We start from the raw sequence: 57,671 nt of genomic DNA, 5'->3' as shown, positions 1-57,671 counted from the left end.
CGCGGATAGCCTGCCCCGACGAATGTCGGGAACGCCCTAATTTCTGATAGTATAACTATATCTAACCCTTTAAATATTTCCTTCGGTTCATTATAATAAACGAAATAAAAAGTTTATCAGTTTTTTAAATCCTATGCTCTAGTTGGAGATTTTCTTTTATGGAAGAAAAATCATTCAAACCTTTCATTTCCGCTGATCGAGTTTTGCCTGAGCTTACTCCGGTTTCAATCGCTCTCGGAATTATCCTTGCCGTTCTTTTTGGTGCGGCAAACGCTTACTTGGGTCTCCGGGTCGGCATGACCGTCTCGGCTTCAATTCCTGCTGCTGTTCTTTCAATGGGAATCATTCGAATCATCCTCAAACGAGATTCGATTTTGGAAAACAACATGGTTCAGACTATCGGTTCTGCCGGTGAGTCTTTGGCCGCAGGCGCAATCTTCACTTTGCCGGCACTCTTTATGTGGGCAAAAGAAAGCGATGCTGTTTCAAAGCCAACTTTCTGGGTAATCGCAGTAATTGCCCTTTGTGCAGCTTTGCTAGGTCTCATTTTCATGGTTCCGCTCCGCTCAGCTCTTATCGTTGAAGAGCACGGTGTTTTGCCATTCCCGGAAGGAACTGCTTGTGCAGAAGTTCTTTTGGCAGGCGAAGAAGGCGGCGAAAAGTCAAAAATCGTATTCTCAGGATTGGGAATCTCAGCTTTGTACAAATTCATCGCTGACGGTTTGTGCTTGTTCCCTTCAGAAATCGACTGGAGCATCAAAAAGCTTGGAACTGGCTTCGGTGCTGATGTTCTCCCGGCTCTTGCAAGCGTTGGTTATATTTGTGGCAAAAAGATTTCTTCATACATGTTCGCTGGTAGCGTTCTCGCTTGGTTCCTTGTAATTCCTTTGATTAACTTCTTCGGCGGTTCTTCAATCTTCGCTCCTGCAAAAGCTTCAGTTGCTGAGCTTGGCGCATGGGGAATTTGGAGCAACTATATCCGCTATGTCGGTGCAGGTGCTGTAGCAACAGGCGGTATCATCAGCTTGGTTAAGTCTCTGCCGACAATCATCCGCACTTTCAAAAAAGCTGTAAGCGGTTTGGGTCACAAAATCGACTCAGAAGAGCGCACAAACAAAGACCTTCCAATGAAAGGACTTTTGATTCTCGCTCTCGCAATTGTCGTTGTAATCTGGCTCTTCCCGGCAATTCCAGTCGGACTTTTGGGAGCTTTCATCATCGTAATCTTCGGATTCTTCTTTGCGACAGTTTCTAGCCGCATGGTAGGTCTTGTTGGTTCTTCAAACAACCCGGTTTCAGGAATGACAATCGCAACTCTTCTCATTGCAACAGCCCTTCTCAAATCAACAGGTCACACTGGAATCGCTGGCATGACAAGCGCAATCGCAATCGGAACAATCATCTGTATCATTGCTGCAATGGCCGGAGATATGTCTCAGGACTTGAAGACTGGTTACATCGTCGGTGCAACTCCACGCAACCAGCAGATTGGTGAATTGATTGGTTGTATCGTCTCAGCTTTGGCAATCGGTGGAATCATGTATCTTCTCGACACAGCATGGGGATTCGGTTCAAAAGAATTGCCGGCTCCACAGGCAACTTTGATGAAGCTTGTCGTTGAGGGTGTTATGGGCGGAAACTTGCCTTGGGTTTTGGTTCTCGCAGGTGTTGCAATTGGTATCGCTGTTGAAATCATCGGAATCCCGGTTTTGCCAGTCGCAATCGGTGTTTATCTTCCAATCCATCTTAACACACCAATCTTTATCGGTGGTCTCATCCGTCACTTCTTCGACAAAAAAGGCGAGGAAGGAAAGAAAATCACTGAGAAAGGTATTCTTTACGGCTCAGGTCTCATCGCTGGTGAAGGTCTTATCGGAATCTTGCTCGCAGTATTCGCTGTCATTCCAGTTGCAGACGGAAAATCATTGCTCCAGTCAATAAATTTGGGCGGAATGCTCGGAAATATTGGCGGCGTAGTATTCTTCGCACTGTTGCTCGCAAGCATCGTGTTCTTCACACGCAACAAGAAAAAGAATGGCTAAGACCAAAAAACTTCCTGCAAACTACATGGATATTGTTTTCGTTCGGAGAGAGAACTGTCCGTGGAGATTGCAGGAAAACGGCATTGTTGAAGTCGATATGGAAAATAGAGGATTTTTCAATGCCGTCGCTCAGAAATTTTTCAAACGGCCTCGTGTGAGCCATATTTCACTTGATAAGTATGGCTCAACACTCTGGCTCGCCCTGGACGGAACGGCCACAGTAAACGATGTGCTTTCAAAAATGAACGCAGCGTTTCCAGAAGAAAGCGAAAAAATGCTGAACCGCGTGGTACAGTTTTTAGCAACGCTGGAAATGCACAAGTTTATTGTGAGAAAATAAAACAATATTTTCAATTTTTAGATAAAAACAAAAAAAACGGCTTCCGGTCGTGAACACGGCTTATCGAAACCGCAGGCTAGCCTGCTACACGCTGTTTGTGCCTGTAACTATTTACGTTTGCCGCTTACGCGGCAGCACAAACAGAGTGTTTTCGTAAGCCGTTTCACTCCCTCTCGCCGTTTTTTTTGCATTTATTGTGCAAGTTAAAAAATTGTTTTCTGGCGCAATAAATTATTTTCCTTATTTCTTAGTGTACGCTTTCCAGGTTGTTTCTACCAAAGTTTCTACATCGCTGTATTTTGGCTCCCAGCCTAGAAGTTCTTTGGCCATGTCGTATTTGGCGTAGAGGCTTGCTGGATCACCTGGGCGGCGTGGAGCTTCGGCAGCTGGAATTGGTTTTCCTGTGATTTTTCTTGCCGCGTCGATGATTTCTTTGACGGTTGTGCCCTTTTCTGTTCCCAAATTGAGTTTGAGAGATTTGTTGTTCTTTACGATGTAGTCCAATGCCATGACATGAGCGCGTGCCAGGTCTGTGACATGGATGTAGTCGCGGATACAAGTGCCGTCGCGTGTGTCGTAGTCAGTTCCGAAGATTTTAAGCTCGCGCTGACCGAGAGCCGCTTCCATTACTCGTGGAAGAAGATTTTCTGGCTTCTGTTCCAGGCCTGTGATTACGCCTTCCGGATCGTAGCCTGCTGCATTGAAATAGCGGAGAGCGGCAAATTTGAGTCCGCGGATTTTGTCGTACCACTCCATGAAACGCTCGATTTCGAGTTTTGTGAATCCGTAGTAGTTGATTGGATTCTGAGGATGATTTTCGTCCATTGGAAGATACTGTGGCTCGCCGAATGTAGCTGCACTTGAAGAGAAAATCATGATTTTGCAGTTGTGTTTTACAGCCGCGTTCATGATGTTCAATGTGCCTGTGATATTGTTGATTGAGTATTTTTCTGGCTCAACCATTGACTCACCAGCAGCCTTGAAAGCCGCAAGATGAACGAAAGCATCGAAGCCGCGGGCAAAAGCCTGCTCCAAGTCGCGCTCAATCAAAATGTTTCCGTAGATAAATTCGTTCTCTTTGAAAAGATTCTCACGCAAACCGCTGGAAAGATTGTCAAAAACGGTAACTTTGTGACCGTTTGCCATCAATTCCTTAACAACATGCGAGCCGATGTAGCCAGCTCCACCGATAACCAAAACTTTCATTTTTTCCTCCATTCTGGTGTTTTGAGATTCCCTTCTTTTTCAAGTTAATATTATCGTTTTCCGTAAGTTTTTGCAAATTCCTCGGCAGGAAGCGGCTCTGAGAAATAGAACCCCTGAAGATAATCACAGCCGATATTCGCCATGTCCTTTACCGTTTCCCAATTTTCGACTCCCTCAGCGGTGATTGTGAATTCCATCTGCTTGAAGGTTTGAACAAGTGCGGGCAATAGTCTGTCATGATTCTTCTCGTAGTCACGCACAAGCTCCATATCAAGCTTGATGTTCACGAAAGGACAATGCTTGAGCCGGCTGACATTTGAATATCCGCTTCCATAATCGTCAAGAACGAACTGGAATCCTGTGTTTCGCATCGTCTGAATCTGCTTTTGAAGGAGAGCGTAGTCAATCATCGATTCCTCGGTAATTTCAAGATGGATCAAATCCGCGGACACATTGTATTTTTCAAGGATTTTTGTAAAACGGCTGTTTAAATCCGGGCGCAAGAACTGAATCGGCGACAAATTGACATTTATCCAGGAAAGCCCCATCTCCTCTATGTTGTGGTCGTGGATAAATTTGCAGGCTTTTTCAAACATCTGCTCGCCCAAACTGCTGATTCGGCCGTTTCGTTCTGCAATCGGAATGAATTTAACCGGCGAAATAATATTCCCGCTCTCGTCACGAATTCGGGCAAGGGCTTCCGCGCCGACAAGCTCGTAATTTCGTGAGTCCATAAGAGGCTGCAGGAACATCTCGACGCTGTTATTCTCAACTGCCTTTTCGACGCACCTCTTAATCAGAATGTTGTCTTCGATTGTGATTAAAGTCTCGCGATTTATGGTGATGCTCACATTGTCCAGTTTTTCGGCTTCCCTCAGTCCGATAAAAACAGAATTCGCAATCTTTTCGGATTTTTTGAAGCTGACATTCGGATCAATCTGAACGAATTTTGGTTCCAAGAAAATCTCGACATCTTTTCCCGCACTCCACGATTTTTTGAATCGCTCTGAAATTTCATTCTTGATTTTTTCAGCCTGAGAATTATCTTTGCCAACAAGAACAAAACGGCCGTCATGAAGATAGAATCTCAGAATTTTTGGATATTTTTTTGCCAGATATTGGCAGATAATCGTAATTCCACGATCCATTTGAGTGCCGCCGTAAACTTCACGAAGCTCGTTATAAATATTGATTACAAATCCAAGAACAAGGGGGGAATCTTTTTCATCAAATTCGGAAAACAGCGCATAAAATCCCCTTTTATTGAAAGCATTCGACTTGTCCGCGAGATACATGATTGGATTCTCAAAGGAAATAAAAATAATAACAATCGCAAGAAGCGTGAAAAGATTCATAATCAGGTACTTCGGGAACGCAAAGCGGGCAATATATCCGATTATCAGGGCAAGATTGAAAGCAATGACCGAAATCAACACTGAGCGAGAAAGCATTTTTCGGTAAAGAACGATACACAAAAATGAATATAGAAGGAAAAAGGCTGCACACACATAAATCACATTGTAGAAAGGCGCGCGAGCATACTTCCCGGTATCAGAAATTGATAAAATCAAGTCAAAACGCAAGTTGAACAGAGCAAAAATCGCAAAAATTCCAATTACGATGTCAGAAACGATGCAGATAAAGCTTTTCAAGTGCCGTTTTATTTCCAAAACATCTTCGGTAAACATGAAGAATGTAAAAGAGCGGAGCATGAACAGAACAAAATAAAGCACATTCAAAGCCCGAATGATGAACGGTGAAAAAGATGAGGCGTGCTCAATCGCCAGCGAAGCAAAAATATCAGAAATTATTACGGATAAATCAACGACCAAAATTCGAAGAAACGAGCGGTTAATTTTTATTGGCAGGCGTGGATAAATAAAATAGTAGACAATGAAAGTAAAAAGAATTATTAAGTCCGGAAGAATAAAACTATAGTTCCACATAAAATTCTCTCCATAATTAAACTTGTTTTAATTATGGAACAGAATTTCAAGAATAGCAAGGAAACTCTTAACAAAAATTGAAAAATTTCCTTGCCGTTCTTATGGATTTTATGCTTTACGACTTGAACAAATCGATTTCTTTGCCGATTGCAAGAACGGAATTCTCCATTTGGCTTGCAATTTCTGCGAGCCGGCTTCCAGTCTTTCGGATTTCTTCGGCACCGCTGGACATTTCAGTTACGCTGGTCTTGATTACGCCAGTTGAATCCTGCAAGTTGTGGATTTCGTCAAGAATCAGCCTGTTGCCCTCGGCCATTTCGTGCCCTGCGACCCGAACTTCACTTGTTCCGTCATTCATTACTTTGAGCGAATCGACAATCTGCTGACTTCCGACTTGTTGCTCTTCCATAGCCGCGCGAATCTGTCGGACAAGCTGATCCGTGTTCATAATCTGCTCGTTGACTTCCTTGAAACTGTGGCTACTTAATTTTGAAGACTCGACAACAGCCGAAATCGTTGCGCTGATTTTTGTAAGCTCAGCCGAAATTTTCTTTGACTGAACGGCAGAGGTCTCTGAAAGCTTACGGATTTCATCTGCGACAACAGCAAAGCCCTTTCCTGCTTCGCCAGCATGAGCCGCCTCAATCGCCGCATTCATCGCAAGAAGATTTGTCTGACTTGCGACATCTTCGATTGCTTTGTTAGCGTCCTGCAAAGCCTTTGACTGCTCGGAAACAGAAAGAATCTGCTCCTCAACCTTTTTCTGCTGCTCAACGCCAGTTTCGGCATTCTGAGAAAGCTGGTCAAATGTAGTCGCCATCCTTGCGACAGAGCCGTTAACCGAAGAAATATTCCCAATCATCTCCTCGACTGCACTTGAAGCCTGACTTACGCCGCGAGACTGGTTCTCAATCATTTTTTCGAGCGAATTGATGTTCTCTGCAATCTCTGCTACCGCCGCAGAAGTCTGTGAAACTGCATTTGCCTGAGAGCTCATCTGGTCGCCAACGCTGTTGATGTTCGTGATAATCTGATCAATTGAAGTAGAAACTTCCTGAACGCTGTCCTGCAAGTCACTTTCGGCATAGCCAAGCTCGTCGCGGGAAGATTTAATCTGCGAAACGATGTTCTGTAATTTTTCGACGAATTTATTGAATCCACCGACCATGCTTCCGATTTCATCTTTTGTAGAGATTTTGATTCGCCTTGTCAAATCAGCATTTCCAGAAGCGATTTCGTTGACAGCAGAATCGACAGTGCGGATAGGCCTAATAATAGGAAGAGAAACGCCGATTGCAGCAAAAACAGAGACCGCAAGAACAATCGCAAGCAAAATCAGAATGAGCGTGATGCTGCCACGAAGCTGCTCAGTAAGCTCATTTGAAGGGCCGACAGAAACGAAAGTCCAGCCGGTCGCATCTGAAATTTTTTGTGCAAGGAAATATTTTCCGCCAGCCGCATAAAGATTTACGAATGCACTTCCTGTTGAAATCTGATTTTTGAATTCAGACATTCCAGAATAGTCCTTGTAGAAATTTGAGGCAAGGATTTTGCTCGAATCAGAATTAGTGAGATAATTTCCGTTCGCATCGAGAATGAAAGATTCGCCTGATTTTGAAAGTTTTGTACCGGAAATAAGCTCGGTCAAATCACCAAGAAGAATATCGAGCGCAACAACGCCATAAACGCTGCCATTTTTTTGGACGGCGCGGGCAACAGTTGTTACAGGCTGCTGGGTGTCCGCATCGATATATGGCTCCGTAACAGCAGGAGAAGAGCTTTTTATTCCTTTTTGGTACCATTCGCGAGTCGATTTATCATAATCATCGCCAGGCTCCCATTTGTCGTTTGAGTACATGATTCCACCACGATTCATTGGAACAGTATCGGCAAAATAGAGCGAATAAAATGAACTGTCACCTTTGATTGCAGCATCAAAAGCGTCCTGCGTTTCTTCCTTTTCGATTTCGTGGGAAGCAACAAAAACCGCCATGTCATTTACGATTGTCATTGGTTTTAGCAGAAAGGAATTGATTTTTGCCGTAGCCTGTGAAACCTGTGCATTTGCATTGCTTGTGACACTTTCTTCTATAGAAGAGGTCTGCATTTTGATGACAGGGACGGCAATCAAAGCACTGGCAGCAATGACGACGCCGAGATTAGAAAAAATGATTTTCTTTTTGATGGTAAACATTAGAAAGCCTCCGAAAGCAATAAAAAGTTGCACTTGGCTAATTTGCTAATATTACATTATAGAAACATTTAAGAGTTTTGTAAATTTTTTTTAAGAAAAAAAATACGCTGCTTCTAAAGAAAATTTATTGATTAAAATTCTTCCAATTTCATTGCAGCTTCTTCCCAGGCTGTGTTAAGCTCGTCGAGCTTTGCAGAAAGCTCCGAAATACGGGCTTGCACAGCCTTTGCTTTTTCGCCGTTTGAGTAAACTTCTGGATTTGCCATTTTGTTTTCTTCGGCAGATTTTTCTTCCTCAGTTTTGGTAATCTCGTCTTCAATCTGTTTTACAAGTTTCTCAGCCTTGCGCTTCTCAGCCTCAAACTTCTTTTTCTCTTCGTAAGAAAGCCGAGCATCGCTTTTAGAGTCAGACAGGGGGCTTGGGGCGCCAGCCCCAGGAGAATGGGGTGTGGGTGAAAGCGAAGCTTGAACCCCAGGGGAAAGGCTTTTCCCCTTCCCATTGCTCATTGCTAATTGCTCACTGCTAATTTCTTGGCCGTTCGCTTCACGCTCAATTCTTTCCATATAATAGCGGTAGTCGCCTGGGAATGTGCGGAATTTGCCCGGCTTAAGCTCCAGGACGCGGGTTGAAAGGTCTTCGATAAAGCCTCGGTCGTGGCTGACGAAAATTACTGTGCCGCCGAAATCTTTGAGGGCTTCGAGAAGGACATCTTTTGAGTGCATGTCGAGGTGGTTGGTCGGTTCGTCGAGAATCAGGAGATTTACCGGCTTAAGAAGGAGTTTGAGCAAAGCCACGCGCGACTTTTCACCGCCCGAAAGCACATCCAGGCTCTTGAAAACATCGTCGCCACGGAAAAGGAATGCTCCGAGCATGTCACGGATTTTTGGAATCAGTTCCAGAGGGGCATCGGCCTCAATCGTCTCAAGAATGGTGCTGCTGCCTTTGAGGGTTTCGGCGTTATCCTGCGAGAAGTAGCCGATTGAAACGCCCGCACCAAGTTTTACGCTGCCTTCAAAATCGCTATCAACGCCCGCAAGGATTCTGAGGAGAGTTGATTTTCCGGCTCCGTTGTGACCTGCGACAACCAGACGATCGCCGTTTTCCAAAAGCAAGTCGAGATTATCAAGAACTTTGTGAACGCCGTCGTAAGATTTTGTGATTTTTTCGAGAGTCGCAACCAAGCGGCCAGAATGTGGTGCCTGCGGAAACTTGAAGTGAATCTTTTTGAGGCTTTCCGGGATTACGATTTCGTGCTCCAGGATTTTGTCGAGCATTTTTTGTCGTTCCTGAGCCTGCGCCGCCTTAGTCGCCTTTGCTCCGAAGCGGTCGATGAATTCCTGCAAGTGACGGATTTCTTCCTGCTGTTTTTCGTATTCTTTGATGAGAGTTTCAAGCTCTGTTTCGCGGACTTTTTCGTAGTGAGTGAAATTGCCCGGATATCGATGAAGGTCGCCGTTAAAAAGCTCGTAGACTTCGTTGATTGTGTGGTCGAGGAAGTAGCGGTCGTGGCTTACAAGCAAAAATCCGCCAGCATAATTGTTAAGGAACTTTTCGAGCCATTCACGCGCCTCAATATCGAGGTAGTTGGTCGGCTCGTCGAGAAGAAGGATGTCGGGATTGACCATGAGTGCTTTTGCAAGTGCGATTCGCATCTGCCATCCGCCGGAAAATTCTTCACATTTTTTGTCCAAATCTTCGTGTGAGAAGCCCAGACCAATCAGAATCTGCTCAGATGTTGCCTGCCGCCTGTTAAAGCCGGAATTTTCGATTTCAGTGAGGATTGCATCGTGGCGTTCGAGAAGGACTTTTTGATTTCCGTTTCCTGCCTTGAGGTCGTCGCCGATTTTGTCCAGCTCTTTCTGCAATTTGTAGCCGAACTCAAAGGCTTTGTCACACTCGGCACGCAAGGTGCAGCCGTGGTGAGTGAGGCCGCTCTGAGGAAGATAAGCGATTCGCGCATCTTTTGAGACTGAGCGGCTGCCGTCATCGGGCTGAACAAGACCAGCCATTACCTTGATAAGAGTAGATTTTCCTGTTCCGTTTGCGCCAGTGAGAGCAGCTTTGCTCCCAGCCTGTAAATTGACGGAAACTTCTTTTAAAATATCACGGTCGCCAAAAGCAAGCGACACTTTGCTGAATTGTACGAATGCCATAAAAAATCCTTAGTAAGTAACCATAGATTAACACAGATGCCACAGATTATATAAGTTGAAATTGATAACTGTAAGTAAAACAGGTAAAATTTTCACATAGGAAATATACAATCTGTGTAATTCGTGTAATCTGTGGTTTATTTTATTTTTTCAAAAATCTCTCTGTGAACTCTGTGCACCGCATGGATGCGGTGATAAAACAAAGAGAGAAAATTCAAACGGCAAAGTCAACGATTTTTGCCGTGTTTGCCGCAAGGTGAACAGAATTTTCTCGTAAGAACACAAATTACAAGGATGTAATTTGTGTTCCACTATTTTTTTTCAAAGAATAAAATCATCGGACTTGCACTGCGCGAAGTCACAACTCCGTCCTTTACAGGAGCTTTTGAGGCGTCTTCAAGACGAAGGCCTGTGTCAGTAAGCTTGTAAAGGAAATTAACACCATCTTCCATGCCGGTGAAGTGCATAGTAATCACGCCGTCGTAAGAAGATTTGAGCGAATTTGCAATGAAATAATCGAGTGTGACAGTGACAGAACCAAGTGCCTTTGAGGAAATAATGCTTGGCTGCAAAAGCTTGTAATTGCTCCATGTCACAGAATTCTCGTTGTTGAATTTGATTGTTCCGTAATTTGAACTTTTGAAAACCGGGCCTGCACTTGCGATTCGCTTGAGCTCGGTTTGCCGCCTTGCAAGTTCTTTTTCTATCAGTGATTCGATGTCCTCAGTTAAGGCAACCAGCGTTTCCTGCTTTGGACGGCCTTTTTCGCTGTACTGCAAAATCATAGTGTCTGAACCAGCACCGCGAATCGACATCTTGAGATTTGCGCCTTTGAATTCGTATTCCTTCTCGGCTTTTTTAGTGATGTCGGTGTAAGTCCAATTACCGCCGGCATTTTCCGTGTTAAGAACTGCCGTTCCCGCAAATACAGAATCTGAATTTTCTTCGATATTGATTCCAAAAGTGAATCCAAAGCTTGGGTTCATTCTGTTCACATCAATTCGGCCGACCTTAATCATGCTCGCAAAACTTTCAGGGTACCATCTTTTTTCAATCAGCGAGCGGATAATCGCCGTGTCGCCGTTCACAGTTCCCTTCAAATCATCCATTTTAATAGAAGATTTTTCATTTGCACTTGCAACATCAAAACCCTCTGCCTTAAAAATCGCCAGGTTGTGCGAGAAACACCAGCCGAAAGTGCCAGTCTCGGTAAGAACACGGAGCCATTCGCCTTCCATGTTGCCCTTTCCGTTTGTTACAGCCGCCCCCGAACCGCGGTACAGACATCGGATAATCTCGCCCTCACGCAAGCGGTAAACCTGCTTTGAAGTATTTATTGCATCGGCACGGACAGGAAGACCATCGAGTTTTACAGTGGCATAAGTATGCTCAAATTCTGAAAATCTCTTTTGCTGCTTGAGAGCCTTGCTTTTGCTTTCTGGTTCAGTCGCCTGCCAAAGCGGAATCTCAAAATTCTCTTTGCTTCCAGGAATTGAAACGACATAAACCTGTGAAATATTCGACTTAATGTGAACCTTCAAAAGCGTGCCGTCCGCAATTTCATGCTCCGAATTGCTCCACAAAAGCACGCTGTACCCAAGATTCTTGCCACAAGATGAAAAAACTCCCATCAAAAGGGAAGCTGTAATCAGAAGAAAAATTTTTCGTAAAGACATAGTATTGTAATTATATAGAAAAAAAACAGATGTGAGAAGTTGGAAAAATAGGAGTTGGGGGCTACGGCTATCGCCGTCAGGCTTTCCGCCATTCCGCTATCGCTACAGCCGCTCACTCACTCGCTTTCACTCGTTCAGCTTGCGGCCGCCTACGGCGTGGCTACAATCCTTAGCCCTTTGGCTCGCCTTCTCTTTTATACCGCATCCTGCGATGCAGTTTTTGTAGCTGATTTATCTTCAATTTCCTAACTTCTCAATTTGTTTGCATTTCACTATAATATCTGCACTATGGCTGGATTTTATGATTTTTATGATGTAGCTGTCGTTGGCGGTGGTCACGCAGGAATTGAAGCGGCATTGGCTAGTGCCCGCATGGGTCTCAAAACAGTTTTGATTACGCAGACCGTGGATTCAATCGCACGAATGAGCTGCAACCCTTCAATCGGTGGCATCGCAAAAGGCAATATCGTGCGTGAAATTGACGCGCTCGGCGGCGAAATGGGAAAGTTCATCGACAAATCAATGATTCAGTTCCGTATGCTTAACAAAAGCCGTGGTCCTGCGGTTCAGGCTCCACGAAGCCAGGCCGACAAAATTTTGTATTCCAGCCTTGCACGCCAGACAGTCGAAACCACTCCGAATCTTTACACTTTAATGGACACGGTCGTTGACTTGCTCACCACAGAAAGCGACACTCCGCTTCCACCAGCCGAAAGTTCACAGTCTGGTGAAATTCCTGGCGAATTCACAGAAAAAGACGTTTTGACCGAGGCCGCAAAATCCGGCAAACGCCAGAAACTCACAGCCGTCGTCACTGAACGCGGCAGATTGATTCCAGTGCGCTCGGTCGTTCTTACAACGGGCACTTTTTTGGGCGGACGCATTTTTATCGGCGAATACGATGCTCCTTGTGGCCGCGTGGGAGAGCAGGCAGCATTTGGTCTCACTCAGTCGCTCAACCGCCTCGGATTCACTACCGGCCGCTTGAAGACAGGAACTCCGCCACGAATCTTACGCCACACAATCGATTTTTCAAACCTTGAAATTCAGGCAGGAGATGACACAATCGTTCCCTTCTCTTTTGAGGACGAAAAAGTTGACCGCCCGCAAGTTCCATGCCATTTGGTCTACACGAACGCAAAAACTCACGAGATTATCCGTGAAAATATCGGCCGTTCACCGCTTTATTCTGGTAAAATCCACGGAATCGGCCCGCGCTACTGCCCTTCAATCGAAGACAAAGTAATGCGATTTGCCGAACGCGAGCGACACCAGCTTTTTGTAGAGCCGGAAAGCCTTGCAACCGACGAAATTTATCTCAACGGCCTTTCATCAAGTTTGCCGGAAGAAGTTCAGGACGCTTTCTTGCGCACTCTTCCCGGCTTTGAGAACTGCCATGTTGCCCGCCCGGGTTACGCAGTCGAATACGATTATGTTGAGCCAACCCAGCTTTTCCCTTCTTTGGAGACAAAACGAGTCGCAGGTCTTTTCAACGCAGGTCAGATTAACGGAACTTCGGGCTACGAGGAAGCGGCAGGCCAGGGACTCGTGGCAGGAATCAACGCCGCTCTTTATGCACGCGCGCACAAAGAGCTTTGCGGAGATTTGTGTGCTTCTCACGCCGGCATGGGACAGGTTCCGGCCAGCGCAGAGCCGAACGCATTCGCTTTTAAATCACACTTTACGCTCGAAGAAATCAAGCACTTTGCAGAAATTTCCGAAAAAGAAACTCACGCAGTAAACGAGCTTCTTGAAAATTTCCAGAAAGAGCAGGGAAGATCAAACTTCCACACAATTCCTGCATGGGAACCGCTTATTTTGGGCAGGGACGAAGCCTATATTGGCGTTTTGATTGATGATCTGGTCACGCTCGGAACAAAAGAGCCTTACAGGATGTTCACGGCACGGGCAGAATACCGCCTCAAATTGCGCCACGACACAGCCGACCGCAGGCTTTCCGAAAAAGCTTTCAAAGTTGGAATCAAAACGGAAGCTCAGTTTGAGGCAACAAAACTCAAATATCAGCAGGTTGAAGAAGCGACAGAAATTTTGCTCAAAAAAGCAGATGCTGAAAACCCCGGATTCTCACCCGTTGTCTGGGAAATCGCGCAGGAAGACGCGAAATACAAGTATTACATCGAAAAGCAGGACGCGCGCGTTGCAAAAATGCACAAAATGGAGCATTTCCATATCCCGCAAGATTTTGATTACGGAAAAATCCCGGCACTCTCAGGCGAAAGCCGCCAAAAACTAGAAGCCGTCCGCCCTTTAACGCTCGGTCAGGCAAGCCGAATCAGTGGAATCAGAAACAGCGACATAATGTTGCTGATGGTGTATTTGAAATAGCCCCGCACGGATGCGGGGTCTCACTAAAGAGAGAATTTGCCTGCAAATTCTCGTGCGAATCAAAAATTACAGGATGTAATTTTTGTTCGAGTTATGCTTTTGATGGTGTACTTGAAATAGTCCAAATGTCGAATTTTGCAAATTCCTGGATAAGCACAAAATCAAGCTCCCAGCGGGAACATGGCACTGGAATCCACGGTTGTGCGAAATTGAAAATTAGACTCGCTACGCTCGCTCGCACAAAGTGGATTCGTGCCATAACCCCGCTTACGCTTGATTTTGCACAGTCTGCAAATGCAAAACTCGACATTCTTCCTTTCTATGTAAAGATGGTTCTTGAATGGCGAGTTTTGTACTTGTCGGATATGCCAAAAAACGGTCGGAATCGGGGGTTCTGACAAAAGGTCGCTTGAACTTGTTCACCGCGACCTTTTTGGCAGGTTCACGATGGGAGACCGTTTTTTGACTTAGACCATAAATTTCAAAACCCAACATTCGGGCTAATTATTTATTTCCAGCTTTGCTCAACTTGAGCCTTGAAGCTTTCTTTTTCGGAATCCGGCAGGAATGAATCTTCGAAACTGTTGAGGATGATTTTTTTGAGGTCAGCTTTTGAGAACTGGAGCTTTGAATAGAGGTTCCAATACTCATCGAGAAGCTCAACGCCGAAGAAAATCGGGTCGTCCGTGGCAATCGTAACCGGGATTCCAGAATTAAACATTTCCCGGACTGGATGCTCGCTCATTTTTTTGACATATTTTTTTGTGAAAACATTGCTTGTCGGCGCAACTTCAACAGGGATTTTCTTTTCGGCAAGATATTCGACGAGTTTTGAATCTTGAACGGATGTAATTCCGTGACCAATTCGCTCGGCATGGCAGATTTGGAGCGCATCCCAAATTGACTCAGGACCGACATCCTCGCCTGCGTGCGCAACAGCATGGAATTTGTCAGCAAGAGCCTTTTCAAAGACCGGGCCAAAATCTTTACACGGGCCTTTCTGCTCGGCTCCGCCCAATCCGATTCCGATGAAGCCTTCAAACGGATTATCTTTGAACATTTTGTAGTTGTTCTCGGCATTTTCAAGGCCGAAAGTGCGTGAAACATCGCCCAAAAGCCAGACCGTGATTCCTGTTTCTTCCTTGATTTTTTTAAGGTTTTTCTCGAAATTTTTGGTCATTTCGGCATAATCGAAGCCTTTTTTGACAAAAGCCGACGGAGCAAAGAAAGCTTCGCAATGAACAACACCGTTACGAACAAGATAATTCTTGAGGTCATCGAAAATGAGGTCGAAATCAGAGACAGAAGTGAACAAATCTTGAACTTGCAAAAAGGCAGCAATGAAACCGTTCAAATCAGAATAAGAAAACAGCTTTTTTATCTCAGAATCAGAAAATTCAACACCATTCTTTTTGAGATAAAGTTTTTTTATTGTCTCACGGCTCATAACAGCTTCAATATGAATGTGAAGCTCTGCTTTTGGAACCTTTTTAAAAAATTCGTAGAAATCAGATTTTTTCATTTTCTGCCTCATTAGACTTATCTATAATTCTAACCTAATTATCGGCAATTTTCACGAAAAAATTTAAAGATTCTTTTCAAGTTCTGCGACGAGATTTGCGAACACATCCAAAGCGGCCTGAACCGGCTCGGTTGTGCTCATGTCTACGCCAGCAACTTTGAGGCTTTCGATTGGATAACGACTTCCACCGCTCTTGAGGAACTTAAAGTAATCCTCTCGCTCTGCCTCTCCGCCTTGTGTGACTCGTTTTGCAAGCGCAAGGGAAGCGGAAATTCCTGTGGCGTATTTGTAAACATAATATGCGCCGTAAAAATGCGGGATTCGTAAGCCTTCCATGTCGCTTTCCGGCTCAAAGACCATTTCCGGGCCAAAATACTGCTCCAAAAGCTCACGGTAGATTTTTCGCAAAACCTGTGCCGAAAGAGGCGTGCCAGATTCTACAAGTTCGTGCGCCTTAAGCTCGAATTCGGCGAACATTGTCTGGCGGTGCAAAGTGGCGAGAATGTCATCTGCGCGCATTGAAAGGAGATAAGCCTTCATCTCAGGAGTTTTTGCCTCGCGCATGAGATATTCAAAAACAAGCTCCTCATTGAAAGTTGATGCAACCTCAGCCTCAAAAATCGTGTAATTGTAGCTCATGAACGGATTGTTTGTCTTTGCGTAGTAAGAATGCATTGAGTGTCCGCCCTCGTGAGCCATCGTGAAAAGATCGCGGATCGAGTCAGCCTTATAATTGAGAAGAATGTACGGATAGCCAGTGTATGCTCCGGAAGAGAATGCGCCGCTTCGTTTGCCTTTGTTTTCGTATCGGTCAACCCAGCCGTTTTTGAGACCGTCGCAGAGAATGTCCGTGTATGATTTTCCAAGAGGCGCAAGGGCAGCACGGCAGATTTCAACGGCTTCGTCGTAGCTCGTCTCGCACTTAATGTCTTTTACGAGCGGAACATAGACATCATAGTGGCGAAGTTCTGAAACGCCCAATAGTTTTTTACGGAGCGAGTAATATTTGTGCAGAGTCGGAAGATTTTTGTGAACCGTGTCAATCAAATTGCGGTAAACTGACTCAGGGACTTTGTTTGAGTAAAGGGCGGCTTCGAGCGAAGATTTGTACCCTCGTGCGCGCGCGACAAAAATGTCCTGATTTACGCTTCCTGCATAAAGAGAAGCAATTGTATTCTCATGCTTTACGAATTCTTTGTAGAAATTTTTGTAAGCCTGCTCGCGGACGGCACGGTCAGGATTGTGAAGGAAAGTTGTGTAAGTGCTCTGGGTCAGAGGTTTTTCCTCGCCGTCAGCATGAACGCCCTCAAACTGCAAGTCAACATTGGTGAGCAAAGAAAATGCCTTGTAAGAAGTTTCCGAGCTTTCGGCCTGAAGCGAAAGAATGCGCTCTTCCTTTTCGCTCAAAATGTACGGCTTGTGATGAAGCTCCTTCTGCAAGAAGATTTTATAATCAGCAAATTCCGGCAAATTGAGCCAAGAATTGATTTTTTCGTCTGGAATTGACATGAGTTCCGGCGAGAAGAAAGAAGTGTCGCTCTCGGCGGCGGCATAAGCCATCATGGCCCGGCCTTCACGATCCTGAGCGGCTGCATCGCTTTCATCGGCAGTGTGCTGAAGCCCCGCATATTCGTGAACGGTCTCAATAACCTTTTCAAGAGCCTCGTTCGCTTTGAGACAGGCCAGCAGAGAGTCGCTTGACTCGCCCAGTTTGCCCTTAAAAGCCACAACTTTTTCTGTGAGCGGCTTAATAGAAGAAAGAGCCTTTTCCCAGTCTTCGTCAGATTTATATAAAGTAGTCAAGTCCCATTTGTCAGTTGCAGGAACCTGGTCGCGTGTAGGAATTGTATTTTTAGCCATGTAAGCATTATACAACTTTTGAAGGGGGAAGTCATCGCTTTGTCTAGGGCAAATGCAATATAATCGATTTTTATATTGAAAATGGCGCGAATGAGCGAAACGGCTTACGGAAACACTCGTTTTGTGCTGCCGCGTGAGCGGCAAACGTATATAGTTTCAAGCACAAAACGCGTGTAGCATGCTAGCATGCGCTTCCGATAAGCCGTTTTCGCGACTGGGAGCCGATTTTGCAAATACCTCAAAAGCTATTCCTCATTGCTAATTGCTAATTGCTAATTCCTAATTACTATTTTTTTTGTTATACTACCCTCATGTCAAAATCAAAATCGCTCCTTTCGGCGGGGCTTTCGCTTTCATTTTTTACGCTTTGTTCACGCATTTTGGGTCTTGTTCGCGAGATGACAAAGGCTGCTTTTCTTGGAACTTCAAAATATGCAGACGCTTTCGGCATTGCTTTCATGATTCCAAATCTTTTGCGCCGCCTTTTTGCAGAAAATTCTATTTCCGTGGCTTTTATCCCGACTTTCAAAGGTTATCTCGAAGATTCAGACTCGGACGAAGGCAAAAAAACTATCCGCGAATTTCTTAGCGCGACAATCACTCTGATTGCTTTTTTGACGACTTGTGTTGTCTTGATTGGAATTCTGGCGACTCCGCTGATTGTTAAAATCTTTTTGGACAACAGTGACACAGCCCTTCTCCACGAAACTACGATTCTCACCAGAATCATGTTTCCTTATCTTGTGGTGATTTCAATTGCGGCGTTTTTTCAGGGAGTTTTGAACGGTGTAAAGATTTTTTCTCCATCAGGCTTCACGCCGGTTCTTTTCAACTCAATTGTAATCGCTGCGACTTATATCCTCACTCCGATTCTAACCAATAATATAGAAGATTCTGAACTTAAGGCTCAGATGGCAGCCCGCGCAATGTCTATCGGCGTTATTTCGGGCGGCTGTGTTCAGGCACTTTTTCAGCTTCCGTTTGTGCTAAAAACAGGCTGGAGGTTCCATTTTACAACTCTCAAAAACGCATTCAATAATCCGGGCACACGCAAAGTCATGAAATTGATTGTACCGACGATTATCGGAATGGCGTGTTATCAGCTCAACGATGTCGTTTCTACAGCCCTTGCAGGCAAGGCCGGAACAGGAATCGTATCTTCGCTCCAGTATTCGCTTCGCTTACAGGAATTGATTTTGGGAATTTTTGCGGTCTCAATCGGAACAGTAATTCTTCCGGATTTGAGCGGACTTGCAAAAAAACAGCTCTGGGAAGATTTCAACAAGATGCTAGTTCAGGCGGCAAAAATCATGGCATTGATTTCTATTCCAATCACATTTTTGAGTCTTTTGTGCGGAGAAGAAATCATTTCGCTGGTTTATAAATCAAAAAAATTCTCCGATGAATCAGTTCGGCTTACTCTCGATGCATTCAGAATGCACATCGCAGGCCTTTTCTTCATCGCTCTCAACCGAATCATTTCGCCGGCTTTTTACGCACAGGGAAACACAAAATCGCCAACAGTCGCAGGAATCATCGGCTTTGCGGTGAATATTTCCCTCGCTTTTGCCGTGATAATCCTGCACAACGATGGAACTGGAGCCGGAATCGCGCTCGCACTTTCATTGGCAAGTTTCACGAACACAGTCGCACTTTTTGTCTTCTTAAAGAAAAATCAGAGCCTCGATGTAAAATCAGTAACTTTGGGAACGATTTTTTACGCGGCAAAGCTTGTCGTCCTTTCTCTTATCGCCTGTGTTCCGGCATTTTTCGTACGAAAAGCCGTTCTGCCGATTTTTGAAGGACATGGCCGCCTGATTGGATTCGGTGTGCCGCTAGCAGTCACGGCGATTTGCTACGGAGCAATCGGCATCGTGCTTCTTGTGATTACAAAGGACGAAATTGTGAAGGTGATTGTTCGGAAGGTCAGAAGATAATTTTCTGGGGCGTTGGTCGTTCGCTATCTCTAACTATCGAGTTTTGCAATGCAAAACTCGCAGAATCATTTTTTCCGAGTCTCGGTGAAGGGGTAGCGGAAAAGACCGCAGCGAAGCGAGGACTTTGGAGCGAGGGGAAGGCTTTCCCCCCTTTTGACTATGTGCTAGAATCTATCTCATGAAAGAATACACACAAGATGAACTAAAAAAAATCTACACTGCAAGACGAGAAAAACTTCTTGCTTACATGAATGAAAACAAAATCACGGCGGCTGTGTTCGAGGATTGCGAGGAAAGGCGTAATCCTGCTGTCCGATACTTCACAGGGCATCCGAGCGATGCACTTTTTATCATTGCGGACAACGGGAAATGCGTTCTTATTCCTTGGGATGACAATCTTGCGAAAGAGCGTTCTGTGGCCGTTGATGTCGTGCCGTACAACAAATATGAAAGACGAAATATTCGGGCTGTAAAAGAAACTCTCAAATCTTTCAGGCTCAAGTCAAACAGGCTCAAGGTTGAAATTCCGCCGACAACGCCCTACCCGCTCTTTTTGCAATATGTCGATGCGCTTGAAGGCTGGGATGTTCTTTGCCGTGAAAACAGCGTTCATGATTTTGTCGTGAATATGCGTGCCACAAAAGATGAATACGAAATTGAATGTACAAAAGAAGCTTGCCGCGTCGGTGACTGGATTATTTCCGAAATTGAGCGCGGAATCCGTGAAAACTGGCTCCAGAAAGAAAGTGATGTCGCACTCCTGATTGAATCGGAGCTTCGAAAATGCGGTTGCGAGAGAACAGGCTTTGACACGCTCGCAGCAGGCCCTGCCCGAAGTTTTGCAATCCATGCTTTCCCAGGCTACACAAATGCTCCGTGGCCGGCACAGGGGCTTTCAATCCTTGACTTCGGTGTTGTTTACGAAGGTTACACAAGCGACACAACGCTCACCGTTGCAAAAGGTCCGCTCAATGCAAAGCAGGAAGAACTTCTTACTCTCGTAGAAAAAGCCGCTGAACAGGCACTTCCGCTTTACAAAGCCGGCTCTCCAATAAAAAAAGCAGCCGAAGCTGCTGATTTAGTATTTGCAAACGCAAAGAAAGTGATGCCTCACACGCTCGGTCATGGAATCGGTCTTGAAATCCATGAATTTCCGCGGGTAATGCCGAAACATCCCGATGAGCTTTTGTTCAAGCCTGGAATGATTGTCACTCTCGAACCAGGCCTTTACGACCCGGAATTAGGCGGCGTGCGACTAGAAAACGACGTGCTGATTACGGAAACAGGGAATGAAGTAATCACACACTCAAAGATAATCAGAATATAATCGAAAAAAGCATTTATAAGCTCTGAAAAGCAAAAAGACATGGCCGGAATCGGGGTTCCAAAACAAACTCGCCTGAGCTTTGCTCACTGCGATGTTTGATTTTGGGTTCCCGATGGAAGGCCATGTCTTTTTGTAGTATCTAGTGATTTTAAATGCTTTGTTCGAGTGTATCAGCCTCGTTGTTGAGAACTTCTCGCAAAGTCTCATCTTCGAGGTGCTTGCTCAGCTCACGCAGGTCGCCCAAAACTTCCTTTACAAGCTCGATTCCGTCTTTTTCGCTCGGTTTGTTTTCTGGATTCTCATGAATCAAACCTGAGCGGAGCAATGCTTTTGTAGTGGCGTACAAGCCAGGTTTTCCTGAAAGCTTGGAAATGACATAATCCAAAAGCAGGCGGTTTCGGCTCGTCATGAATTCATGTCGCTGCTCTGGCGGCAAATATTCGAGCATTTCACGCAAAGTTTTGAACATTGAGAGGAACGCGCGGAACCGGTAAATTACGCTTCGGTCTTCGATTGCCGCAATGATTGAAGGAAGCATATCGATTGCACGGCGCAGAGTCAAATCATCAATTTTTGGAGCTTCTTTTTCTGATGCGGTTTCTTCCATATTATCCTCCGTCGGTTCGTCTTCGAGGAGGCGCTCAGATTCTTCAAAATCATTATTTTCAGTCACATCCTCTATACTATTTTCCTCTGTTTCTTCAGATTCTGCAACTGTTTCTTTATCATCTTCCTGCAAATAATCTGGAATATCGTCCAAAAAGTCATCATCCTCAGTCTCGGCTTCGGCAATGTCGTCCTCAGTGAGAAGTTCGTGCGCTGCAAGGTCATCTTCGGCGAGCAAATCAGAATCAGCAAGTTCTTCCGATTCATTCAATTCGTCGTCGGACATTTCTTCCTCGGCACGCTCCTCAACTTCAGCAGGCTCTTCGCTCGTCTCAGGGTCAACCGGCTCTTCGGCAACTTCTTCCGGCACAGCGACAGGTTCCTCAACTGGAGTCTCTGGCTCAACTGGCCCGGTCGGCTCGGAAACTGTTTCCTCAGAAGATGCAGGCTCGGCATTTTCAGCAGCAAGTTTCATATTTCGGAATTCGTCCACAGACTGAGCCGCATCAGATGCCTGAGTTGCAGCCTGCCATGCACTTTCAGCGGCATAATTTGCTTTTTCTGCAAGTTCGGTGGCCTTTTTAATCTGCTCTTCAAGCATATCGAGTGATTCGTCAGAAATTTCTCGTTTCTGGGAATTCGGAGTTTCGACCTCAACATGATTTGAGTCATCAAGATATTCTGTTCCATCAGGAACCGGCACAACCTCTGGCTCGCCCGCATCTTCTTCATCAAGCGGAGCACCGTCATCAATCAGCTCATCAAAATCAACGCCCTTATCTTCATCAAGCGCATTTTCATCTGATTCAAGAAGATTTGCGACAGAATTTACATCGTCTGCCCCGGAAGGAGTATCAGCCAGCTTTTCCATTCCAAACTGACCGAAATTGAAATCTTCTTCATCATCAGCGTTTTCGGCTTCAGGATTTTCAGCAGCATCTTCCTCAGAAAGATTTTCAGTTTCATCCGTGAAGTCAGCATCATTGACAGCAAGAGAAATTTCTCCCGCATCAGAAATAAATTCCGCAGCCTTGGAAGTCATTTTAATCTCTGCATTTTCAGCTTCCTCATCTTCCTGAACGCTGAGTCCTGAACCGTCAGAAACTTTTCCGCCTGAGAACAAAGAATCATAATCCACTGTTGAAGAATGAAGCGATTCATAGTCAAGGGAAGCAAGGCTCTCATCATTTCCCAAGATTCTCTCGGAGGCGACCTTTGAACGCTCGTTGAACGAATCGGCAGCAGAAGCCTTTTTATAGAACTGAAGTGCTTTTCCAATCTGATTCTGCTTTTCGTATAGCTCGCCAAGGCAAACCATCGCATCTGAATCCGACGGATTTTTCTGAATCGCGGCATGGAGATACGGCTCGGCTTTCTTTTCATCGCCTTTCTGAATGAATCGTTTGCCCCAGTCGCGGTAAATTTCGTTGTAATCAGGATTGATTTTCTTGATATTTGCGAAACATTCCTCGGCTTTTGCGGCATCGTCCTTGCAAATGTAATACTGACCAAGAAGATTCAAAGTCTGGACATCATTTCCGTCAATTTCGCGGAGTTTTGAAATCTTCTCGAATGCCGTGTCCAATTCGTTGGCTGAAATATGAATCTGAGCAGACTGTTTTTTGATTTTAAGGTCTTTCGGATTCATTTTTTCGGCTTTATTTATAACTTCAATTGCTTCACCAAGTTTTCCCTGATTTTCAAGGGAATGTGCGAGACCAGTGAGTGCGTTTTTGTAAGTTTCATCAACATCAAGTGCTTTTTTGAACTCAGCTTCGGCATGTTCGAAAATGCTCTGGCGGTTGAAGACATTTCCTTTTGCGGTGTGCATTTTTACATCATCAGGATAAAGCTCAAGTGCCTGATTTACGACTGTATCTGCCTCAGCGACCTTGTTTTCCACAAGAAGCAAATCTGAATAAGCCTCGATTGCCTCTGTCCAGCCCGGTTTTGCACGGAGCGCGCCTTCATAGAAACTCTGAGCCTTTGAGATTTCACCAATTTCAGCATAACTTTTTGCAATGTTGAACTGGAGAATCGGATGGTTCGGATCATATTTTAAGCCACGGTTGTAAGCCTCGATTGCCTGCGTATGATTTCCCTGCAAGGCATAAATCGCGCCCAAGTGATTGTTAGCCAAAACATCGGAAGGATTATCCTCGACGACTTCCTCAAAGCACTTGATTGCTCCGTCATAATTTCCCATCTGGCGGTAAGTGAATCCGAGATTGTAGGAAATCTTTGCGTGAGCTTTTGGACTTGATTCACAAATTATCAGGCCCTGCTCAAGGAACGCAACTGACTCCTCATATCTTTTCTGGCGGCGGTAAATTCCTGAAATTGCCACCAGAGCATCGAGATTTTCATTGTCAGCTTTCTCAATCTGTTTAAAAATAGTCAGAGCCTGGTCATCTTTTCCAGCTTTTACATAAAGATTTCCAAGCTGCATTTTATAAGAAATATTATCAGGCTCTTCGAGAATTAAATTCTTGTAAATTTTTTCCGCAAGAGTGTAATCACGGGCAAGCAGGGCCGATTTCGCACGCACCAGCATTGTGTTTGAATCTGACATAATTTATAATCTCCGTCTTTTATTTTTTAGATAGTTCCTGAGAAAGTACAGTAGAAATCCGTGAACTTGGCCGTGCAAAAACTTCCTTAGAAAGCATTCCGTTGATTCGTCCGTCAACTTTAGAATAAGCACTTACGGCAAAATAGTAAATCCTTCCATTATCAAGCCCCGTAAGCGTAACCGATGTGACATTTCCCACATTTACAGGCGAACTTCCCTGAACTGCCATGCGCCCCAAATATTCGCCCGGCCTGTTTCCGTAGTAAACATAATATCCTCCGGCATTGTCATCGACAGAATGGCTCCAGTGGAGAGTAACAGAACTGTCTCCGGCAACAGCATTGATTGCAAATGGCGGCAACGGCTCATTCTGCTCCTCATATTTTACGACGACTTCCGAAAGCCGAGGACTCTGACTTCCGGCACCATCCGGCAAAAGTTCTGCTGAAAGCTGGAAATACAAACCTTTTACGCCATCAATTTTCTCGCCGGGAACAATTTCTTTCCAGGCAGGATAATCATCAGTCCAGCCGTAGCAATTATCGCCTGAGCGGATGTAAAAGCGGATGTCTGTCTGTGCAGGAACATTCATCAAAGTATCGATTTCATTGATTACGGCCGCCTGAGAAATCAAAAGCGGTTTTGTGGTGAATTTTCCGCCATTAATCCGATATTTTTCATTTCCGTTGAGGAAGATGTCATTTTTGTGATTTTTATCATTTTTTATGCTTGTGCGTGAAATCCTGAAATTGTCGATTTTTCCGGCATAATCCGTACAAAGTTCGATTCCAGCTTTTTCACCCAAAATCGGATAGCAGACAGTGCCGTATTCATGTCCGTTCTCGGTGATGAATTTAATTGCCTCGGTTCGTCCGTCAACGAGATATTCCAAAAGTCCGCTTTCCTGATCAAAACTGATTGTGTGCCTTGCCCATTTGTTTGGAACAACAGTGCTGAAACCTGCAAGATGAACTTCATGAGTTGAGAAAGGAATAAAAATATTGTTGAAGACCCATTCAAGGTGATTGTTGAAGAAAGCCGCTGAAATCATCTGGTATTCAGAGTGAGTGTCGTCATTGAGTGAAGAACGCCATGAGAAGACCATTTCGCCGTTTTCTGCAAGAGAAGGACAAAGCCAGAATTCAATCGTGAATGAACCGGCAAGACCGTCATGTCCGAAAAGAGCGTTTTTGTTTCCGCTGAGAATTATGCCTTTTTTGTTACCTCGGCTAAGGGCAGCTCCAGATCCTTTGACAGAATCGTGAGTCGGAACAAGATTATTCGACATCACAGTGTAATTTCCGCTCAAATCAGTGAATTTGTCATCATCAAAAGTAAGAAGCAAATCCGTGTTGCTGTCAAAAACTGTTGTTTGTGTCGAAAGTTCCACCGCATCGTAGCCGAACTGACCGTTCTGGTTTCCAACGACAAGACCGTTCATCGAAGCAATCTCCCCCCAGCCGTTGTCTCCGCCAAGCACGAGAGTTTTTGGGGTGGCAAAAAGTGCTAAAGCGGTGAGCAGTGAGCAGTGAGCAGTGAGCAGTAATTTTTTTGACAAACTGAAGCCGCTCAGCCTTTCACTGACACTTTTTGAAAAATTCATTAAACTAGATACAACTTTCATTATGCTTACGACTAATAACCCAGAATACGAGAAACTTCACGAAACTGCGTTAAAAGCGCCCTCCTCAAGCGGTGTATATCTTTGGCGGAATCACGAGGAAACCGTCATTTATGTTGGCAAAGCAAAGAACCTGAAAAACAGGCTCTCCTCTTATTTTTCAAGCGGGCAGATGCTTAAAACGCAACTGCTCGTCTCCAATGCGGCATCAATCGAGTACATCACGACAAGCAATGAGTACGAGGCCTTTCTTCTTGAAAACAACTTAATCAAGAAATATTCGCCCCGCTACAACATTCAGCTCAAAGACGGAAAATCTTACCCCGTTCTCAAAATCACGAACGAGGAATTTCCCCGCTTTTACAAGACCCGTCAGGTTCACCGCAATGACGGTGCCACATATTTTGGCCCCTATCCTGATTCAGGTGCCCTCGACACTTTCATCGACAGTCTCTACAAGGTTTACCCGGTAAGACATTGCCGAACTTTCAAAAAGCGTGAAGCCCCTTGCATGTATTATCACATCGGGCGTTGTAAAGCTCCGTGCTGCAATAAAATCGATAAAGAGACCTATAATCTATATATCGATGAAATTCGCTCCCTACTTGAAGGAAAAGGAACAGAAACACAGGAAAAAATCACCGCCCAGATGAAGGAAGCCGCCGCCGCACTCAATTTTGAGAAAGCAGCACGCCTGCGTGACGGTCTTCGCGCGCTAACAATCATGCAGAACCAGAACATTGTCGAAGATTTTGCTGCCGAGGACAGGGATTACATTGCCCACTGGCGGGAAGGTGAACTTGTAAGCTTTACAGTTCTCAAAATCCGCGACGGAAAACTTTTGGGCCGTGACAATTACCGGGTCGAAAGCCTCAACGAAGACGACGAGCTTCTGGAAGAGTTCGCAAGAGCCTACTACACGGACAAAGATTCCCTGCCGCCAAAGATTTTTATTTCCGAAGAAGACAAAACCGAGTTTCTGGAAGAATGGCTTAATCAGTTAGAAAGTAGGAGTGAGGAGTTAGGAGTTGATAAGGGCGGTCCGGCTTCACCGTCGGGTGTTCCGCCCTTCGCTAACGCTCATAGCCTTACGGCTACTTCGGGGCTACATACCCTACCGCATGAAAGCGAAGCAGGTAGCGGGTACCACGGAAAAATCCTAGATTTTTCCGAGACTCGCTCAAAACCTGTCTCACAGGTTTTGCCCCCGCACAGCGGGGTCGCTCCCTACCTACCGCATGAAAGCGAAGCAGGTAGCGGAAGTTCCAGCACTAGTCATTGCGAGGAACGAAGTGACGAAGCAAACCATAACGCCTCACTTCCGACTCCTCACTCCTCACTCCTCACTCCTAACTCCTCTCGTGATATTGCGGCGCTGAACATGGCACGCGAGAATGCGAAAGAAGACATTATCCGGCGGGTGCGTGAACGGGGCGACATGCCAGCCTTGAACGAGCTTAAGGATTTGCTTCATTTGCCTCGCCTTCCTGAACGAATCGAAGGTTTTGATATTGCTCATATCGGCGGAAAATTTCCGGTGGCTTCGCTTATTTCGTTCTGGAAGGGAAATCCTGACAAAAAGAATTACCGTTATTTCCGGCTCAAAACCACTAACGGCGTAATCGATGACTTTGCCTCAATGCGCGAGGCCGCCACACGAAGATATTCCCGGCTCTCAAATGAAAATGCCGAGCTGCCCGACCTCATTCTCATCGATGGCGGTATCGGTCAGGTCAATGCTGTTGACGGAATCCTTAATATGCTGGGCTTAGACATTCCGATTGCGGGACTGGCCAAGCGAGACGAAGAAATCTGGCGGCCACATGCAAGCCATCCGATTTGCCTGCCCCGCCGAAGCGATGCACTCAGACTTTTGCAGCGTGTGCGAGACGAAACCCACCGATTCGCCACAAGCCGCAACCAGAACCTCCGCACAAAAGAAAACACGGTCTCGGTTTTCGCAAGTCTGCCTCATGTCGGCGAAAAGCGCGAGAAGGTTCTTATCAAAACCTTCACCACGCTCGAAAATCTGGCGGCCGCCGAAGAAGCTCAGATTGCTCAGGTTTTGCATATCCGTGCCCCGGAAGCAAGCGAAATCCTGCTTGCGGCACGAGCCGAGCTTGAAAAACGCAACGAGACCAAAAACGCAAAAAAAACAATGTTCGCCGCTCAGCTTGGCACAAGCAGCGATGAAAGAGATGAATCTTATGCCTCAACTCTGGCAGATGCGGCTTTGGAATAGAAAATGCAGCGCCCGCTATGGAGTGGCGGCGGAGCCGTTGCGTAGCAATGAGCGTGAGCGAACCACGGAACAGCGGAGCAAGAAAATTGCGCCCTAAAAATCATCGGAAAATGAAAAATTCGTTGTCCTTTTGTCAGAAAGCGTGGTATACTGATAGAACGGAATTTAGTTTATGTTTTTCCAGAATGCACGCGAAGCCGTCGCCGTTTTTTATGTTTTCTTCGACTTGTTCTGCGCATCGATAATCGGCATTTTATTGTACACGACTCTCAGCGATGTTGAGCACACAAACAAAAGGCTTCATCTTGTAAATCTTCTTTTCGCAATCATCTTGTACTGCGTCGCTGACAGCATTTGGGTTTTGGCTTACAGCAATGTTTTGATTCCATGCACGGTTGCAACCCGCTACCTCACGAACATCATCGCATATTCCGTCATGACGGTCTGCACTTACACAATCTGCCGCTTTTTTTTCTCAATCTGGGATTCGGTAACGGCTCATCAGCCCAAGCAAATGAAGCTGATTTTCATTCCGTTCGCACTGATTATCCTTGCAATCGTGACTACGCCGCTGACTCATCTTGTGTTTTCAATCACCGACATCGGCATGATGATTAAGGGGCCGCTTTATGCGCTCACGATTATGCTTCTTTTCGGATACATCATCGTTTTTTCAATAATTTCGATTGTTTTTTATTACCGCACGCAAAATGATTTCGCAAAGGAACAGTACAGTTTCGTCACGATTTACTCAATTCCGGTCGTAATCGGCGCGCTTTTGCACTACAAATACGGGACTCTTCCAAGTTTCGCAATCGGATTCACAATCGCAACGCTGATTATCTACATTTTCCAGATGCGGGATTTAATTTCAATCGACGCGCTCACAGGAATCAACAACCGCAGGCAGGGCGAAAGATTTTTTCAGGAGCAAATCCGCCGCATAAACGAAGAGCCGCATTCAACGCTCGAATGCCTCTATCTTTTCATGATGGATTTAAACAAATTCAAGCTGATTAACGACACTTACGGTCACGCCGAGGGCGACAAGGCTTTGATTGCCACGGCCGAAGTGCTCAAAGAAGCCTGCTCTCACATTTACCGCAAGTGCATTATGAGCCGTTTTGGTGGCGACGAATTCGTAATCGGTGTCGTTTTTACGCCCGAAGAAGCAACTCTCCTCAACGAAAAGCTCAACGAGCTGATTCAAAAAAAGAACGAAGAGCTTAAAGCACCGTACAAAATCTCAATCAGCATTGGCTACACTTACTACAAAAAGGAATTCAAGGATTTCCGCACATTCCTCACCCACGCGGACAAGCTCATGTACGAGATGAAAGAAATCGCGCATCGTGAGTCAGAACTTGAAAATAAGAAAGAAGAGTGATTTTTTAAGAATTACTGGATAATATAAAAACAAGCTCCCGGTGGGAACGTGGCATTAGAATCCACCTTCGCAGCACAGCTGCTACGGAGATTCGCTAAAAACTTGCCTCGCAAGTTTTCTTGACGCTCACTAGGTTGCGCGCACAAGGTATCTGACTCGCTTCGCTCGCACGCGCAAAGTGGATTCATGCCATAATCCAAACGAGCACGACAATCAAAGTGCTCGCCCCTACGCTTGTTTTTGATTTTTTCGGCTTTTTATAAAATTTTCGCTTTGTTTTTCAAAGTTCTAACTTCACTTTCATAAAGGGGCGCGGAAAGTACCGGCTGCAAGGACAGTTTTCATAGCTTAAGTTTGCAGCTGAGCATATATATTTCTCTCCATTAACCTTGCAAGTGTCTCAAACCGTTCTGCTTTCCTTCCGCATACACTTTTTAGATATGTCGGGCTTTTTATCTATTTTCGTTTTTCTTTTCAATCTACTGACTTCACTTTCATAGAGTGGGCGGAATTGGCCGGGATTCAGGCTTTCTTCAAGCTCAAGGCCTGCAAATTTCACTCGCTTTAAGTAAATCACTTCATTTTTCAGGGCGCGGAAGATTCTTTTTACTTCGTGGAATTTGCCTTCGGTCAGGGTGATTTCACATTCGTCTGCGGAGAGCCAGCGGATTTTTGCTCCGTTTGATTTTTGCTCGGGGAATTTTTTTTCTGGCGGAAGAGTCACGCCAAGTTCTGCCTGTTCGGCGTATTCTTTTTGTTGAATTTCTGTGACCAAATTTTTTAAGCGCACGAAATATGTTTTTTCGATTTTGTTTTCCGGGCGGGTCAAAAAGTCCGAAAGTTTTCCGTCGTTCGTAAAAAGCAAAAGACCTTCCGTGTCACAGTCAAGCCGGCCGATGCTGTGGAGTTTCGCGCCGTTCGATTCAAGAACATCGGCAGGAAAATGCTCGTAAACCGTGCGGTGCGAGTCACTCACAGTGGAGCAGACTTCACCCGCGGCTTTGTTCATGAGGAAATAATAAAATTGGAGTGGCTGCTTTTTGTGACGCATTAAATCTCACCGGTAACTGCTAACTTTCCTCAGCTTTCACCAAGAACAATTTAATTCCTTCGCCCTCAAATTTTTCCTTAACTGCCTTGATTATGGCTTTCATCGTGGCGACATTTTCATCCTCGACATAGCTCACAAGGATGAAATTTGTCTCCGGCCAGGTTGCGCTTCCCATTTTGTAGGAATTTTTGCCCCGGCCAACGACGGTAGGAATTATCGTGTATAAAACGCCCGGAATATGCTCTTCCATGAGCGAAATGATTTCGTCCTGCACGGACTGATTCGCGATTATTTCACATCTGGTCATAATTTCTATTCCTCACACAGAAGCACTTGGATTTTCGATTTTTCGATTTTCTTTTCCTTCATCACGAGAGAGTACAAAACCGGGATGAAGAAAAGCGTTACGAAGGTTGATGAAAGCAGACCGCCAACAACCGCAACACCGATTGGCTGAACCATGCCGGCACTTCCGCTGGTGGCAAAGCACATCGGCAACATTCCCAAAACGGTGGTCAAAGTCGTCATCAAAACCGGGCGCAAACGGCTTGCACCGGCTTCAAGACAGGCTTCTTTCATTTTAAGGCCACGATCAATCAGCAAGTTCGTGTAATCGACCAGAATAATTCCGTTGTTTACGACGATTCCGACAAGCATGATGAGACCGACTGCACTGACCATCGAAATTGCCTGCCCCAAAATCTTGTAGATTGCAACTACGCCAATAATCAGGAACGGAATTGTCATCAGGTTGATGAACGGAGCCTTGAAACTTTCGTAAGTTCCCGCCATTACGCCGAATACGAGCAAAATCGCCATCAAAATGATTAAGCCGTAAGTTTTGCCCTGAGACTGCATGTTCTGCCATGCGCCATCGTAAACCAAAGTCACATCATCCGGCACAATGAAAGTCGCTGCAATTCCGTCTTTGATGTCCTGCTCAACCTCATAAGCATTGCGTTCGGTGATGATGTCGCATGTCAATGTCACGACTCTGGACTGATTTTCACGCTTGATGCTTACAGGGCCAAGTCCTTTTTTGACTTTCGCAAAATTTGCCACGCTGACCTTGCCGTTCGTTCCGTTCACAAAAATCTGCTCCAGGTCAATTACCTGCTTTCGGTCGGATTTCTGATACATGAGCACGGTTGAGTAATCTTTGCCGCCCTCACGATAAGTCGTTGAAGTAACGCCGTTCATCGCATAGTTAATTTCCCGCGCAACAGTTGTTACATCAACGCCAAAAGCATAAGCTCGCTGTCGGTCAATCTCAATCTCTACCTCTGGCACGCCTTTTTCAATATCAACGGAAGATTCGCCCAAATCAGAAATAGTTTTCATTACAGCGGAAATCTGGTCTGCGACATCAAGTGCTTTTTCCAAATCATCGCATCGGATTTTGATTTTGATGTCACTTCCTGTCATCTGGCCACGCATACCAGCCCGGAATCCGAATTTCGCGCCCGCAAAATCGTTGAAATGAGCACGGAGCTTGTTCTGAATCGTCTGCGCGTCATCAATCTGTTCGTCCGAATTAGGGAGTTTGATTTCCAAAGTTCCGCGATAAGACGAGCTTGAAGAACCGCTCGTAGAAGTCAGAGTTTTGTATCCTTTGATTTCGTCACGGACAATCTGCTCAAACTGACTCATCACGGTCATAGTTTCGTTCAAGTTTGTTCCAATCGGCAAAGTCACATTCAAAGTTACGCTGTCATCCTTGCCGTTCGACATCATGTTGATGTTCAAAGTCGTTGCAAGCGCAAGGGAAATAATCAATGCAGAAAAACAAATCATGACCGTTGCCTTTCTGTGACCAAGCGCGCTCTTCAAAGCCCGGCGATACAAAGCTGTAATCTTAATCAGCGGAATATCGAGCAATTCATAGAATTTTTTAAGCGGCTTGAAACTCACCGGCTTTTCCTTGCGGTTTGAGAGCGGCAAAAATTTTCCTGCGAGAACAGGCACAAGGAAAATCGCCACGAACAAAGAAGAAACAAGCGCGATTACAACCGTAAAAATGATTCCCTTGAACATCTGCCCCATCATTCCCAAATCTTTCATAAAGAAAAGGAAAGGCACGAAAACACAAATCGTAGTAAGGTTGCCCGAAAGAACAGACATGACCATCTCGCTCGAACCAAGAACGGCCGCAACTTTTGGTTTGGCACCACGGCTTCGGTAAACATAAATGTTCTCAATCATGACGATTGAGGCATCGACTATCATACCGACACCCAGAATCAGGCCAGTCAAAGTCATCATGTTGAGCGTGATTCCGGCAAACTGCATCGCGAGCATTGTGATGACAAGTGAAAGCGGAATCGAGACCGCAATTATTATCGTAGATTTGAAATTCTTCAGAAAAAGAAACAGAACCAGAATCGCAAGAAGAAGACCCTGATAGCAGCTTTCAAGAAGCGTGTTGATAGTGTCGCGGATTGAGTCCGTAGTGTCCGAAATAATTTCCATCGAAACATCAGTCGGTAAAAGTTCCTGAATTTCATCGAGTTTTTCATAGACTTTGTTCGCAACGGTAACGCTATTCTTGCCCGACTGCTTTGATACGCTCACATAAATTCCAGGCTCACCGTTGATGTAAACTTCATTGGTCTTGTCCTTGTAGCCCATGTAAGCCGTACCGATGTCGCTCAGCCGCACGACATAATCGCCTTTTTTGGTGATAATCGTGTCATTAATCTCATCGATGCTGGAGAATTCTCCGATTGTTCGGATTGAATAATCAGTTTTGCCCTCAGTGATTTTTCCGCCACCAAGTTCCAGATTCTGCTTTGAAAGAGCCGAGTTGACCGCAGAAATTGTAAGGCCGTAAGCCGCAAGCCTGTTCTGGGAAATGTCCACGCGCACGATTTTTGTTCGGCCGCCGGAAACTGTCGCCTCTGCAACACCGTCAGTCTGCTCCAGAAGACTTACAATCGTGTCCTCGGCAAGAACTTTCAGCTCGTCACGGCTTCGGTTTCCTCGCACGGCAATTCGCAAGATTGGCATTGAGTCCGAATCCATTTTCATGATTGTCGGGCTGTCCGCATCATCAGGGAGCCGTTTTAACACTTTGTCGATTTTGTCACGCACATTGTTTGTCGCGATGTCCAAATCAGTTCCGTAATTGAATTCAAGTGAAATCTGAGAAGAACCTTCGCGGGAAGTTGATGTCAGATTTTTCAGGCCGCTCACGGAAATCAACTGCGCCTCAAGCACCTTTGTGACGGTCTTTTCAACAGATTCCGGGCCAGCGTTCGTGTAGCTAGTGCGAATCATAAGATAAGGGCTGTCAACATCAGGAAACAAACTGATTGAGACATTTTTCAAAGTGAACAAGCCCATTACGCCAAGCAGAACGAAAACAATCAAAGTTAAAACAGGATGTTCCAGTGTTTTTTTGGTTATACTCATAAATTATTCCTTGTTCGGGCGTTTTCCGCCCCGTTCGCCAGATTTCTCTCCTTCAGGCTTTTCGCTTTCCGTTTTCACCTTTCCACTTTCCGCTTTCTGAACTCCGTTTGTGATGTCGCGCACCTTCGAGCCGCTGTTAAGGGAAGTCTGGCCTTGAATTACGACTTTTTCGCCTTCGTTCACACCCTCAAGAATCTGAACCACGCCGTCAACCGTCTCACCAGTCTTTACTTTTCGTCGCTCAACAGTCTCATCTTCCTTCACGATGTAGGCATAAAGTTCATCGTTCAGCGAAACGAGCGCATCGGCAGGCATCGTGACTTCGCCGGAATAATCTTTCGTGTACAATTTGACTTTGCCGAACATTCCCGCATTAACCCGCGAATCTTTCTCATCGAAATGCAAAATCACTTCCTTTGTTCGGCTCGCAGTATCAACAACCGGGCTTACCCGCGTAACAGTCGCATTGAAAACCACATCTGGATAAGCCTCAACGCTGACTTCGGCCTTAAGCCCCTGCCTCAAAACTGCGACATAACGCTCAGGAATATCCGCGCTGACCTGCAAATTTGAAATATCCCCCACAATCGCAATTACTGTGTTCGTTGAAACTGTAGTTCCGTTTTTAAGTGGCGTCGAAATAATGCTTCCATTAATAGGAGCGTAAACCGGGCTTTTTTTGTAATACTGGCCTGGAGCATTCGGGTCAACATAAGCAATGATGTCACCGCGCCGCACGCTGGAACCAAGCATGACATTTGTTTCCATGATTTTGCCCGACACATCCGGGAAAACATTCACCGAATTTTGGCTTTCAATCTCGCCATTCGCAATCACATAGCCGTGGAGAGTTTCTTTTTGTGCTATCTGAGTCCTAACGGAAAATACAGTGTTTCCGCCCCGGCCACGACCTTTTCCCATCGGTGCGCCGCCTGCCTTTTTTCGAGTTCCAACATAAGCCAAAGTTCCAGCCACAGCCAACGCTGCACAAATCATTACAATGTGAGACCGTCTCATTTATTCACCCCCAAAGTTCCGAATGGAATTCCAATTGTGTTTTCAAGATTCAAAATCGCCTTAATCAGCGTAAGCGTTTCGCTTTTCAATGAAACTTGTGCATTCAAAAGCGATGTATTTGCGTTCTGCAAAGTGAGCAAATCTTTTGCACCGCGATTGTAAGCCTCAGCCGTCATGTCGTAAGTTTTTTGAGCAAGCTTAACATTCGCCTGTTTGTATTTTATTGATTCTTGACTTTGCTTGATTGACCTGAGGCTCGACATAACAGTTCGGGTAAGATTTTTCTTTTCATTTTCAAGCTGAAGCTCCAAATCTTTCAAAGTGTCCTTAGCCGTATCAATCGCATCGTTTCGGGCAGACCACGGAAGCACGCCGTCCAGAGGAATCGTAGCAGAAAGTGATATTGAAGCCGATTTTTGCGCGTCCGGGGCCGTTCCGTCATATCCGACATACCAGCTCCTGTCGCTCCAATCAAGAGAAGCCTTCAAGCTCGGAGAAAAAGCTGAAAATCTCTTGTCCATCACGGAATTTTTTGCACTGGCAATCTTATATTCGAGTTGTTTAATAGAAGAAGACTGCACATTTTTTTCGTCAACAGTGATTTCGTTCAGATTTATCAAATCATCAAGAGAGCCGTCAAGCTCAACTTCCTCATCAAGGGAAAGCCCCAAAGTCTGCTTGAAACTAGCCAAATCGTTCAAGAAAGTCGTCCGCGCACTCTCAACGGTCGGAATCTTGCTCTTGTAATTGACTTCCGCAGAAAGCACATCGATTTCGCTCAGCCGCCCCTGATTGTATTTCGCAAGGTTGTTGTTGTACTGAGTCTTCGCAATCTCAAGATTTTTTTCTTGCAGGACAATATTTTCCTTTTCGTACAAAAGTCCGTAAAAAGCCTCGCGCACGCTGAGTTCCACGGATTTCACGGCATCATCAAAAGTCAATTTTCCAGATTCATAAGCAATTTTAGCCGCATTCATTGAAGTAAAAAGATTTCCGCTCAAAGAAACAGAAACACTAGCCGAAACACCGTAGCTGGCCGTATATTTTGATTCAGTATCACTCAATGAATCCACAGGAATTGAGGAAGAAGCCGAAACGCTGGCAGAAGGACTCACGCTGTTCCATGAATGAGCCTTTGCCCTGGCCACCGCATCAAGAGTGATTTTCCCGCGCGCAACCGAAACATTATTCTTTTTTGCCATTTCAACCGCCTCATCAACAGAAAGTGCGTTCAAAGAACAGGCGATAAAAGCAAAAACCACCGATATTATTACCTTTCGTTTCATACCTTAATAATATCGGTGATTAATTTTAGTTTCAAAAACAAAGTGTTATATAGAAAGATAAAACAAAATTTTATCTTAGAGGAAATACCCTACTTCTGCAGCAACTTGAATGTTCCCTTGATTTCATAGGCCGTTCCAATCCATTCAGCCTTCATGTTCTCAGGATTTTCAGCGTTGTATGCGACACCAAAATCATCGTTCTCGGTTGGATAAGAGCCTTTTATGAAGAATTTCTCAATCAACTCGATGTAATATTTTGCCGTATTGTCCTCCGGGCGAAGTTCACTGAGTTTTTTGAGCATTTCAAGGGCTTTTGCATAATCCCCGCTTTCAAAAACCTTCATCGCATCTTCCCAAGAGGCAACATAATCCAAAAGATTTTCATCCGCAGTTTCACGCAAATCAAGAAGCTCATAAAGCCGGATTGGTGTCACGACATTGACAACCTGAACACGGTCGAGGCTTCGCACGATAAAGCTTTCATCAAGCCCCTTTCTGGTCGCCTCGCTCATCAAGATTCCGCCCGTCCTGTACTGCTTGTTTACGCCCTCAAGACGGCTGGCCAAGTTTACATTGTTGCCCATGATTGTGTAATTCTTTTTGTTGGTTGAGCCCATGTAACCCGCGACAATTTCCCCGGAATTCAAACCGATTCGCGTGAAGATTGTCTTTTTGTTTTTGACCATAATGCAGAACGCATCGTACAAATCCTGCTCCATATCTTCTGGCTTTGGCTTCGTAACGACATCCTCGATGTAAGCGTTCATTTCGCGCTCTGTTTTCTTCATTTTGATTGCAGAACGACATGCAAGAGCCGCATGTTCAGTCGTCTTTAACGGTGCGCCAACGAATGCGACAATTGCATCACCTTCGTATTTATCAACGGTTCCACGATTATCCATAATGATGTCAGACATTTGTGAAAGATAGAAATTCAAGAGGGCAACCAGCTGAGCCGCACTCAACAATTCTGAAAAGCCTGAGAATTTCTGAATATCCGTGAAGATTGCCGTCATCTCGATTGTCTGGCCGCCAAGTTTGAATGAGGACGGATTTTTTATGATTTCATCTACGACGGCCGGTGCAAGACACTGACTGAAAGCCGATTTGATGAATTTTTTGTCACTTTCACTTGTCGCAAACCTGTAAATCGTCATCGCAAGATAAGATGTGAAAGCAATCAAGAATGGCGTGAACGCAGGAATATAAACATTGAAAAGTCTGATAAGCAGGAACGGCACGAAAACCGAAAGCAAAACAAGAAGAACGCCGGTTGTGTTCTGAATCAAATCCCTCTTTTCGGCAGGCAAAACAATCAGCACGATGGCAAAAATTGCCGCAATCACAACTCCCCAGCCCCAGTCAACCGGATAAATGAAATCCTGATTCATAATCGTGTTGTAAACATTCGCATGAGTTCCGACATTCATGTAAGCCCGCTCAAACGGAGTCGTACCTAAATCAGTTGTAGAACTTGCCGTATGTCCAAGAATACAGAATGAATTCTCATAAACCGCCTTTTTATCAGCAAAAATCGAGTTATATAGAGAATTTTCGCTTTCAAGAGTGTCAAAAAGCTCCGCAAGCTCCGTCTGAATCACCTGATATTCATCAGCCGGAATGTATTCGCTCAAAGCAAGAAGCCGGTCTGCGATTTCATCCATTGAATTGCCCTTGCAGAATGCAGTCACAGAATCAAAGAAATCTTTTCGTGCTTGGAAATACTGCTCGTACTCGGAATCGTCAATTCCACCACCGATTGCATTTCCTTCTATATCATAGCCCTCGCATTTAGAAAGAAGATATTCCTTAAAATCAGTAATGTCCTTGTAATCCGCAACGAGTTGTTTGACAGCGGCGGCAGATTGAAGCGGATCAAGTTTAAGCCCCGGAATTTGCGCAGAATCAAGAGATGTTAAAAATCCGCTCAAAGATTTAAGCTCAAGGACTATGTTTTTTTCAAGCTCATCAAGCTGTGCAAGGAAGAACATGCTCTCATGCCTAAAAGAATCTACGAACAGCGAGTGGAGCCAGTTAATCAGCATTTTTCCTTTTGAGTCCAAAGGAATTTTTATAGTTTTTCCGTTAAGCCCGCTGCATTTTTCAAGCCGCAAAGACCTTTTTTCACGGATGATTTTTTCTGGATTCAAGGTTCGGACAATCGGCGCAAAAGAAAGCTGCCCCGAATAAACATCATCTTTTTTGTTAAGAAGCTCAATTCTGCGGCGAGTTCCGTCCATATCGATGATGACATTCGTAAATCCGGCTCCGTTTGCGTGACTTATAAACTGGTGCATTGCCGGCGAGAAACCAATTATATATTTTTTGAGGAAGTCGGGATTGTCCCAGTCTGGTTTGTCCTCTGTAAAATTATCAATGAAGGAAGTTTTTATGCTGTCGAGCCTGGACTGTCTGAAATCTTTAAGAATCAAATCATTTTTATCTTCGGCATTATAAAGGAAGCGTTTTTTGACATACTCGATTTCCTCATCAGAATACTTCATGTCGATGTCCAGCGTGTTGATGGTGAGCCAGGTGTTCCCGAAGAACTGGATTGCGCGGGAAAAATAATCATCGTTATCCTTGATGAAGCTTTCAAAATTCGGGCGGCTTCCGTCAAAATTTGCAGCCGCATCGATGATTGCATCTTCATTGACGGCAAGATTTGATGGCGAAAGATACTCAATATCGAATACGGCCGAGCCAGCACCGAATTCTTTCATTCGAAGCAGCGCATTGGCAAAAATATTACGAGGCCAAGGCCAAGTTTTCATTTCCTGAAAAGAATCATTGCTTGTTGAAATGTTGTCCGCCTCAACAAGAAGAATTTCCTTTCGAGTGTCAGGATTTTTGACAAAGCCCAGCATCAAATCGTAGACGCGGTAGTCAAAATTCTGCAATGCACCAATGGCACAAAACAGAGTCCAAAATAAAACGGCACTCAAAACAATGATAAGGGCGACAATTCTTCGTGGAAGAGATTTTTTTTGATTTTTTCCTTTTTTTTGCTTATTTCCCATGACAAACATTATAACACAGTTTATAATATAACTGTAAATTTTCTTAAGAAATTTTGCAAAAAAGCAGAATTTTTTATTTTAAAAAGGAGTTGAAAATGAAAAAACTCATTTTATGTTTTTTGGCGAGTCTTTTTGTCAGCATGTCAGCTTTCGCCCAAAGTTCGGACAAAATGACAGCCATCATCAAATCAGAAAAAATCACCTGTGAACAAGCTTCTTATCTTCCTGCTCTTTACGCAAATTTAATCACAGAAAATGATTCACAAGACAGTGCTGCATTTGAAGCCCTCAAATCAAACGGCTATTTTTCTTCTGATTCACAAGCTGATTCAGAAATCACTCTTGCTCAAATCTCTTCTATTTACATGAAGGCATTACAGCTCAAAGGAGGTTTGTTTTACACATTAACAAAATCTCAAAGATATGCTTTCAAGGAACTGAAGGCTCAGGGAATCCTTCCGACCGAATCCGATCCTTCAATGAAAGTTTCTGGCAGGGAAGCAATCGATATTTTCAACAGCTGCCTTGAGCTTGCAGGAGGGAACGAATAATGAAAATGAAATTCAAAAATTTAATCGCCTGCACTTCACTTCTTTTTGCGGCACAACTTGCGTTCTCTGTTGAAACAGGCGGACTTGTCACAAATGACACAACTTTCGCAAATGTCGAAAAAGACGGCGCATTAAAGCTCAATCAGAAAAACGGCGCAAACATCTGGCTCCGTCTTCCGATCACTGCTGACGGCTCAAGCTACTTCACAGCAGAAGGAGCTTTTAAAAGCGAATACATCGCAAGCGAAGAAGATTCTGACAAAAAGCTCAAACTCACGCTTGATGCTACACTTTTCAAACTCTCACTCAAAAAAGAGCTTTCCTCTGGCGACCTTCAGCTTTCAGCAGGACGATTCTTCAATGCTGACACAACGGGCCTTATCTATTCACAGAACGGTGACGGACTAAAAATCGATGCGAACATCTCCAGAGTCAGTTTCTCGCTTTACGGAGCATACACAGGCCTTCTCAATGCAAAAAACGTCACGATTCTAGCTAACAATTCAGACCTAACCACAGATCTCAACGACAAAGAAAAAACTCTCTATGTCATGGCAAAAAAATATGCTGTAGGAGCGGCAACATTCTCTCTCCCGAATATTTTCGCCAGTCAGACAATTTCTCTCGAAGGTCTCGGAGCATTCTCGCTTGAATCAACAAAATACAGCAGAATGTACGGCACAGTTGCTCTCACAGGTCCAATCGTTTCTCCTGTGTTCTACAGCGTCACTTCAACAATCGGCATGTTCAAATATGATGACAGCGACACCGAAAAAGGCAACCTCACCACGGCCTCACTCTCGGCTTATCCAGATTTCAAGTCAATGTCAATTTCGCTGAACGGAGTTTACGCTTCCGGCAAGCAGGGCAGCTTCAAGTCTTTCCAGGGCTTCACAAGCAGCACTGCAGCCGATTCTTTAGCTTCTCCGGAATATAAAAGCATTGCAAAGGGAGGAATTTCTGCCACAATCAAGCCAGTTTCAACTCTTCTTCTTAATGCAAGCGGTGATATTGTGTTCAACACTGCAGGTGGAGACAAAGAGGACAAAATCGAACAGGCAGGTTTCCAGTATTCCGCAGGATTTAATTTCCAGGTCCTCAGCGATGTTTCTCTCGGAGCAAGTTTCACTCAGTTCATCAGCAAAAATGAATATAATAATGAAGCAGATAAGTTCAAGGGAATTGGCGGCAACAAGACGCAGCTTAAGATTACAGCGGCAATCGCTTTCTAACATAACAGACAGGGGGTAAAATATGAAGAAATTTATTCTTTCAGTTGTTTTTACGGCTTTAGCTTTTTCATCATTCGCAATGCAGGCGACTGTTGTTTCTGCAAAGGGCAAGGCCGAAGTTCAGAGCGGAGACACTTGGGTTGCACTCAAAGAAGGCGATACTCTCAATCAGGGTGCCGTAATTCAGACAGGCTTCAAATCAGAAGTTATCCTTAAAATCAAGGAATCAACCGTTACTGTCGCTCCTCTTTCAAGAATTACTTTGCAGACTCTGGCAGAACGAGAAGGTCTTGCAGGAGCAAAAGGCAAGGATGAAACGGCAATCTTCCTTGACACAGGCTCGCTCAAATCAAATGTCCAGAAATCAGCAGACCGACGCGTAGGATTCACAGTCCGCTCACCAGTCGCAACAGCTTCTGTCCGAGGTACAGAATTCGGATTCGCAACAAAATACAAGTCTGTAAAAGTTTCCACATCAAGTGGCAAAGTCGCATTCTGGAAGAACACAGAAAAAAGCGATGAAGCTCTTGACAATGCATCTGCAGGCCCGGCTCCAGAAGGCGGCGTAGGTAATGAACCAGGAGATATTTCAGATTACGCGCCTCGAAACGCAATAGTAGTTGGCAGAGGCGAAAAAGCTTCTGCATCAAGAGGCGCCGGCATGGTACCGCCTTCTCAGTCTGCTCGGGCAGGCGCAAGAAACATCGGTTTTGGAACACGCTCAGCTGCCGATGCAGAGCGCCCGCCAATGCCATTCGGTGCCGCACCAGTTGCACCACCAGACGGAGCAAAAGATCCGTCATCATCAGGCACTCTTGTCGTAACTGTAAGTGTTGCTGACAAATAAGCAAAACCCCGGCTGTCACTTTTTCGGTGACGGCCGTTTTTTTTATTCTTTTTTCATATTTTGCTTTTGCAAATTCTTAAAATCTGCTAAAATAGACCTATGATTAAAAACTGTCGCATCAATCGAATTATAAAAAATTCATTTTTGACTTTAGCCTCAATTTCCGCACTTTCGCTCTTTTCGTGCAAAAAAGAAAAGAAGCCAGTTGCAACGACAACGCTCACGCCAAATCCAATAGCCGAACCTGTACAGAACATTCCAGAAAAACTCAAAAAAGTTTCTGCCGAAACAAAGGCATATCTGGAAGGTAAAAATATCGCAATCATATTGGGCTACGGCTACAACGATGAGACAAACATCACAAAAATCACGCAGTCTCTCAATGAGAATTTTGGTGTCGAAACCGAAGAAAATCCAGGCCTGATTTCAATTTTTGTCTATCCTGCTGATTTTATGGTCGCAGGCAAGGAACGAATCAGCTCACTCGCAAACAAAGTCGAGGACAAAAATCTTGCGGGCATGATAATTCTCGGTGCACCAGAAGGATTGCACATCGCCCTTTCAAAGATTCAAGACAAAGCTGAAGACGGCAAAATTCCATATCCTGTTTTCACTCTTTTTTCACAGGACGATGTTCTTGGCATGGAATCAACTTCAGATTTCGTTCTCGATTATGCTCACAAAACAAACACAATCGAAGGCGAGGTCACTGATTTTATCCCGGATTTTGACGCATCGCTAATCCTGACAAACGCAATTTCTGCCATGATTGAGCTTCGTGAACCACTCAAAGCAGATTCAACACTCCAGCCTTTCGTACAGAAATTGCTCGAAAAGAATCGCACAGTAACTCACTACATTGATGGAGAAACTGGCCTGCAGTCAATAAATCATTTCATTTTCGAGTAAGCACATTTAATGATTGAATTCGTACAACAGCCAAATCTCGCGATTGGTTCTGAAGCCGCATTAGAACAGCTCTCAAAAAAAGAATCCGTAAAAGTTCTCGTACTTTCAGATTCACATGGCAATCCTCATATCATGCAGTCAATCATCTCGTCTTTTGGAGTTCTTTGCGATGTAATGTGTTTCTGCGGTGACGGCATTTTTGACTTGGTTGAAAATCTTGAGATAGGCTTCGCAGATCCAGATTTCTGCAAAAAAATTCCGCCAGTAATTTATTTCGTCAAAGGCAACGGAGACAATTCAACTTCAACAATCTTCACCGACAAAAGGATTCCTATCACAGTTCCAGAATTTCAAGAGTTCACGCTTGCCGGCAAAAAAGTTTTTCTCACGCACGGTCATCGCTACGGAGTTTATTACGGCACCGAAAATTTGCGCAACGAAGCGATAGAACGGGGCTGCAATGTCGTCTGGTACGGACACACCCATGTTCCAAATTCAATGAGAACCCATTTCACAAAAGACGGCAAAAGGGAATTTTTAGGAATTTTAAATCCAGGAAGCTGTGCTCAGGCTCGTGGCGGTATGCCAAATACATTTGCAATCGTTGATATTAATACCGAAGAAGAAAAAACTGTCTGCCAGTATTTCAGAATCACCTGGGACAGATACGGTGAGCCAATTTTCGCAAAAATGCCAACTCCACGCGGAGAAATCAGACTCTTTTAATTAGCTATAAGCTAATAATTTTCTGAAATAGCAAAGCCTGTGTGTTCATGACCTGGATATACGAGAGTTTCTTCATCACATTCTTCCAAAATTTTTGCAAGGCTCTGATGGATTTTGCGCTCGTTTCCGCCAATTAAATCCGTGCGCCCCCAAGAACGGTAAAAAAGAGTATCTCCCGAAATCAAGACATGCTCATTCTCATTATAAAGGCAGCATGAGCCTTCGGTGTGGCCAGGCGTATGCAAAACCTGCCAGTTTTCAAGAGCCAATTTTACATCATCCGACAAATCCAGAGAGTCAAAAACCTGAGCAAGAGATTTTCCATCCTCAAGAAAAGCCACAGCTTCCGGCAAATTTGAAACAAATGGAAGGAAAGCTTCAAAGCCCATTTGTGCGAGAGCCGCCCCCTGCTCAACCTGAGAAGAAGGGCCAATCATGCCAGAGTCATTTTTGTGAATCGCAATCGGAATATTTGGGAAGGATTTTTTGAGGGCAGGAAGCCCCGAAACATGGTCAAAATGGCCGTGGGTCAAAATGATTGCCACGGCATCTAATTTATTTGATTCAAGATAGGAAAGCAGAGAACCTTCATCACGCGAAAAAGCACAGTTTGCAGGGTCAACAATAAAGACTTTGTTCTCACAAATCGGAACTATGTAAGTGTTGACCCGGAGCGGGCCTGTATGCAGAAGATGAAGGTCCATGAAGCCTCCGTTACATTATGTCGCTTGTTGAAGAAGAGCGTGGAGCGCGTGCAGCCATAATCTCTTCGTCAGTCATCTCAGCCTGAGCCTTTGCAAAAGCAGCCTGCTGAGCCATTGTATCGCTGTTTGTTGAAGTGTAGCTGTCAACGATTGGTGCAGACTCATTTGATACATTTGGAACTGGCTCATTGTTCTCGTAGTTGTCTACAGACTCTTCCTCGATATCCTCACCTTCTGGACGCTGTTTTGAATAGCTTACGCTCAAAGCGCGGCCACGGTAAATATGTCCGTTCAAAGCAGAGATTGCTTTTTCTGCATCTTCTTTGAAAAGCTGGACGAATGAATAATTTGCAAGAACACGGATGTCGCCGATTCGCTCTTTTTCGATACCGGCAACGCCAATGAAAAGACCAACAAGGTCGCGTGGATAAACACGGCGGTTGCGGCCGATGCTTACGAATACAACTTCTGAATTTTCTGCTGGAATCTGAACGCGTGTAAATCGCTCGCGTGTAGCTGGTGCTTCGCCAGCAGCTTCTTCTGTCTGATTTTCATTTCGCTCAAAGCGGTTGAAGCGTTCTTCACGGTTAGCATGGAAATCTTCGCGGTCTTTGAAATTGTTGAAACGGAAGATTGCGCCGCCAGCATTTCGCAAAAGATAAGCGGCTACATAAGAACGCATTGTGAGAGGAACATTCTTTTTGAACACTTTTTTAAGTGCTTCAAGCTCATCAGGATTTGCCTTTACTTTTGAAACAACATCTTTAAGATAGTTGGCTGCCTGATCGAGATCAATCTCTCTGTTCTGTCTGAAATTTCTTCTGAAATTGCGTCTGAATGCCATAATAAAAAATCTCCTTTTAAAATTTGGCTTACTTGTCTGTCAATTCTAGCATGTATGCGGAGCCTTTTTTTTCAAATCCACAACGGGCTAACAACGGCTCCAAATAATCTGGTATCACAGAATCAACAATAATTAAACTCTGAATTCCGCATCTCATTAAATAGGAAATGCCGCGTGAAAAAAGCTCTCTGGTAATTCCTAAGCCACGGTAATTCTGATTAACAAAAACTGCGGTGAGAGCCACCACCTTTTCTGCAAAGGACTCGCATTTAGAAAATAAAATACAGCCGGCGAATTCATCTGACAATGTGCGGCAAATAATCCCGTCGATGTCAGAAGGGTTTTCATAATTAAACTTGCGAAGCCAAAAATGAGCAATCGCTTTTGCCTTGTTGCCGCCAAACTCTGATTTAAATTCTTCTGCGATAATCTTCGCCTCATTTACGATACAATCATTGTCCTTCTGATGATTGTAGGGGTGGAATTCAAAATCTTCCTGAGTCAGTTCGTTATATTCTTCAAAATCCTGATTCAGTTTTTCCAAGCCCCAAGATTCACGGAGCGAATTGTACCATTCAACAACGACGGCACGCATTTCTGAATATTTAAAAGCATGAAAGCGTTTTTCGATGTGCGGGTACTGCTTTAACACATTTTTAAAATTCCTGAATACCCCCCTTCCATTTGCGAGCACCTGCTGCAGCTCCTCGTAAACCTTTGGAACGCGCACGCTCTCGGCAAATTTTCGCATAATTTCAAATCCGTCGTCCGAAGTCCAGGCCGGCAACGAATAAAGGTTCTCATTTTCTTCAGTCTCGCACTCTTCAGATTCTTCCAAAGTCCCCAAAGACACGACACAAAGATTTTTAGCATCAAACACGAACTCATCATTTTGGTCTTCCATCGAGAAAATAACATCATCAATGATAGATTTCGTAAGTTCAAATGCCATATTTTTGCGCGACTCAACCGCCTCCGGGCTTTGCGCGCTTCGCTAACGCTCATAGCCTTGCGGCTACTTCGGCGCTCCAATCCCGCGCGGGCAATTTTTTGCTATTTAAGCTCTTCTCTCTTCGAGATTACCTTGCTTACAAGGCCGTATTCCAAAGCCTCGTCTGCAGTGAGCCAATGGTCACGATCGCAGTCCTTTTCGACCTGCTCTTCGCTCTTTCCTGTCTCGGCGGCAATCAATTTAATCAGCTTCTTTTTAGACTTGGCAATTTCCTCAGCCTGAATTTCCAAATCAGTTGCAACTCCGCGCGCAACGCCGCCAATCAACGGCTGATGAATGAGATAATGGCTGTTCGGAAGTGCAAAACGACGCTCTTTTGGCACTGAAAGCAAAATGATTGAGCCCATGCTGGCAATAAGGCCAGTTCCGATTGTGTAAACAGGGGCATTGATAAAACGAATCATGTCGTAAATGCCGAAACCTGAGTCGATTGAGCCTCCAGGTGAGTCAATATAAATGTAAATTGGCTTGTCGCTGTCAGCTTCGAGCAAAAGAAGCTGCTTGATAACTTTGGCAGTGTTTTCTTCGTTAATCTCGCCACTCAAAATAATCTGGCGGGTCTTCAAAAACTTCTCGGAAAGTGAATCCTCTTTCTGCTCAGATTTTTTTTCTTCTTCGTTGTCGTTAAAAATTCTCATATCTTAAATATAATAAAAAAATATTAAAAAGTAAATCATAGAAAAAAATCTTCTATATATTTACATCCCCGTTTGGCCGTTGCTTTTACCCTTTGCCTCTGTCCAAAAGTCCATCATATCACGATGATGCGCCCTGTCCAGCGGAATATTATTTTTTTTCATTTCATCTTCGACATAATGGAAGCGAAACTCAAATTTTTTCATCGCTTTTTGAAGCGCAATGTTCGGGTCAACGCCAAGCCAGCGGCCGTAATTCAAAAGACAGTGCAAGGCATCGCCGAATTCCTCTTCGAGATGAAGCTGAGCCTTTTTCTGCTCTTCGCTGAACTTGGTGGCATCGATAGGCTTTGTACCGTCATACCGGCTCAGTTCCTCAACATCAATAAGAGCGTCGCTGAGTTCGGCAAGTTCTTCACAAAGCTTCATTTTTGTCTCGTAGATTGAATTCCAATCAAAGCCAACCTTAGAAGCCTTTTTCAGTTCCTTGAATGCCTTTAAAATCGGCGGGAAATTTTCTGGAATTGAATCGAGCACAGAGTCCGACTTGCGCCCCTCGACATTTTCTTTAATCCGCTCCCACTGATTGAGAACTTTTTCCGGGCTGCCGGCAACACTTTCTGTTACCTGAGACTGCCCCTCGCTCTGCGCAAAAACATGCGGATGGCGGCGGATAAGTTTTTCGGTGATTGCCTTAATTGTCTCGTCAACAGTGAACAGGCCCTTTTCTTCAAAAAGATAGGCAATCAGAACAACATTGAGCAGGACATCGCCGAGCTCTTCTTTAACATGGTCTGAATCATCCTGAGTGATTGCATCGATTGCCTCGCAAGTTTCCTCAAAGAAAGTTGAGCGCAGAGAGAGCGGAGTTTGCTCCCTATCCCACGGACACCCCTTGCGGACGGCCTTCACAATTTCAAAAAAATGAGCAAATGAGTTTTCTTTCATAAAAGTCTTCTTGAATTAGGTCATCTCTAAAAACTCGCTTTCAGCGTTTTTTTAGAGATTCCCTTTATTATAACATGTTTTTAGACTTTCTCAACAATCTTTTTTTTGCTCCAGCCCTGTAAAATTCGGTTGGGGTCAGTTGATAAAAGGAGCTTGCAGAACATTTCGTTTGTCGGAACAAATTCCTGCGCAAGAATAATCCGCTCATCAGAAGTGAAATTTGAAAGAACATAGTCCGCGATGTTTGCGTTTGCCGGCTTTGAAATGCCGAATCGGAGCCGCCAGAAATCAGCGGTGCCGAGGACAGCTTTTGCCGAGCGCAGCCCGTTGTGCCCGCCAAGCCCGCCGCTCCATTTGAGGCTTACTGTGCCGATTGGAAGCTCCAGCTCATCATGCACAATCAAGATTTCGTCATTGTTGATTTTGAAGAACCGTGCAAGCTCGCCAATTGATTCACCGCTGAGGTTCATGTAAGTGAGCGGTTTGAGAAAGTAGATTTTTTCTGGAGCTTCTTCCGGAACGCGCGGTGCACCGCCGTCTTTTGTTGTATAAACGCCGGTTTCGCCCATCCATTCAGCTAAGATCCGCGTTTCAACTACGGCATAATCGCCTTTGAATTTGTTCTGGAAATAAAATTTATTGTAAAAAGGAAGCTGGCTTGCAAACTGCCATGCAACATTGTGGCGAGAGTTTTTATATTCTTCGCCATAGTTTCCCAAAAATGCGACAAGTTTAATCATGCGGACATTATAAGACTGAAAGCTGAGTTTTACAATAAGGATAAAAAAACGGCTCCCAGTTCTCTGTATTTAGCTTTCTATATATTCTGCAAAAGATGACTTATAAGTGATGCATCCAGCACTTCAAATGCAAAGCATTTTTTTCCTAAATCTTTGAGTGAAGCTCCTACATGATATAAAATCTTTTGGTCGATTATCAAAAATCTGGCCTTGAAAAAAAAATGTCCGCCTTGTGTTCAATCGCTTAACACTTGGCGGACTTTACTGTTTATGCTTTTAAAGCAGCCTCTTATTTCTCTTTTCTACCAATAACTGTTGCTTTCTGGCGTTCAAGGCTTGCGGCCGGGTTGCGGTAAGTCGTGAACAAGAAGATTGCCAGGAATACTACGGCAGCAATTACACCTACTGTGTATGAGATTGTAAGGCCAGTTGCGCCTTTTGTACCAAGGTTGATACATTCTGGAGCGTACATCAAATATGTGATTGATACAGCAGACATGAATGTAGCCGGACAAGCTGCAAGCCAGCATCGGTTTTTGTTCTCGTAGTTTGATGCGAGATATACTGCACCTGCCCAAAGAACAATCATTGCCAGTGTCTGGTTAGACCATGAGAAGTATCGCCATACGACATTGTAGTTGATGAAAGAAATTGCGTAGCCGATAAGAAGCAACGGAATTGCTGTGCTGAGTCGGACTTTGATTTTCTTTTCGTCGAGCTTGAACCAGTCGAAAATTGTCATTCGTGCGCTTCGGAATGCTGTATCACCAGAAGTGATTGGACAAACGATTACACCGAGCAATGCGATTGGACCGCCGACTTTACCGAGCAATGCAACACACATTTCGTAAACTGAACTTGAGTTTCCGCCGCCGATTGCTTTGAGAGCTGAAAGTCCAGAACCGCTTCCGTCTTTGTTCCAGAAGAATGCTACAGCAGCACTAGCCCAAATCAAAGCGATGATACCTTCTGCAACCATTGCGCCGTAGAAGATTTTTCGTCCTTCTTTTTCGCTCTTGATACATCGAGAAACGATTGGTGACTGAGTTGCATGGAAGCCAGAGATTGCACCACAGGCTACAGTAATGAACATGAGAGGCCAGATTGGCTTAACTCCTGTTCCGTCAACATTTCCTGGGTAAAGATTTTTGAGGGTAAGCTCCATCATTGGGCGTTCGCCAGAGTGAATCATTGTTCCGATGATGATGCCGACTGCCATAAGAATCAAAAGAATACCGAAGAAAGGATAGACTTTACCGATGATTTTATCGATTGGCAGAAGGGTTGCAAGGAAGTAATAACAGAGGATGATAACTGTCCAAAGTTTTACGCTTATGCCTGGGGTAAGTTTTGCAAGAAGGCCAGCAGGACCGACCATGAATACAACGCCGACCAGAACAAGAAGAACTACCGAGAACACACGCATTACATTGTGCATTACCGGGCCAAGATATTTTCCTGTAACTTCGGAGATTGAAGCACCGTCATTGCGCTCAGAGAGCATACCAGCCGTAAAATCATGGACTGCACCGGCAAGCAGCGTACCCGCTACAATCCAAATGTAAACACTAGGGCCCCACATCGCACCAGAAATTGCGCCGAAAATTGGGCCGAGACCTGCAATATTCAAAAGCTGGATAAGGAATGCTTTTGCAGCAGGAATCGGAACATAATCGACACCATCAGGATTTGCGATAGCTGGTGTTGGATTGTCCGTTGGCTTGAAGACCTTCTCAACAAGCGCGCCATAAACGAAATAGCCACCGATAAGGATAGCCAATGCAACAAAGAATGTTACCATTAAAACCTCCTAAGCTGGATGGGAAAAAACGTTTTCTTCTCAAGCGCTTTTTTTTGTTTTAATTGTAAATCTGCTTTTTAAAGTTGTCAAAATTTTTTGTAAAAAGGGGAGAAGTCTCTCCCCTGCGTCGCACTCAGGAAGCTTTGCTTCCAACGTTGCGCCGCACCCCACTCTCCTAAGGGCACGGTTCAGGCATAGCCTTCACCGAGACTCGCCTAGAAACTTGCCTCGCAAGTTTCTTCGCCTAAGGCGACCGGCTCCCTACCTTAAAACCCAAACTGTATCAAAATGACACAGAAAAGACTCCGAGCCAAGCCGGTGTGTTATTTTGACTCAATGATTCCGACACGAGTTTGGAAAGCCAAAAATCAGCCGATGCGTTAGGGATAGTAGGGGCGGCGAGACTGCCGTCAGGCAGGCGAAGCCGTTCCGAAGGAATGGAGCCGAAAGGCGGAACCCCGAATAGCCCGACCGCCGCGTTACGAAACGAAGTGAAGTAGCGGCGGAAACGCCAAAAAACTTTCAATTTTCCACTTTCCACTTTCCGTTTTTAAATTCTTGGCACGAAACTTGCTATATATTATGCGTAAAAAAAGACTTTTTCAGGAGATTTGCTATGAAATTTGACGACGAAATGATGGACCTTTACCTCAAAGATATTAACCGAATCCCGCTTTTGACTGCGGAAGAAGAGAAAAAACTGGCTGTTGAGGCTCGAAATGGCTCAAAATCTGCAAAAAATAAGCTTGTGAACGCAAATCTCCGCTTCGTTGTGGCTATCGCAAAGACTTATCAGGGCCGTGGCTTTGAGCTGATGGACTTGATTAGTGAGGGCAACCTTGGCCTTATGACTGCCGTAGACCACTTTGATGTGTCAAAAGGATACAAATTTATTTCTTATGCTGTCTGGTGGATCCGTCAGAGCATCCAGAAGGCAATTTATGACCGAAGTCGTGCAATCCGCTTGCCGATGAACAAGGTCAATGAACTTTACCAGATTGAAAAAGCCCGCACAATGGTTGAGACTGACATGGCAGAGGACGAGCAGATTACAGAAATCGCAAAAATCCTCGGTATGGAAGCAAGCTATGTCCGCAACCTGCTCAACTTTAACCGCGACATGCTTAGCCTTGACGCTCCGATTGATTCAACAAAGAGCGATGCCGTTATGGGCGACATTTACAAAGACGAAATCAACCCGACTCCAGAGCAGGCAGCAATGGAAGATGCCCTCAAAAACGATGTCGAGGGCGCGCTCAAAACTCTCAAACCAAAGGCAGAGCGTGTTCTTCGTATGCGATACGGTTTGGGCGGTTACAAGGCAATGTCTCTCAAAGAGATTGGCGATGCATGTGGCCTCACGAAAGAGAGAATCCGTCAGATTGAAAAGGGCGCGGTTCAGATGCTTCAGAGCCCGTCACGCCGAAGACGATTGGAAGCTTATGTAGCTTAATTCGACATCCATGTCGCGACAAGAATTTTCTTTCAGAAAATTCTTGCGGTCAATTTGCTTTATGCCGCGTCCATGCGGCAGTTTTGTTTTAGCTTAAAGCCCCAAACATCGCAGTGAGCAAAGCTCAGGCGAGTTTGTGTCGCAACCCCGACTCCGCCCGTTTTTTTGAATTTCATGGCTGTTAATCGGCTTCTTCTTGGCTTATTATAGAAAACGCCTCGATTCGGGCTTCTTTCATGATTTTTTCATCTCTTGCCAGGTTGGCTATTTTGAATTCGAGGTCGCCGCTTTGGGCTGTGCCGGTGATTTCGCCGGGGCCTCTTAATCTCAGGTCTTCTTCGGCGATTTTAAAGCCGTCGGTGGTCTCGTGAAGGGCTTTCATTCGGGCGATTCCGTTTTCGGTGATGTTCGAGCGGTAAATTAAGAAGCAGAATGACTGTGCGCTTCCACGGCCGACTCGTCCGCGGAGCTGGTGAAGAGCAGCCAAGCCGAATCGGTCTGCCTGCTCGATTACCATGCAGGTGGCATTCGGCACATCAACTCCAACCTCTACGACTGTTGTTGCCACGAGCACCTGGATTTTGTTATCGCGGAAATCCTGTAAAATCTGATTTTGAGTCTCTTCGTCGATTTTTGAATGAATCAGCGCGCATTTGTAATTTGGATAAACCTGCGTTTGCAGGAAATTGAAGCTTTCTTCCGCTGATTTGAGATTCTGCTTTCCGAAAGAATCCGTGCCAAAATCACCCGAATCCATGTTTCCTTCGATTGCGGGATAGACAAAATATGCCTGATGACCGGCCGCAAGTTCTTTTCGCACGGCTTCATAAGCGTTGCGTTCGTTCCCGGCTTTTGAAAGATAGGTCGTGACTGGCTTTCTTCCCTGCGGCATTGTGTGAATCGTTCGCACATCAAGGTCGCCAAAGACTGTGAGGGCAAGCGTCTGCGGAATCGGGGTTGCGCTCATCATCAGAAGATTCGGCTCGCGGAAAGGCGGCTGTGCGAATTTGTCCGTGGCGACGACGGAAGTGCGCCCCTTGTCGAGAATTGCTGAGCGTTGCATTACGCCGAATCGGTGCTGCTCGTCGATGATTGCAAGCGCAAGGTCGTGGTACTGCACATTTTTTGAAAAAAGCGCGTGAGTGCCAATCACAAGGTTGATTTCGCCTTTTTTGAGCGCGGAAAGAAGATTGTCGCGCCCCTTCGTTTTGATGTTCCCCGTAAGATACGCGACCGAAACGCCCACGGCTTCAAGCATTTTCGCGGCATTTTCGGCGTGCTGCCGCGCAAGCAATTCCGTGGGTGCCATAAGCGCGACCTGTCCGCCGTAATCAATCACGCGCAGGGCGGCAAAAAAGGAGACGAGCGTTTTTCCAGAGCCGACATCGCCTTGAAGGAGAGTACGCATTGAAAAGTGAGAAAAGGGGTAAGTCTCCCCCTCGCTCCAACCGCCGCTGGCGTTTTTCGCTACCCCCTCTCCTAAGGGGCTTTGCCCCTTAAAATCCCCGCCTTCGAAGCATAGCTTCTCGGAGACTCGCTCAAAACCTGTCTCACAGGTTTTGCCCCTGACGGGTCGCTCCCTACCAAATCCGTAATTCCTATCAATGTCCTCGTTCATCAACGTGATTACGCTCATTTGGTCGGGTGTGGGCTTGAACGGAAGCCGCGCGAGGAGATTTTTCTGCCGCGTGGAAAGTTTTGATTCAAATTCTTCTATTGAAACTTGCCTTTGCTCGCTTTCGGCAGAGCCAATCTCGATTTTGGGCAATTTTCCTCGGTGAGCGATTGCCCGCTCCGCCAGCGTTTTCTGAAAAAGAAAAAGTTCCTCAAAGACGAGCGTATTTCTCGCGCCAATCGCTTCGCTCATCGTTTTCGGAAAATGAATCGCGCGAATCGCCTCTTTTTTGGAAAGAAGATTCCGCTTTTCGATGATTTCTGAGGGCAAATCATTTTCAAGACCGAGCGAAAATTGCTTGAAAGCCGCCTGAATCGTCTTGCTCACGATTTTGTTCGTCAGCCCTTCGGTGAGCGGATAAATAGGCAGGACTCGGCTGTTCGGAACGGCGATTCCCGCAAAATCGGCAAGCCGCCCGCCGTCAGAAATCTTCTCCAATTCAAAAGAAGTTGACTGATATTTCCCGAATTTGACTTCGCATTTTGCCGAGAGCGCGACAATCTGCCCCACAGGATGCGTTTTTTCCAAGAATGCCCGCCCGAATGCGGCAAGTTCCACCGTGCCCGTTCCGTCGGTTGCAATCAGTTTGAGCGTTTTCATTCTGCCGTAACCGAACCAGTCATGGGCGACAATCTGCGCAATCGTGTGGATTTTCCCCGTGTTATTTTGGAGCGACTGGGCAATCGTGATTTTTTGCGTGCGGTCTTCGTAATCGCGCGGATAAAACTGAAGCAAATCCGAAATCGTAAAAACATTGAGCCGCGCAAAAAGAGCCTGCTTAGCCGCGCCAATGCCCGCAAGAGAAGAAATCGAATTGTTCAGTTCGGAAAGATGCATTACGACCTCAAAATTATCTTAAGTCCGTATTGTACGCTTTCCTGCACCGAAAATCAACCAATTTTTCTCTGCCATAGGAATCAACGATACATCACTCTGCGCTTGTATTCCAAGCAGCAAGAAGCGTTTTCAACTCTGTGTTATCAGGTTTTTCCTCCTCAGGGAATGCAGAAGAATCAGTCGGAACATCAAGGTTTTGCAAATCTGATTCAGAGATTTTACTAGTCACACCAATTTCTGAAAACAAATCCTCTGAAAGGGCGAAAATATGTATTTCCTTTCCTTCAGAATCCGCAGTTTCTCGTAGATCATGATAAAGGCGATACTTCGTATTGTCAGCTTTGTAAAGATAAAAATCTTCATCATAATTGCTACATTTCTTAACAGTGTAGCCTTCGGGAATATTCAAGTTTGGAAGATAATACCTCCATAATTCAGAAGTGTCCCTCAATGACTTTGACCGTATACGAGAACCATCTGCTTTGGTGTTGTGTACGGCACGATATGTATCTTCACTTCTTTCTGAATAAACTGCGCAATAGTCCGCACTGTTTACTACAAACGCTTTTTTGCGAGAATTTCCGCTCTCGGTCTTATAATGATAGCCACTGATTTTTGAAGCCGTTATTTCAAATTTTTCCCAATACGGATTAAGAACGCTTTCATCATTATCAATACCGTACTCAATTTTTGTCTTTTTCCCAGAAACAACTTTAAATTCCACATATGAGTACACATCGGCGTTGCCAACATATTCATAATAGAAACTCACATCAAGCGTACCAACATCATTCGGTGTACATTTTATAACGCCAACTGCATCGAACACCTTTGCGCCGTTATAAGAAACGCCCATCGTCAGATACAAATATGCCGTTTCACTACCGTTCGTATACCTTGCTTCAAAAGAATCTACCGTAAAATCACATTCAACGGTATTGACTGTGCGAGTGGCTGTTACGGGGTCTGAAGAAAAATCATACGGTTCATCAAAAGCAAGATTTCCAACTTTATTATAAATTTCATTCTTCACGATATCCAAAATCGCATAAACAGGCGTTTCCTCACCAGAAAGCACTGATTTTTTGCAGTCCCCGTCAACCATATCTTTTAGCTCAGAAAGTGCAATCGTATCACCTTCTGCAATCGTTTCAGTTTCGACAGTTACCGCAGCACGCGCACTTCGAGAAGTGCTTAAAACAGATACAGAATTCCCCGTGTCCATGTAGTAGATAACGGTCTTTGGTGAAGCAAACAAGTTCGCGCCGGAATCATCCGAAGATGAGTCAGAATCATCAGAGCAGGAAAGAAAAGCAAGCAGGGGGATGACACACAAAACAGAAAATAAACGATGTTTTTTCATTGGGATACCTCCATAATATAGTATGAATATCGTACCCCCCCCCCGTATAAATCTGTCAAGTTTTTTTCTTTTGTTTTAGTAAAATAAATGCGAGTTTTTAAAATGGAATGAGCGAAATCAATCCGCCGAGAACGCGAATCACATACGAAATCAAAACCGATGAAAGAAGCAGCGCGATAAGCGAAGTGACGAGAGCCTTCACGAACGAAATTGACTGCCCTCGGAAGAACGCGCCCGCAATTCGGAAAATTATCGGAGAAATTGCCCTGTCCATTGCTGTCCAGATTGAATAAGAACCTTGTCCATCACCAATAATCAAATAAACAATCAGGCGAACTAGAATAATTACAGCGAAAAAGCCCAAAACCGAAGTAAAGATGTTTCCGACAAGCATGACGAGCATCGAAAGAATCGTTGAGATTCTAAAAGCCTTACCCATTGCAAGGCTGTTGAAAAATGCCTGCAAAGCCATGAGCACACAAAGTCCAATCGCCGGAGTAAAATCAAAGGAAGAAAATCGCAGGAATCTGAATCTACGGAAAATATCGAGATATGGGTCGCACATCTGACGCAGAACCTGTCCAAAGCGAGAATATTCTGCACCAGGGAACCAAGAGAGCATAACCCGCACAAAGCAGAGAAGTGTATAAATTGAAACGACCGAAGCCAAAATAGAAAAAATATTCATATTTTAAATATAATATTTTCTTGCCAAAAAGACAAATTTTTGCCGCATGGATGCGGTAAAAAAGCCAGAGAAAATTCAAACGGCAAATGAAACGCCCTTTGCCGTGTTTGCCACAGGTGAACAGAATTTTCTCGTACATCTAAGAAATTACAGGAGGTAATTTCTTAGATGGTCCAGACATCTTTTACAAGAGGGATTCCTTTCAAATCTTCAAGGAATTCCCTTGTGGCCGGAGCTTGCAGCTGATTCGATGCCTTTACGATGTAATTATCCGTAAGCGTATCGATGTGGAAGTAAACTGCGCAAGTTCCGTTCACGCCGAAAAGATATTCTTTGAGACCGAAAATCTGTCTTTCATCAGAGAAATTTCCATCAAGCTGAATATGGATTTCTTCGATTGCCTTTTCCTGCAAAACAGCCGGGTCTTCGATTGAATCAACAAGCATACTCGGAGTTTCACGGCTGGAATCGATTTTTCCCTTGAAAGCGTAAATTTTATCGTTTTCGATTTTATCTTTTATCTGCTCCCATGTTTTTGGAAAGAAAGTTAGGTCGAACGAGCCGTTGTAGTCCTGCAATTTGGCAAACGCCATCGGAACGCCTTTTTTTGTCACAATTGTGCGGAGTTCCATCAACATTCCCACGGCTGACTGGACTCGACCTGCATTTTTCATCTGCCACGGATTTCGACCGCTTGCAGCCATTGCGTCTTTTTCAGCCTTGTCGTCCTTCGCGGCACGAGCGATTGTGAGAGAATTGACCGTCGCCTTTTCGTAGGCTTTTTTATAATCATCAAGAGGATGTCCCGAAACATAACAGCCAATCAGTTCTTTTTCCATGTTGAGCTTTTCGAGCCGTGAACAATCCTCGACCTTCTCAAAAACAAAGTCGGCATATTCCTTTTCGTCAGTGTCACCGAAGAGTGAAAGTTGTCCGTCATCAGCACCAAAAGCAATTTTTTCGGCATAAGCGTAGGCACGGTCAAGATTTGCAATCAATGTCGGGCGGTTCTGATCAAGATTGTCGAAACCACCGCATTTTATGAGAACTTCGATTGCTTTTTTGTTGATTGCAGTCGCGCGGCCTGCTTTTCCTTCTTCATCGCTCTTTTCTTCGCCAGGAATTTCCTTTACTTTGATAACACGAATCAAGAAATCCATGAAATCTTTATATTTTCCGTTCTGCTCGCGTTCATAAACGATTGCCCGCGCAGCCCGATCTCCCATTCCCTTGATTCCCTTGAAACCAAAGACGATGTGGCCGTCAACAACATCGAAAATTGCGTCCGAGCGGTTAACATCTGGCGGATCTACAGGAACTCCGATTCGGCGAGCCTCGGCGATATAAGCCGGAAGACCGTCCGTGGAAGTAATTTCGTTTGTAAGGTTGGCCGCCATGAACTCGGCAGGCTTGTTTGCTTTTAGCCAGCCCGTGCGATATGCGAGGACTGAATATGCCGCCGCGTGAGACTTGTTGAAGCCGTAACCCGCAAACGGAATCATGATTTCAAAGATGTCCTCGGCGTGTTTTGCTTCAAATCCCTGAGCCACAGCACCTTCGACGAATTCCTTCTTTTTGCCCATCATGACTTCTGGCTTCTTTTTACCCATAGCACGACGGAGCATATCAGCTCCACCAAGAGAGAATCCCGCAATTTTCTGCGAAACCTGCATAATCTGTTCCTGATAGACCATTACGCCGTAAGTTTCTTTCAAAATCGGCTCAAGGCACGGGTCAGGATAGTGAATCGTCTCAGGCTTCCATTTTCCGTCGATATAATCCGGGATACAGTCCATAGGTCCCGGTCGGTAAAGAGCGTTCAACGCAACCAAATCCTCAAGTTTTTCCGGCTGGAACTGGCGCAAAATCTTTTGCATACCAGGAGATTCAAACTGGAATACCGCAGCCGAATCACCGCGCTTAAAGAGCTCGAAGGTCTTTGGG

The 57,671-nt window shown here is 44.9% G+C and carries 41 protein-coding genes; 15 read left to right on the top strand and 26 right to left on the bottom strand.

Translation table 11 applies throughout. From position 1 onward, the window contains the following. The first annotated feature begins 158 nt into the window (after positions 1-158). Positions 159-2,042: an OPT family oligopeptide transporter gene (locus IJJ71_RS00415; RefSeq protein ID WP_296844662.1), complete on the top strand. Its 1,884-nt coding sequence runs from the start codon at positions 159-161 to the stop codon at positions 2,040-2,042. Next, positions 2,035-2,382, top strand: coding sequence for a PqqD family protein (locus IJJ71_RS00410; protein ID WP_296844661.1), 348 nt, complete (start codon positions 2,035-2,037; stop codon positions 2,380-2,382). The genes IJJ71_RS00415 and IJJ71_RS00410 overlap by 8 nt, the downstream gene beginning before the upstream one ends. Positions 2,383-2,622: 240 nt before the next feature. Here IJJ71_RS00410 and galE read toward each other — a convergent pair whose 3' ends face one another. From galE to IJJ71_RS00385, 5 genes are all read right to left on the bottom strand, one after another. Then, a complete protein-coding gene (gene galE / locus IJJ71_RS00405) occupies positions 2,623-3,588 on the bottom strand; it encodes a UDP-glucose 4-epimerase GalE (protein WP_296844660.1) in 966 nt (321 codons plus the stop codon). Between the two features lie 50 nt (positions 3,589-3,638). Continuing rightward, on the bottom strand, positions 3,639-5,534 hold the full coding sequence (locus tag IJJ71_RS00400; RefSeq protein ID WP_296844659.1) for an EAL domain-containing protein: 1,896 nt from the start codon (positions 5,532-5,534) through the stop codon (positions 3,639-3,641). A 115-nt stretch (positions 5,535-5,649) separates the two neighbouring features. Further along, a complete protein-coding gene (locus IJJ71_RS00395) occupies positions 5,650-7,728 on the bottom strand; it encodes a methyl-accepting chemotaxis protein (protein ID WP_296844657.1) in 2,079 nt (692 codons plus the stop codon). 131 nt (positions 7,729-7,859) lie between these two features. Continuing rightward, positions 7,860-9,881: an ABC-F family ATP-binding cassette domain-containing protein gene (locus IJJ71_RS00390; protein ID WP_296844656.1), complete on the bottom strand. Its 2,022-nt coding sequence runs from the start codon at positions 9,879-9,881 to the stop codon at positions 7,860-7,862. Between the two features lie 311 nt (positions 9,882-10,192). Continuing rightward, positions 10,193-11,557, bottom strand: a complete 1,365-nt coding sequence (locus IJJ71_RS00385) for an SH3 domain-containing protein (RefSeq protein ID WP_296844654.1) — start codon at positions 11,555-11,557, stop codon at positions 10,193-10,195. A gap of 54 nt (positions 11,558-11,611) precedes the next feature. Between IJJ71_RS00385 and IJJ71_RS00380 the strand changes: the two genes are divergently transcribed. From IJJ71_RS00380 to IJJ71_RS00370, 3 genes are all read left to right on the top strand, one after another. Next, a complete protein-coding gene (locus tag IJJ71_RS00380) occupies positions 11,612-11,806 on the top strand; it encodes a hypothetical protein (RefSeq protein ID WP_296844652.1) in 195 nt (64 codons plus the stop codon). 39 nt (positions 11,807-11,845) lie between these two features. Further along, positions 11,846-13,903 carry a tRNA uridine-5-carboxymethylaminomethyl modification enzyme MnmG/GidA gene (locus IJJ71_RS00375; protein WP_296844651.1) on the top strand — a complete coding sequence of 686 codons (2,058 nt, stop codon included), beginning with the start codon at positions 11,846-11,848 and terminating at the stop codon, positions 13,901-13,903. Between the two features lie 125 nt (positions 13,904-14,028). Continuing rightward, complete coding sequence (locus IJJ71_RS00370; RefSeq protein ID WP_296844650.1) at positions 14,029-14,301, top strand: hypothetical protein; 273 nt, start codon at positions 14,029-14,031, stop codon at positions 14,299-14,301. 110 nt (positions 14,302-14,411) lie between these two features. Here IJJ71_RS00370 and add read toward each other — a convergent pair whose 3' ends face one another. Then, on the bottom strand, positions 14,412-15,425 hold the full coding sequence (gene add, locus IJJ71_RS00365; protein ID WP_296844648.1) for an adenosine deaminase: 1,014 nt from the start codon (positions 15,423-15,425) through the stop codon (positions 14,412-14,414). A 63-nt stretch (positions 15,426-15,488) separates the two neighbouring features. Further along, the gene (gene pepF, locus IJJ71_RS00360) at positions 15,489-17,285 is read right to left on the bottom strand and encodes an oligoendopeptidase F (RefSeq protein WP_296844647.1); all 1,797 of its coding nucleotides are present in this window, start codon (positions 17,283-17,285) and stop codon (positions 15,489-15,491) included. Between the two features lie 311 nt (positions 17,286-17,596). Between pepF and murJ the strand changes: the two genes are divergently transcribed. Beyond that, positions 17,597-19,222: a murein biosynthesis integral membrane protein MurJ gene (gene murJ, locus IJJ71_RS00355; RefSeq protein WP_296844646.1), complete on the top strand. Its 1,626-nt coding sequence runs from the start codon at positions 17,597-17,599 to the stop codon at positions 19,220-19,222. 178 nt (positions 19,223-19,400) lie between these two features. After that, positions 19,401-20,549, top strand: coding sequence for a M24 family metallopeptidase (locus IJJ71_RS00350; protein ID WP_296844645.1), 1,149 nt, complete (start codon positions 19,401-19,403; stop codon positions 20,547-20,549). Positions 20,550-20,697: 148 nt separating this feature from the next. On the opposite strand, the gene IJJ71_RS00345 is transcribed toward IJJ71_RS00350, so the two are convergent. Together IJJ71_RS00345 and IJJ71_RS00340 are read right to left on the bottom strand one after the other, a co-directional pair. Continuing rightward, positions 20,698-23,727: a tetratricopeptide repeat protein gene (locus IJJ71_RS00345; protein WP_296844644.1), complete on the bottom strand. Its 3,030-nt coding sequence runs from the start codon at positions 23,725-23,727 to the stop codon at positions 20,698-20,700. 19 nt (positions 23,728-23,746) lie between these two features. Further along, positions 23,747-25,285, bottom strand: a complete 1,539-nt coding sequence (locus IJJ71_RS00340; RefSeq protein WP_296844643.1) for a fibronectin type III domain-containing protein — start codon at positions 25,283-25,285, stop codon at positions 23,747-23,749. 67 nt (positions 25,286-25,352) lie between these two features. On the opposite strand from IJJ71_RS00340, the gene uvrC reads away from it, so the two are divergent. Together uvrC and IJJ71_RS00330 are read left to right on the top strand one after the other, a co-directional pair. Continuing rightward, on the top strand, positions 25,353-27,590 hold the full coding sequence (gene uvrC / locus IJJ71_RS00335; RefSeq protein WP_296844642.1) for an excinuclease ABC subunit UvrC: 2,238 nt from the start codon (positions 25,353-25,355) through the stop codon (positions 27,588-27,590). A gap of 172 nt (positions 27,591-27,762) precedes the next feature. Continuing rightward, the gene (locus IJJ71_RS00330) at positions 27,763-28,977 is read left to right on the top strand and encodes a GGDEF domain-containing protein (RefSeq protein WP_296844641.1); all 1,215 of its coding nucleotides are present in this window, start codon (positions 27,763-27,765) and stop codon (positions 28,975-28,977) included. A 400-nt stretch (positions 28,978-29,377) separates the two neighbouring features. Here the strand turns inward: IJJ71_RS00330 and IJJ71_RS00325 are convergent, their stop codons facing one another. The 6 genes from IJJ71_RS00325 to IJJ71_RS00300 all read right to left on the bottom strand — a co-directional run bounded on the left by IJJ71_RS00325 (position 29,378) and on the right by IJJ71_RS00300 (position 38,762). Further along, the gene (locus IJJ71_RS00325; protein WP_296844640.1) at positions 29,378-29,986 is read right to left on the bottom strand and encodes a pseudouridine synthase; all 609 of its coding nucleotides are present in this window, start codon (positions 29,984-29,986) and stop codon (positions 29,378-29,380) included. 61 nt (positions 29,987-30,047) lie between these two features. Continuing rightward, on the bottom strand, positions 30,048-30,335 hold the full coding sequence (locus IJJ71_RS00320) for a PG0541 family transporter-associated protein (protein ID WP_296844639.1): 288 nt from the start codon (positions 30,333-30,335) through the stop codon (positions 30,048-30,050). 5 nt (positions 30,336-30,340) lie between these two features. Further along, positions 30,341-33,439, bottom strand: coding sequence for an efflux RND transporter permease subunit (locus IJJ71_RS00315; RefSeq protein WP_296844638.1), 3,099 nt, complete (start codon positions 33,437-33,439; stop codon positions 30,341-30,343). Positions 33,440-33,442: 3 nt separating this feature from the next. Continuing rightward, entirely contained in the window at positions 33,443-34,456 is a 1,014-nt protein-coding gene (locus IJJ71_RS00310; protein WP_296844637.1) for an efflux RND transporter periplasmic adaptor subunit, read from the bottom strand. Continuing rightward, positions 34,453-35,742, bottom strand: a complete 1,290-nt coding sequence (locus IJJ71_RS00305; RefSeq protein WP_296844636.1) for a TolC family protein — start codon at positions 35,740-35,742, stop codon at positions 34,453-34,455. The genes IJJ71_RS00310 and IJJ71_RS00305 overlap by 4 nt, the downstream gene beginning before the upstream one ends. Before the next feature lie 89 nt (positions 35,743-35,831). Further along, complete coding sequence (locus tag IJJ71_RS00300) at positions 35,832-38,762, bottom strand: CHASE2 domain-containing protein (protein ID WP_296844635.1); 2,931 nt, start codon at positions 38,760-38,762, stop codon at positions 35,832-35,834. A gap of 95 nt (positions 38,763-38,857) precedes the next feature. Between IJJ71_RS00300 and IJJ71_RS00295 the strand changes: the two genes are divergently transcribed. The 5 genes from IJJ71_RS00295 to IJJ71_RS00275 all read left to right on the top strand — a co-directional run bounded on the left by IJJ71_RS00295 (position 38,858) and on the right by IJJ71_RS00275 (position 43,027). Further along, a complete protein-coding gene (locus IJJ71_RS00295) occupies positions 38,858-39,313 on the top strand; it encodes a hypothetical protein (protein ID WP_296687268.1) in 456 nt (151 codons plus the stop codon). Continuing rightward, positions 39,313-40,545 (top strand): hypothetical protein, encoded by a 1,233-nt coding sequence (locus IJJ71_RS00290; protein ID WP_296844634.1) that lies wholly within the window; start codon positions 39,313-39,315, stop codon positions 40,543-40,545. Before IJJ71_RS00295 ends, IJJ71_RS00290 begins: the two co-directional genes overlap by 1 nt. Positions 40,546-40,567: 22 nt before the next feature. Continuing rightward, entirely contained in the window at positions 40,568-41,392 is an 825-nt protein-coding gene (locus tag IJJ71_RS00285; protein WP_296844633.1) for a FecR family protein, read from the top strand. Positions 41,393-41,491: 99 nt separating this feature from the next. After that, positions 41,492-42,301, top strand: coding sequence for a hypothetical protein (locus IJJ71_RS00280; protein ID WP_296844632.1), 810 nt, complete (start codon positions 41,492-41,494; stop codon positions 42,299-42,301). Positions 42,302-42,310: 9 nt separating this feature from the next. Beyond that, positions 42,311-43,027 (top strand): YfcE family phosphodiesterase, encoded by a 717-nt coding sequence (locus IJJ71_RS00275; RefSeq protein WP_296844631.1) that lies wholly within the window; start codon positions 42,311-42,313, stop codon positions 43,025-43,027. An 11-nt stretch (positions 43,028-43,038) separates the two neighbouring features. Here the strand turns inward: IJJ71_RS00275 and IJJ71_RS00270 are convergent, their stop codons facing one another. The 7 genes from IJJ71_RS00270 to IJJ71_RS00240 all read right to left on the bottom strand — a co-directional run bounded on the left by IJJ71_RS00270 (position 43,039) and on the right by IJJ71_RS00240 (position 49,711). Further along, a complete protein-coding gene (locus IJJ71_RS00270; RefSeq protein ID WP_296844630.1) occupies positions 43,039-43,731 on the bottom strand; it encodes an MBL fold metallo-hydrolase in 693 nt (230 codons plus the stop codon). 10 nt (positions 43,732-43,741) lie between these two features. Beyond that, positions 43,742-44,575, bottom strand: a complete 834-nt coding sequence (locus IJJ71_RS00265) for a DbpA RNA binding domain-containing protein (protein ID WP_296844629.1) — start codon at positions 44,573-44,575, stop codon at positions 43,742-43,744. Positions 44,576-44,603: 28 nt separating this feature from the next. Then, entirely contained in the window at positions 44,604-45,527 is a 924-nt protein-coding gene (locus IJJ71_RS00260; protein ID WP_296844628.1) for a GNAT family N-acetyltransferase, read from the bottom strand. Positions 45,528-45,628: 101 nt separating this feature from the next. Further along, positions 45,629-46,225: an ATP-dependent Clp protease proteolytic subunit gene (locus IJJ71_RS00255; protein WP_296844627.1), complete on the bottom strand. Its 597-nt coding sequence runs from the start codon at positions 46,223-46,225 to the stop codon at positions 45,629-45,631. A 60-nt stretch (positions 46,226-46,285) separates the two neighbouring features. After that, positions 46,286-47,170: a nucleoside triphosphate pyrophosphohydrolase gene (mazG, locus tag IJJ71_RS00250; protein ID WP_296844626.1), complete on the bottom strand. Its 885-nt coding sequence runs from the start codon at positions 47,168-47,170 to the stop codon at positions 46,286-46,288. Between the two features lie 80 nt (positions 47,171-47,250). After that, positions 47,251-47,910, bottom strand: coding sequence for an aminoacyl-tRNA hydrolase (pth, locus tag IJJ71_RS00245; protein WP_296844625.1), 660 nt, complete (start codon positions 47,908-47,910; stop codon positions 47,251-47,253). A gap of 289 nt (positions 47,911-48,199) precedes the next feature. Next, positions 48,200-49,711: a carbon starvation CstA family protein gene (locus IJJ71_RS00240; RefSeq protein ID WP_296844624.1), complete on the bottom strand. Its 1,512-nt coding sequence runs from the start codon at positions 49,709-49,711 to the stop codon at positions 48,200-48,202. A gap of 616 nt (positions 49,712-50,327) precedes the next feature. On the opposite strand from IJJ71_RS00240, the gene IJJ71_RS00235 reads away from it, so the two are divergent. Then, the gene (locus tag IJJ71_RS00235) at positions 50,328-51,164 is read left to right on the top strand and encodes a sigma-70 family RNA polymerase sigma factor (RefSeq protein WP_296844623.1); all 837 of its coding nucleotides are present in this window, start codon (positions 50,328-50,330) and stop codon (positions 51,162-51,164) included. 181 nt (positions 51,165-51,345) lie between these two features. On the opposite strand, the gene IJJ71_RS00230 is transcribed toward IJJ71_RS00235, so the two are convergent. The 4 genes from IJJ71_RS00230 to dnaE form a co-directional block, all read right to left on the bottom strand. After that, on the bottom strand, positions 51,346-53,676 hold the full coding sequence (locus IJJ71_RS00230) for an ATP-dependent DNA helicase RecG (RefSeq protein ID WP_296844622.1): 2,331 nt from the start codon (positions 53,674-53,676) through the stop codon (positions 51,346-51,348). Between the two features lie 91 nt (positions 53,677-53,767). Next, positions 53,768-55,039 (bottom strand): hypothetical protein, encoded by a 1,272-nt coding sequence (locus tag IJJ71_RS00225; RefSeq protein ID WP_296844621.1) that lies wholly within the window; start codon positions 55,037-55,039, stop codon positions 53,768-53,770. Between the two features lie 97 nt (positions 55,040-55,136). Beyond that, the gene (locus IJJ71_RS00220; RefSeq protein ID WP_296844620.1) at positions 55,137-55,727 is read right to left on the bottom strand and encodes a YggT family protein; all 591 of its coding nucleotides are present in this window, start codon (positions 55,725-55,727) and stop codon (positions 55,137-55,139) included. A gap of 164 nt (positions 55,728-55,891) precedes the next feature. Beyond that, positions 55,892-57,671 (bottom strand): DNA polymerase III subunit alpha (gene dnaE / locus IJJ71_RS00215; RefSeq protein WP_296844618.1); only part of this gene is annotated, 1,780 nt, incomplete at its 5' end.

The organism is Treponema sp. (genome assembly GCF_017430385.1).
Lineage (GTDB): Bacteria > Spirochaetota > Spirochaetia > Treponematales > Treponemataceae > Treponema_D.
This window is presented reverse-complemented; position numbering and strand designations above follow the sequence as displayed.

Bases quoted from the DNA above. Each gene is read 5' to 3' on its own strand.
- galE (WP_296844660.1), bottom strand. From the start codon at position 3,588: ATGAAAGTTTTGGTTATCGGTGGAGCTGGCTACATCGGCTCGCATGTT.
- IJJ71_RS00315 (WP_296844638.1), bottom strand. From the start codon at position 33,439: ATGAGTATAACCAAAAAAACACTGGAACATCCTGTTTTAACTTTGATT.
- IJJ71_RS00295 (WP_296687268.1), top strand. From the start codon at position 38,858: ATGAAAAAACTCATTTTATGTTTTTTGGCGAGTCTTTTTGTCAGCATG.
- IJJ71_RS00390 (WP_296844656.1), bottom strand. From the start codon at position 9,881: ATGGCATTCGTACAATTCAGCAAAGTGTCGCTTGCTTTTGGCGACCGT.
- IJJ71_RS00225 (WP_296844621.1), bottom strand. From the start codon at position 55,039: ATGAAAAAACATCGTTTATTTTCTGTTTTGTGTGTCATCCCCCTGCTT.
- IJJ71_RS00350 (WP_296844645.1), top strand. From the start codon at position 19,401: ATGAAAGAATACACACAAGATGAACTAAAAAAAATCTACACTGCAAGA.
- IJJ71_RS00255 (WP_296844627.1), bottom strand. From the start codon at position 46,225: ATGAGAATTTTTAACGACAACGAAGAAGAAAAAAAATCTGAGCAGAAA.
- IJJ71_RS00230 (WP_296844622.1), bottom strand. From the start codon at position 53,676: ATGCATCTTTCCGAACTGAACAATTCGATTTCTTCTCTTGCGGGCATT.
- pepF (WP_296844647.1), bottom strand. From the start codon at position 17,285: ATGGCTAAAAATACAATTCCTACACGCGACCAGGTTCCTGCAACTGAC.
- IJJ71_RS00240 (WP_296844624.1), bottom strand. From the start codon at position 49,711: ATGGTAACATTCTTTGTTGCATTGGCTATCCTTATCGGTGGCTATTTC.
- pth (WP_296844625.1), bottom strand. From the start codon at position 47,910: ATGATTAAACTTGTCGCATTTTTGGGAAACTATGGCGAAGAATATAAA.
- IJJ71_RS00385 (WP_296844654.1), bottom strand. From the start codon at position 11,557: ATGTCTTTACGAAAAATTTTTCTTCTGATTACAGCTTCCCTTTTGATG.
- IJJ71_RS00290 (WP_296844634.1), top strand. From the start codon at position 39,313: ATGAAAATGAAATTCAAAAATTTAATCGCCTGCACTTCACTTCTTTTT.
- mazG (WP_296844626.1), bottom strand. From the start codon at position 47,170: ATGAAAGAAAACTCATTTGCTCATTTTTTTGAAATTGTGAAGGCCGTC.
- IJJ71_RS00285 (WP_296844633.1), top strand. From the start codon at position 40,568: ATGAAGAAATTTATTCTTTCAGTTGTTTTTACGGCTTTAGCTTTTTCA.
- IJJ71_RS00260 (WP_296844628.1), bottom strand. From the start codon at position 45,527: ATGGCATTTGAACTTACGAAATCTATCATTGATGATGTTATTTTCTCG.
- IJJ71_RS00235 (WP_296844623.1), top strand. From the start codon at position 50,328: ATGAAATTTGACGACGAAATGATGGACCTTTACCTCAAAGATATTAAC.
- uvrC (WP_296844642.1), top strand. From the start codon at position 25,353: ATGCTTACGACTAATAACCCAGAATACGAGAAACTTCACGAAACTGCG.
- IJJ71_RS00415 (WP_296844662.1), top strand. From the start codon at position 159: ATGGAAGAAAAATCATTCAAACCTTTCATTTCCGCTGATCGAGTTTTG.
- IJJ71_RS00220 (WP_296844620.1), bottom strand. From the start codon at position 55,727: ATGAATATTTTTTCTATTTTGGCTTCGGTCGTTTCAATTTATACACTT.
- IJJ71_RS00305 (WP_296844636.1), bottom strand. From the start codon at position 35,742: ATGAAACGAAAGGTAATAATATCGGTGGTTTTTGCTTTTATCGCCTGT.
- IJJ71_RS00320 (WP_296844639.1), bottom strand. From the start codon at position 30,335: ATGACCAGATGTGAAATAATCGCGAATCAGTCCGTGCAGGACGAAATC.
- IJJ71_RS00370 (WP_296844650.1), top strand. From the start codon at position 14,029: ATGTCGAATTTTGCAAATTCCTGGATAAGCACAAAATCAAGCTCCCAG.
- IJJ71_RS00280 (WP_296844632.1), top strand. From the start codon at position 41,492: ATGATTAAAAACTGTCGCATCAATCGAATTATAAAAAATTCATTTTTG.
- IJJ71_RS00330 (WP_296844641.1), top strand. From the start codon at position 27,763: ATGTTTTTCCAGAATGCACGCGAAGCCGTCGCCGTTTTTTATGTTTTC.
- IJJ71_RS00300 (WP_296844635.1), bottom strand. From the start codon at position 38,762: ATGGGAAATAAGCAAAAAAAAGGAAAAAATCAAAAAAAATCTCTTCCA.
- IJJ71_RS00395 (WP_296844657.1), bottom strand. From the start codon at position 7,728: ATGTTTACCATCAAAAAGAAAATCATTTTTTCTAATCTCGGCGTCGTC.
- IJJ71_RS00270 (WP_296844630.1), bottom strand. From the start codon at position 43,731: ATGGACCTTCATCTTCTGCATACAGGCCCGCTCCGGGTCAACACTTAC.
- IJJ71_RS00275 (WP_296844631.1), top strand. From the start codon at position 42,311: ATGATTGAATTCGTACAACAGCCAAATCTCGCGATTGGTTCTGAAGCC.
- IJJ71_RS00325 (WP_296844640.1), bottom strand. From the start codon at position 29,986: ATGAACAAAGCCGCGGGTGAAGTCTGCTCCACTGTGAGTGACTCGCAC.
- add (WP_296844648.1), bottom strand. From the start codon at position 15,425: ATGAAAAAATCTGATTTCTACGAATTTTTTAAAAAGGTTCCAAAAGCA.
- IJJ71_RS00375 (WP_296844651.1), top strand. From the start codon at position 11,846: ATGGCTGGATTTTATGATTTTTATGATGTAGCTGTCGTTGGCGGTGGT.
- IJJ71_RS00310 (WP_296844637.1), bottom strand. From the start codon at position 34,456: ATGAGACGGTCTCACATTGTAATGATTTGTGCAGCGTTGGCTGTGGCT.
- IJJ71_RS00345 (WP_296844644.1), bottom strand. From the start codon at position 23,727: ATGTCAGATTCAAACACAATGCTGGTGCGTGCGAAATCGGCCCTGCTT.
- IJJ71_RS00400 (WP_296844659.1), bottom strand. From the start codon at position 5,534: ATGTGGAACTATAGTTTTATTCTTCCGGACTTAATAATTCTTTTTACT.
- murJ (WP_296844646.1), top strand. From the start codon at position 17,597: ATGTCAAAATCAAAATCGCTCCTTTCGGCGGGGCTTTCGCTTTCATTT.
- IJJ71_RS00410 (WP_296844661.1), top strand. From the start codon at position 2,035: ATGGCTAAGACCAAAAAACTTCCTGCAAACTACATGGATATTGTTTTC.
- IJJ71_RS00265 (WP_296844629.1), bottom strand. From the start codon at position 44,575: ATGGCATTCAGACGCAATTTCAGAAGAAATTTCAGACAGAACAGAGAG.